Consider the following 57365-nt stretch of genomic DNA (forward strand, 5'->3'; position numbering starts at 1 on the left):
CCATGGTCAACGAATCTTACTGCGAAACCTTTGGCTGGGTGAGCAAAGAGAACCTGGCGCGTATGCAGGAGCTGACCTTCAAAGCGAACGACGTGCTGAAAAAGCTGTTTGATGACGCGGGCCTGATCCTGGTGGACTTCAAACTGGAGTTCGGCCTGTATAAAGGTGAAGTGGTGCTGGGTGATGAATTCTCCCCGGACGGCAGCCGCCTGTGGGACAAAGAGACGCTGGATAAAATGGATAAAGACCGCTTCCGCCAGAGCCTGGGCGGCGTGATCGAAGCGTACGAAGCCGTTGCCCATCGTCTGGGTGTTAAACTCGATTAATCCCGCCTTATCGCCAGGGGGACGTCCGTTCCTCTGGCATCTCACCCCTGTTTGCAGTGGTAATCTTTCCCCGAACCGCCTACGATCATACTTATTATCATGATGATATTTCGAGGTGGTTATGCGCTGGCAAGGGCGTCGTGGAAGTGACAATGTAGATGACAGACGTAATAGCGGTGGTCCGTCAATGGGGGGGCCGGGCTTCCGGCTGCCGGGAGGGAAGGGCGGCATCATTCTTTTGCTGGTAGTCGTGGTCGCGGGCTATTACGGGGTCGACTTGAGCGGGTTACTCACCGGGCAACCGATGCCGCAACAGCAGCAGGCGACACGCTCCATCAGTCCGAATGAAGATGAAGCAGCGAAATTCACCTCGGTGATCCTGGCGACCACGGAAGATACCTGGGGTCAGCTGTTCGACAAAATGGGCCGGACGTACCAGCAGCCGAAGCTGGTGATGTATCGTGGCGCCACGCGCACCGGCTGCGGCACCGGGCAATCGGTGATGGGGCCGTTCTATTGCCCTGCCGACTCCACCGTCTATATCGATCTCTCCTTTTACGATGACATGAAACGCAAGCTGGGCGCCGACGGCGATTTTGCCCAGGGCTATGTCATCGCTCATGAAGTGGGTCATCACGTGCAGAAACTGCTCGGTATTGAGCCGAAGGTCCGTCAGCTACAGCAGAATGCCAGCGAAAGCGAAGTGAATGCGCTGTCGGTGCGTATGGAGCTGCAGGCCGACTGCTTTGCCGGCGTCTGGGGGCACAATATGCAGCAGGAGGGCGTGCTGGAGGCTGGCGATCTGGAAGAGGCGCTTAACGCCGCCCAGGCCATTGGCGACGATCGTCTGCAACAGCAAAGTCAGGGTCATGTGGTGCCAGACAGCTTTACGCACGGCACCTCGGCACAGCGTTACAGCTGGTTCAAAAAAGGTTTTGACGGCGGCGATCCGGCACAGTGCAACACCTTCGGTAAGGCCATCTAATTCACAATGTCAGGGATGAATTTATCAGGATTGCCTGAACAACTGGCGCGGGAGGGGCACCGGCGACTGCTGGTGCTGAGCGGGGACGACACATGGACGCAGCAACAGGCGCTGCTGCTGAAAGAAAGCTATCCCGGCGACTGGTTGTGGGTGGGCGACAATGCACCTCAGCTCCCGTCATGTTCGCCCCAGGCGCTGAATCAGCTGCTGGGGCGTGAATTTCTGCACGCCATCTTCGATGCCCGCCAGGGATTTGACGTCTCGGCGTTTGCGGCTGTGGGCGGCACCTTGCGCGCCGGAAGCCTGCTGGTGTTACTCACCCCCGCCCTGGCGCTATGGCCGGAAAAATCTGACCAGGACTCGCTGCGCTGGAGCGACAGGCCAGAGCCGATCCCCACGCCACGCTTTGTAGAACATTTCTGCCGCCATATCTCCCGCGATCCGCAGGTTTTACTGTGGCAGCAGGGGGCACCTTGTCCTCCTATGCCAACCCACTCTGCCCCGGACTGGCACCCGGCCAGCGGTGAGCCGCAGCGCGAGCAGGCCGCGATCCTCGCCCACCTGACCACCCTGCCCGAAGGGGTTGCCGCCGTGACCGCAGCGCGCGGGCGCGGAAAGTCAGCGCTGGCAGGCATGCTGTTACGCCGTATTGCAGGCCACGCCATTGTGACGGCTCCCGCCAGAGCGGCGACAGAGGTTATCGCCCGCTTCGGCGGCGATCGCTATCACTTTATGGCCCCGGACGCGCTGCTGGCATCGGACGTGCGTGCTGACTGGCTGATCGTCGATGAGGCGGCGGCAATCCCCGGCCCGCTGCTGGCACAGCTGGTGACACGTTTCCCCCGGGTGTTGCTCACCACCACGGTGCAGGGGTATGAAGGCACCGGCAGGGGATTTCTGCTGAAATTCTGCGCCCGGTTTGCCGGGCTGCGTTACTTCACCCTGAGCGAACCGGTGCGCTGGGCGGCGGGTTGCCCGCTGGAGCGCATTATCGCCGAGGTACTGCTGTTTGATGATGCGCCCGAAGAGAGCCTTTCGCAGGGCGAGATCGTCTGTACACCGCTGGAGCAGGAGGCCTGGAGCCGCGACCCTGAACTCCCGGCGGCGGTCTATAAACTGCTCTGCGCCGCTCACTACCGGACCTCTCCGCTGGATCTGCGGCGCATGATGGATGCCTCCGGGCAGCATTTTGCCGTCGCCCGTACGGGTGAGGACGTCTGCGGCGCGCTGTGGCTGGTGGAGGAGGGCGGCCTGAGTCCGGCACTCAGCCAGGCGGTGTGGGCGGGCTACCGGCGTCCACGCGGTAACCTGGTGGCGCAATCGCTGGCTGCCCATGGCGGATCGCCGCAGGCGGCCACGCTCACCGCCCGGCGGGTCACGCGCATTGCCGTCCATCCCGCGCGCCAGCGTGAGGGGATTGGTCAGGCGCTGATTGCCACAGCCCGCCAGCAGATGAACATCGACTACCTTTCCGTCAGCTTTGGCTATACCGGGGAGCTTTGGCGCTTCTGGCAGCGCTGCGGATTTATTCTGGTGCGCATCGGCAGTCACCGCGAGGCCAGCAGCGGTTGCTACACGGCAATGGCGATGCTGCCGCTCAGCGCGGCGGGGCAGGATTTGTGCCAGCGCGAACATCAGCGGCTCTGTCGCGATGCATCAGTTATTGAACGCTGGAACGGTGAAAAGATCCCGGTAGTGCCCACAGGTGAGGCTACCCTTAATGATGATGACTGGCTGGATTTGGCCGGGTTCGCCTTTGCGCATCGTCCCCTTTCGGCGGCGATGCCCAGCCTGACACGACTGCTACAGGCGACGGATCTGCCGCTGTCAGGGCTGCGGGGCAAAATCGAACAGGGGCTGGACGATAGCGCCCTGAGCCGCGCGCTGGCCCTCAGCGGACGTAAAGCCGTGTTGAGCCATCTGCGTACTGAAGCGGGTCAGGCGCTGGTTCAGCTCGACAGCGAACGCTGTCAGACGTTAAGGCACACCGTTTTGCAATGGCAATTTTTTCAATGACTTCATCAGTGAACTGGCATGTTCATTCTGCCTGTCAGGCGTAGAATCCCGCTTATCAATTAAGGAGACTGCTATGAAACATGACCATTTTGTTGTCCAAAGCCCCGATAAACCGGCAAAGCAGCTGCTGCTCCTGTTTCATGGCGTCGGTGATAATCCGGTCAATATGGCGCAGATTGGCAGCTGGTTTGCGCCGCTGTTTCCCGATGCCCTGGTCGTCAGCGTCGGCGGCGCCGAGCCATGCGGCCCGAATGGTCGTCAGTGGTTTTCAGTGCAGGACGTGACGGAAGATAGCCGTCAGGAGCGGGTGAACGCAATCATGCCGACATTTGTCGACACGGTGCGTTACTGGCAGCAGCAGAGCGGTGTTAAGGCGAACGCCACCGCCCTGATCGGGTTTTCTCAGGGGGCGATCATGGCGCTGGAGAGCATCAAGGCCGAGCCGGGCTTAGCCTCACGGATCATTGCGTTCAACGGCCGCTATGCGACCCTGCCTGAACGGGCGAGCACAGAAACCACCATTCACCTGATCCACGGTGGGGAAGATCGCGTGATTGAGCTGTCCCACGCGGTTGCGGGCCAGGAAGCGTTGATCCGCGCGGGCGGCGATGTGACCCTGGATATTGTCGACGATTTGGGACACGCCATTGACGATCGCAGCATCCAGTTCGCGCTGGACCACCTGCGTTTTACCGTGCCGAAACACTACTTCGATGAAGCGCTCAGCGGCGGCAAGCCGAATGACGACGATATAGTTGAGTTTTTCTGAGAGATAACCCTCTCCCCGCCGGGGAGAGGGTTAAGCCATTACTTCTTCTGGTCTTTCTTCGGCCAGTCGTCTTCATCGTCCCACTTGTCGTTAAAATCACGATGTGGAGGGAGTTCAGGTTTGTTGGCGAGGAATTTCTTGTGATCAACGCGCTTGAGATCCTTGATCACGTTCAGCAGTACGCCTACCAGAAAAACCAGTACCAGAAGCCACCAGTATTTAGCCAGCCAGTCCATTCGCTTATCCTTCTTTGGGGCAGCCGTCAGGCGACGAGCTGCTCCATAATACGTTGATACATACGGGCCAGCAGTTGCAAATCAGCTGCATTCACGCATTCATTGATTTTATGAATGGTGGCATTCACCGGCCCAAGTTCGACCACCTGCGCACCCATACGGGCAATAAAGCGTCCGTCGGATGTGCCGCCCGTGGTCAGCAGTTGCGGTTTAATTTCATTATAGTGCGCGATAGCATTAACCACCGCATCAACCAGCTTACCGCGCCCGGTCAGGAACGGCTGGCCAGAAATCCACCAGTCAATGCTGTAGCGCAGCTGGTGTTTCTCCAGCAGGGCTACGACGCGGGCTTTGATCATTTCGTCCGTCAGCTCGGTGCTGAAGCGGAAGTTAAACTGCACAAACAGGTCGCCGGGGATGACGTTGTTGCTGCCGGTACCGGCCTGGATATTGGCAATCTGCATGCTGGTCGGCGGGAAGTAGTCGTTGCCCTTGTCCCACTCGATCCCCACCAGCTCGTTGAGCATAGGTGCGGCGCGGTGTACCGGGTTATCAGCCAGATGCGGATAGGCTACGTGACCCTGCACGCCGTGAATGGTCAGGTTACAGGTCATAGAGCCGCGACGGCCATTTTTAACCACGTCACCCACCACTTCGGTGCTGGATGGCTCGCCCACCAGGCAATAATCCAGGCGTTCGTTGCGCGCCATCAGCGTTTCCACCACCTTCACGGTGCCGTTTTTAGCGCTGGCCTCTTCATCAGAGGTGATTAAAAACGCCAGACGGCCTTTATGATTCGGGTATTGCGCCACGAAGCGTTCGGCGGCAACCACCATCGCTGCCAGCGAACCTTTCATGTCTGCCGCGCCGCGCCCAAACAGCATGCCGTCACGGATGGTTGGTTCGAAGGGGGGATTGATCCAGCGGTCAGCGTCACCGGCTGGCACCACATCAGTATGTCCGGCAAAAGCCAGCGTTTCGCCCTGACCGCGCCAGGCCCAGAAATTTTGCGTATCGCCAAAATCCATAGGTTCGACGGTAAAACCAATCGCCCGCAGGCGTTCGATCATCAGCGCCTGACAACCTGCATCGTCCGGGCTAAGGGAGGGGCGGCGAATAAGCTGCTGAGTCAGCTCAATGACCGGGCATGACATAGACTACACCTCAATAAAATAGGTTTGGTATTGGTTTTCGTTAAAACCCAGCAGCATAGGCTTACCGGGCGCCCAGAGCAATGGGCGTTTGATGATTGCTGGCATTTCAAGCATTAAGGCGGCCGCGCTATCGGCATTGTTAATGCTTGCTCGCAGTGTCTCATCCAGTTTGCGCCAGGTAGTGCCGCGGGTGTTCAGCAGGGCTTCCCAGCCCAGCTCAGCAATGAATTTCTGCATCAATTCAGCATCAAGACCGTCGGCGCGATAGTCATGAAAACGGTAATCAACGTTGTTGGTCTCCAGCCAGCGGCGGGCTTTTTTTATGGTGTCGCAATTTTTGATGCCGTACAGGGTGATCATGGTGAATCCTTTTGTCTTAATAGCGAGCAATTGCTCAGTATTTTCGATGGTGTAGCGAATGCGAAAATATAACACGTTTGTTTTATGACTTTATTTTATATTCTGACCTGACATAGATAATGTACAGGTTATGAATATTATTTCATCTTTTACGCATAGAAGTCCATGTGCTAAAAACTGGTGAAAGAACAGCCACTAAATAACTTTTTCACCCTTTATTAAGGTTATTTCAAAATATTGCAGTTGGTCACATAAAATTTATCGGACTGGCCCCATATTATCTACAAGCCAGTCGTACCAACGGGGGTAGAGCAGTATCACTGATCAAAAAATCTTCACAACGATGATATATTCTCGTAGAATGGCCATAATAATAAGAGAGGTAGTTATGATTGAACGTGAACTGGGGAACTGGAAAGATTTTATCGAAGGTATGCTTCGTAAATGACATTCAGGAAGTAATGCAAGAGCACTTAATTAGCTGAATAACAATAGTGTGAAAATAAACACACAAAAAAGGCGGCCGGTAAGGACGCCTTTTTCTTTTTCAATATCTTATTTCCGTCGTTCCTTTAATGGGAAACGTCGCCGCACCAGCACAAAGAACAGCGGAACAAAGTAAATGGCGAGGACGGTCGCAGAGATCATCCCACCCATTACCCCGGTTCCCACCGCGTGCTGGCTGCTCGAACCCGCACCCGAGCTGGTCGCCATCGGCAACACACCGAAGACAAACGCCAGCGAGGTCATCAGAATCGGACGCAGGCGCTGGCGACAGGCGTCAAGGGTCGCAGCCAGTAAATCCTGACCCTTCTCGTTCATCTCGTTGGCAAACTCGACAATCAGAATGGCGTTCTTCGCCGACAGGCCAATGACCGTTAACAGCCCGACCTGGAAGTAGACGTCGTTTTCCAGCCCGCGCATCCAGGTGGCGAGCAGAGCACCAATCACCCCCAGCGGCACCACCAGCATCACCGAGAACGGCACCGACCAGCTCTCATACAGGGCCGCCAGACAGAGGAACACCACCAGCAGCGACAGGGCATACAGCGCCGGCGCCTGGGCACCGGAAAGACGCTCCTGATAGGACATCGCGGTCCACTCCAGGCCAAATCCGGCAGGTAGCTGCTGCACCAGGTTTTCCATCACATCCATAGCCGTACCGGTACTGACCCCCGGCGCGGCCTCACCGACAATTTCTACTGCCGAATAGCCGTTGTAGCGTTCCATACGCGGCGACCCGGTTTCCCAGCGTGAGGTGGCGAATGCCGAGAAGGGCACCATCCCGCCGTCTTTGTTCCGCACGTACCACATGTTGATATCGTCCGGCAGCATGCGGTATTTAGCCGCCGCCTGCACGTAGACCTTTTTCACGCGGCCCCGATCCATAAAGTCATTAACGTAGCTCGAACCCCATGCGGTTTGCAGGGTGTCGTTAATATCGTCGATAGAGACGCCCAGCGCCTGCGCCTTGCGCTGGTCGATATCAATCTGCAGCTGTGGGCTGTCATCCAGACCGTTATGGCGCACGCGGGTGAGGGAAGGATCTTCCCCGGCCAGCTCCAGCAGGCGGTCGCGTGCGGCCATCAGTGCCGTATGCCCGGCCCCGGCGTGATCCTGCAGCTCCATGTCAAAGCCTGCCGAACTGCCCAGCCCGCTGATTGCCGGTGGGCTGCTGGCGAAGACCCGCGCCTCTTTAATGCGGCTGAAGGCTTTAGTCGCGCGCTCGATAATGGCAAACGAGCTGCCCGTTTCGGCATTGCGCGCATCCCAGTCCTTCAGGCGCACGAACATACGCGCCACGTTCTGTCCGTTCCCGCCAGGGCCAGAGCCTACGGTGGCAAAGACCGACAGTACGTTATCTTTCTCTTTGGTGAAGAAATAGGACTCGACCTGCTGGACCACCTTCAGGGTTTGCTGTTGGGTAGAGCCGCTGGGTAACTGCACCGAGGTAATAAACATGCCCCGGTCTTCCAGGGGCAGGAATGAGGTAGGCAGACGCAGGAACAGGAATACCATGCCGCCCAGCAGAAGGACGTAGATCAGCACCCAGCGCAGGCTGCGGTGCAGGATGCGTCCGACACCCGCCTCATAGCGCGCGGCGTTGCGGTCAAACATGCGGTTGAACCAGCCGAAGAACCCTTTCTGGCCGTGCTGTTCGCCCTTATGCAACGGTTTGAGCAGGGTAGCGCACAGCGCCGGGGTAAGGATCATCGCCACCAGCACCGACAGGACCATTGCCGCAACGATGGTGATCGAGAACTGGCGGTAGATGGCGCCCGTGGTGCCGCCAAAGAAGGCCATCGGCACGAATACCGCCGACAGCACCATGGCAATACCGACCAGCGCCCCCTGGATCTGCTTCATCGATTTTCGCGTCGCTTCGCGCGGGGTTAGCCCCTCTTCGCTCATGATGCGTTCAACGTTTTCCACCACCACGATGGCGTCATCCACCAGCAGGCCTATCGCCAGCACCATCGCAAACATGGTGAGGGTGTTGATGCTATAGCCAAAGGCGTAAAGCACCGTGAAGGTGCCCATCAGCACCACCGGTACGGCGATGGTCGGAATCAGCGTCGCGCGGAAGTTTTGCAGGAACAGGTACATCACCAGGAACACCAGGGCAATAGCTTCCAGCAGGGTTTTCACCACATCCTCAATCGAGGCTTTCACGAAAGAGGTGGTTTCGTAGGCAACTTTGTATTCAAGGCCGTGCGGGAAAAAGTGCGACAGCTCATCGAGGCGGTTGATGACCAGTTCAGCCGTGGCCATCTCGTTAGCCCCGGAGGCCAGCTTGACCCCCAGCCCGGAGGCTGGTTTACCGTTAAAGCGGCTCAGGTAGTCGTACTTCTCGGCACCCATTTCCACGGTGGCGACATCGCCCAGCCGCACTTCCGAACCATCCTGGTTAACGCGCAGGGTGATATCGCGGAACTGTTGCGGGGTTTGCAATAGCGACTGGGAGTTGATGGTGGCGTTCAACGCCTGCTTATCAACGGACGGCGTACCGCCCAACTGGCCGACCGCAATCTGCGCGTTTTGTGATTCGATGGCGTCGGTGACGTCTTTTACCGTCATCTGGAAACTGTTCAGCTTGGCCGGATCGAGCCAGATGCGCATTGAGTATTGTGAGCCGTAGGCGTCGATATCCCCCACGCCGTTGATGCGGCTGAGCGGATCCTGAATATTACTGGCAACATAGTCAGCGATATCCTGCTTATCCATCGAGCCGTCGGTGGAGACAAAGGCGATGGTCAGAATGTTGGTATCGCCGGTTTTACGCACCGTCACGCCCTGATTCTGCACCGCCTGCGGCAGCTTGCGTAGCGCAGACTGTAGCTGGTTTTGCACCTGTTGCACCGCTTCATCCGGGTCCGCGCCAGCGGTAAAGCTCAGCGTGACCGTCGCCTGCCCGGTGGCGCTGCTCTGGGAGGACATATACATCAGGTTATCGAGACCGGTCATGTTCTGCTCGATCACCTGGGTGACGGTATTCTCAAGCGTTTGTGCGGATGCCCCCGGATAGTTAGCCGTGATCCGCACATTAGGCGGAGCCAGATCCGGGTACTGCTCAACAGGAAGGGAAAAAATGGCCAGCGTGCCCGTCAGGCACAACAGAATTGCCAGCACCCAGGCAAAAATGGGGCGATCGATGAAAAAATTCGCCATTAAAATAAGACCTCGTTTTGCTGCGCGTCGTCATTGTAAATTGCCCGCATAACTCTAGCGGCAAGGCGGATGTCAAACGTGGAGAAATAAAGGAGATAATGTAAATTATCATGCGCTTTATCCGCGCGATTCCCCCTGTGAAGCGGTGAGTATTATCCATCCTCATGGCTGACTGGTGACTTTCCGCCTGATTTTACCGTTATTTACCCTCCGTACCGGCTGACGAGCGGAAACAGACGCTGACCTCCGTCCCTCCACCCGGCGGCTGCGAGAAGTGCAGGGTGCCCCCCAGCCTGTCGGCACGCTCCCGCATAATGTTCAGGCCATAGTGACCCGGCGGCTCGCTGGCGTCGCCAATGCCGATCCCGTCGTCGCGGATGTTCACCCTGTGGCTGCCGTCCGGGGCAGTGACGCAGTTGACCTGAATATCGCTTGCCTGGGCGTGCTTGATGGCGTTCAGCACCGCCTCGCGCACAATCTGTAGCAGGTGTACCTGCATCTGGGCGTCCAGCGCCAGGGAGGAGAGCTGACAGTCGAGACTCAGTTTTGCACGGGTCTGCTTTTGCAGATCGTCCAGCGTCTCCTGTAACGCGGCGGGCAGGTTGGCCTGGTTCAGCGTCAGCCGGAAGGTGGTGAGCAGCTCGCGCAGCTGACGGTATGCGGCATTCAAGGCCCGGGAGAAATCGGTGATGATCGCCTGAGCGGCGTCGTTCTCGTCCGGCACCGCATGTTTAAGCAGCGTCAGTTGGATGCGCAGATACGACAGCACCTGTGCCAGCGAGTCGTGCAGTTCGCGGGCGATGGTGGCGCGCTCCTCCATCAGCAGCAGCTGGTGGTAATGTTTTTGCGCCTGGTTGGAGAAAAGGCCGCGCCCGAGCATGGTGGCGACGCTTTTCATCAGCGGTATCGGGACGGCGCGCTGCTCGCTTTGCCAGCGCAGCTCACCGAACCGGGTATCCAGCATAATCACCGGCAGCACCTGCGTCTCAAGGTGCTCCCTTGTCTCGCCCTCCTGCATTTTCCAGCCGTCGCTGGTATGCAGCGCCAGCCAGCTGATCCCGGTATATTCGCGCACGGTTTGCAGGATATGACGGAAACAGTGGCTGTCGATTTTGCTGGTGTTCATCGCCTGCGAGCAGGTAAACAGCATCTCAAGCTGCTGATGGGCTTCGTGCAGGTGGTGAGTCTTCTCTTCGACCGAAATTTCCAGCGAGCGATACAGGCTGTGCAGCTCGGTCGCCATATGGTTAAAGGTGCGGGAGAGCAGGCCAAGCTCGTTTGGCAGATCGGTATCCGGCACCGGGGTATCAAACCGGCCTTGCTCAATGTGCTGGCTGGAGGCGACCAGGTGATTGAGCGGGGCAACCACCTGCTGGCGGATCCGGCGCAGCGTGCTGAACGCCAGCAGGATAATGCCGATCCCACCGGCAAAGGAGATGGCGAACACCAGCTGGATTTTATGTTCGGCGTAATGCTGCAGGGAGAGTACAAAGGCGTCGATGCGCGCCACATACTCATCCATATGGTTCTGATACCAGCTGTAATCGCCCTGCGCGAGCTTTGCGTCCACGCCCTGCCACGCCAGCTGCAACAGGTGATAGCGCTGTTGAACCTCATCCGGCACGTACCAGCTTTTTAGGGTAAGTAGCGCGGGGGCGTTTAGCGTGTGCTGCCAGGCCTGCCGATGGGCCAGCAGATCGGCATTACCCCGCTGCATATCGTAACCCAGGCGATAGCTCTGCATCCGCAATGACCCCGCCAGGTTGATCGCTTCGGCGTCACGCTGGCTGCTGGCGAGGGTAAACAGCGCAATCGCGCTCGTCAGAAGTGACAGGGCAATAATGGCGAAAAAGGCCCGGGCAAGAGTGCGTGAAACCGGTTGTTTGACTATCACAAATCGCGTCCTGAGCTAATACGAAGTAGGCCTGATAAGCGTTTCCGCAGGGGAATGAAACGTAATTTCATCAGGAATGAAATTAATTGATCTGACACAGGTTCAGGCAAAATAGTTCGTGTTCCTGGGCAATTGAACATTGCCTCAACCCGTTGCGGTCGGTAAATAATTTATTCATATAAAGAATAAGGTTATTCAGCCCAGCGGGGGAACCGTGATGAATCATTTTATTATGGCAAACAGCCAGCTCTGCATTGGATGTCGTGCCTGCGAAGTGGCGTGCGTCATGGCGCATCATAATGAACAACATGCTCTTAGCGCGCGCCATTTTACCCCTCGCATCACCGTGGTGAAAGAGGGCAACAAACACAGCGCCGTTACCTGTCACCACTGTGAGAACGCCCCCTGTATACAAAGCTGCCCGAACGGTGCTATCGGCCGGATGCGCGACAGTGTGCAGGTGGATGAGCAGAAGTGTATCGGCTGTAAAGCCTGTGTCGTGGCCTGTCCGTTTGGCACCATGGAGGTGGTCACCACGGCGCAGGCGGCCACCGCGCAGAAGTGCGATCTTTGTCTGGATCGCCATCAGGGACCGGCTTGCGTGGCGAACTGCCCGGCGGATGCCCTGTCGCGGGTCACGCCCGATACCCTGAACCAGCTGGCCCGCACGCGACGGGTGCGCGCGGCGCGTCACGAGGCCCAGCCGTGGCAGACCGGGGAGGCGGCCACGTCCCGGAAGATGAGCAAACGCGAGCGTATGTTTGCCCTGGCCGCGCGCGGCGAGCCGGATAAACGCTCTCCCGAAGCGCGTAGGGATAATTTTGAGGAAATCTATCTGCCCTTCAGTGCGGTGCAGGCGCAGCGAGAGGCTGACCGCTGCCTGACCTGCGGGGAGCATTCGGCGTGCGAATGGACCTGCCCGCTGCATAACCATATTCCCCAGTGGATCGAGCGAGTGAAAGCCGGAGATATCGACGCCGCGGTGGAGTTATCCCATCAGACCAACTGCCTGCCGGAGATTACCGGGCGGGTCTGCCCTCAGGATAAATTGTGCGAAGGAGCCTGCACGGTGCGGGACGTGGCCGGGTCCGTGACCATCGGCAACATTGAACGCTATATCTCCGACCAGGCGCTGGCGAAGGGCTGGCGACCCGATCTGCGCCACGTCACGCCCGTCAACAAGCAGGTCGCCATCGTCGGTGCCGGTCCTGCCGGGCTGGCGTGCGCCGATGCGTTAATTCGCCGCGGCATTCGCGTCACGGTCTTTGATCGCCACCCGGAGATTGGCGGCCTGCTTACCTTCGGCATTCCCGCCTTTAAGCTGGATAAATCGCTGCTGGCCCGTCGTCGGGAGATCTTCACGGCGATGGGCATTCGCTTCGAGCTTAACTGCGAGGTGGGTAAGGATATCCCGCTGGCGCAGCTGCTCAGCGAATACGATGCCCTGTTTGTGGGCGTGGGCACCTACCGTTCGATGAAGGCGGGCATACCCCATGAAGAGGCACCCGGCGTCTACGATGCGCTGCCGTTCCTGGTGGGCAACACCCGACAGCTCATGGGGCTGCCGCCGTCGGGGGAGGAACCCTTTATCGATACCGCCGGGCTGAACGTGGTGGTGCTGGGCGGCGGCGATACGGCGATGGACTGCGTGCGCACCGCGCTGCGCCACGGGGCTGCCAGCGTTACCTGCGCCTACCGTCGGGATGAGGCCAACATGCCGGGGTCGAAAAAGGAGGTCAAAAATGCCCGGGAAGAGGGGGCTGCCTTTGAATTTAACGTGCAACCGGTGGCGCTGACCCTGGAGGATACCGGACGGGTTAACGGCATTCGCCTGCTGCGCACCCGACTGGGTGAGCCGGATGCCCAGGGACGCCGCCGCCCGGTGCCTGTCGACGGTAGCGAGTTTGTTATGCCTGCCGATGCGGTAATTATGGCCTTTGGCTTCAACCCGCATGGGATGCCCTGGCTACAGGCGCAGGGCGTGGAGGTGGATGCGTGGGGGCGGATCGCGGCAAGCGTTGAGACGCGCTACCGCTATCAAACCACCAATCCGCAGATCTTTGCCGGTGGCGATGCGGTGCGGGGGGCCGATCTGGTGGTGACGGCGATGGCGGAAGGGCGACACGCCGCCCAGGGGATCGCCGACTGGCTTGGCGTCGATGCGCCCGCCGCGCATTAACCTGACGGACGACAACGCGGGCTTCACAGCGTAGTATGACCAGCATGTTTTGCGCTATGGAGCCTGTGTAACCTTGAAAATTGAACTTATTAAAGACAAGTGCCTCTCGGATAACTATTTCATTCTGCGCAACCTGACTTACGATTTGACGCGGCGTAACGGCGAAGTGGTGCGCCACAAACGCGAAGTCTACGATCGGGGCAACGGCGCTACTGTCCTGCTCTATAACCCGCACAAGCAGAGCGTGGTGCTGATTCGCCAGTTCCGTATCGCCACCTGGGTGAATGGCAATCCCGACGGGCGATTGATTGAAACCTGTGCCGGGCTGCTGGATAACGACGAGCCGGAAGTCTGCATTCGTAAAGAGGCGATCGAAGAGACCGGATTTATTGTCGGTGAAGCGCGTAAGGTGTTTGAGCTGTACATGTCTCCCGGTGGGGTGACGGAAATCGTCCATTTCTTCGTGGCAGAATACAGCGACGCACAGCGCGCGGGTAAAGGCGGCGGCATAGAAGATGAAGAGATCGAGGTGCTGGAGCTGCCCTTTAGCGAGGCGCTATCGATGGTACAATCGGGTGAAATCCGGGACGGCAAAACGGTGATACTCTTACAGTATTTGCGCAGTTCCGGGTTAATGGGTTGATCTTATTATTTTTCATAAGATGTATTTTATATAAATCTATCCGATAAATCCGATTGAGTAAGCCCGGCCTGAGCAGGAAGATACGGTTTGTTTGTCAGTTTTGCTTCCGGGATCCTGCTATTCATGCGTCACAGCCTTTTTCTTATCTTTATGCTCAGCGTGCTGCCCGCAGCTCTGGTTCAGGCGGCACCTGCACAGCAGTTGTTTACTGACTGGCAGGTGACCTGCAACAACCAGAACTTTTGCATTGCGCGCAATACCGGTGAGCATAACGGGCTGGTGATGACCCTGAGCCGCAGCGCCGGGGCGAAAACCGATGCGGTGCTGCGTATCGATCTCGGCGGGCTGGCGACCATTGATCCCAAAGCACCCGCCATCGCGCCTCGCTTACTGCTCGACGGCGAGCCACTGCAACTTGCGCCTCCGCACTGGCAGGTGACCCCCTGGCGTCTGACCACCGATCATGCCGCCACCATTACTGCCTTGCTGACCACGCTTCAGCAAAAAAAAGCTATCACCCTCGCGAATGGCAAGCAGGTTATTTCCCTTGATGGACTGAAAGAGGCGCTGCAGTTTATCGACGCCCAGCAAAAGCGTGGCGGGAGTGAAACCGCGTGGATCAACAAAGGCGCTCAACCGCCGCTCAGCGTACCGCCTGCCCCTGCGCTGAAAGAGGTGGCCGTGGTTAACCCAACCCCCACACCTTTAACCCGCGAGGAGCGCAGCGATCTTACCGACTATGGCTCCTGGCGCATTAACAGCAGCCAGTGTTCGCTTGATCCGGCGCGACGTGAAGTGCGGGTCACCGCCTTAACCGATGACAAAGCGCTGCTGATGATCAGCTGTGAGGCAGGGGCCTATAACACCGTCGATTTAGCCTGGCTGGTGTCGCGTAAAAAGCCCTTTGCCTCCCATCTCGTGCGTCTGCGCCTGCCTTTTATGCCGTCGAGCGACAGCAGCGAGATGGAGTTAATGAATGCCAGCTTCGATGAAAAAAACCGCGAGTTGACGACCCTGGCTCTGGGGCGCGGGATTGGCGACTGCGGGATCCAGACGCGCTGGCGTTTCACCGGGCAGCGTTTCCGGCTGGTGCGGTATGCGGAAGAGCCGACTTGTGATAACTGGCATGGGCCAGACGCGTGGCCGACGTTGTGGATCACACGATAAAAGCAAAACGGTAACCACAAGGTTACCGTTTTTTGTTGGTTCCCTCTCCCGGAAGAGAGGGTAGCACAGGCACTTACAGCAACGCCTGCGCCTTCTCTACCACGTTCTCGACGGTAAAGCCGAAGAACGGGAACAGCTTCTCGGCAGGCGCCGATTCGCCATAACCGGTCATGCCGACGATCGCCCCCTTCAGACCGACATATTTGTACCAGTAATCCGCGATACCCGCTTCGACCGCTACACGTGCCGTGACATCCGATGGCAGTACCGACTCGCGGTACGCTTCATCCTGGGCATCAAAGATATCCGTTGAAGGCAGCGACACCACCCGCACCGCATGACCTTCCGCGGTCAGCTTCTCCGCCGCCTTGACGGTGATCTCCATTTCCGACCCGGTAGCAATCAGAATCAGATCCGGCTTGCCGCCGCTGTCTTTCAGGATATACCCGCCGCGGGCAATATTTTTCACCTGTTCCGGCGTGCGCTCGATCTGCGCCAGATTCTGGCGCGACAGGATCAACGCTGTCGGGCCGTTATGGCGTTCTACCGCCAGCTTCCAGCCCACCGCCGCCTCAACCTGATCGCATGGACGCCAGGTACTGAAGTTTGGCGTCAGGCGCAGGCTGGCCAGCTGTTCCACCGCCTGGTGGGTCGGGCCATCTTCACCCAGACCGATGGAGTCGTGGGTATAGACCATGATCTGCCGGGCCTTCATCAGTGCTGCCATACGCGCGGCATTACGCGCATATTCCACGAACATCAGGAAGGTGGCGGTATAAGGCACAAACCCGCCGTGATGGGCGATACCGTTGGCAATGGCGGTCATGCCGAACTCACGCACCCCGTAGTGGATATAGTTCCCGGCGATATCTTCTTTCAGCGAGGTGGAGCCAGACCAGATGGTCAGGTTACTCGGGGCCAGATCCGCTGAGCCGCCCAGCAGCTCGGGCAGGATGGGGCCAATGGCGTTCAGGGTATTCTGCGACGCCTTACGGGTCGCGATTTTCGCCGGGTTAGCCTGTAAGTTCTCAATCAGCGCCTGCGTCGTCTCTTCCCAGTTCTCCGGCAGACCGCCGCTCATGCGACGGCTGAACTCGGCCGCCAGCTCCGGGTGCGCTTTCTGGTAGGCGGCAAATTTGTCGTTCCAGGCCGCCTGCGCTTTTTCACCCTCCTCACGGGCATCCCAGGCTTTGTAGATCTCTTTCGGGATCTCAAAGGCAGGGTATTTCCAGCCCAGCTTCTGGCGGGTGAGCGCCACTTCCTCTTCGCCCAGCGCCGCGCCGTGAGATTCTTCTTTGCCGGCTTTGTTCGGCGAACCAAATCCGATGACCGTACGACAGATAATCAGCGACGGTTTATCGGTTACGCTTTGCGCTTCAAGAATGGCTGCTTTTAGCGCCTCTGGATCGTGGCCGTCAATCTCATGCACCACGTGCCAGTGATAGGCTTCAAAGCGTTTTGCCGTGTCGTCAGTGAACCAGCCCTCGGTCTCGCCATCGATGGAGATGCCGTTGTGATCGTAGAAGCCGATCAGTTTGCCCAGCCCCAGCGTGCCCGCCAGAGAACAGACCTCGTGAGAGATCCCCTCCATCAGACAGCCATCGCCCATAAAGACATACGTGAAGTGATCGACAATCTCATGATCCGGCTGGTTAAACTGCGCCGCCAGCGTGCGCTCGGCAATCGCCAGCCCGACCGCATTCGCCAGCCCCTGACCCAGTGGGCCGGTGGTGGTCTCCACCCCAGGCGTATAGCCAATCTCCGGGTGACCCGGGGTTTTCGAGTGCAGCTGGCGGAAGTTTTTCAGTTCCTCAAGCGGCAGGTTATAGCCCGAGAGGTGCAGCAGGCTGTAGAGCAGCATTGACGCGTGACCGTTAGAGAGAATAAAGCGGTCGCGGTCGTACCACGTTGGATCGTTAGGGTTATGCTTCAGGAAATCATTCCACAAGACTTCAGCGATATCGGCCATGCCCATTGGTGCGCCTGGATGACCGGAATTGGCTTTTTGCACGGCATCCATGCTGAGGGCGCGAATGGCATTGGCTAACTCTTTACGGGACATAGTTCACTCCATGGCAAGGTTACAGTTTGGCGGCGAGCAGATCTTCGAGTTTGCGTTGGTCGACCGCGAAGAGACGGATCCCTTCTGACAGCTTATCGACCGCCATGGCGTCCTGATTATGCTCCCAGCGGAATTCGGCTTCGGTCATAGGTTTGGGTTTAGGCAACACGGTTGATGATGGTACCAGGCGGCGGATGACCTCCTCCTCTTTATCCTGCAACTCCTGCAACAGGTTAGGGGAGATGGTCAGTCGATCGCAGCCGGTGAGGGCCAGGATCTGCTCGGTCCGGCGGAAGCTGGCGCCCATCACGATGGTCTCGTAGCGGTGCTGCTTATAGTAATCGTAGATATTGCGTACCGATTTCACGCCGGGATCTTCCTCGACGACGTACGGATCCATTGGCTGGCGGGCCTGATACCAGTCGTAAATACGCCCGACAAACGGAGACACCAGGAACACCCCGGCTTCGGCGCAGGCGCGTGCCTGAGCAAAAGAGAACAGCAGCGTCAGGTTGCAGTTGATTCCCTCTTTCTCCAGCACCTCGGCGGCGCGGATCCCCTCCCAGGTGGAGGCCAGCTTGATCAGAATGCGCGATTTATCAACATCCTGCTCCTCGTAGAGCTGCACAATATGTCGCGCTTTGGCGATGCTTTTCTCCTGGTCAAAGGAGAGTCGGGCATCCACTTCGGTCGAGACGCGTCCCGGAATGCTTTTCAGAATTTCGCTACCAATATTGACCGCGAGCTTATCGCTGGCCTCAGCGACCTGTTGCTCCTTGGTTTTTCCCCGCCCTTTGCCGTAGGCAATCGCATCGTCAATCAGATGCGAAAAGTGCGACAGCCCGGCGGCTTTCAGCAGCAGCGACGGGTTGGTGGTCGCATCCTGTGGCTGGTAATGGCGGATAGATTCGATATCACCGCTGTCAGCAACGACCGTGGTGAATTGTTTGATGCCGTCTAGTTGATTCATAAATGATTACTCCTTGGAAATAAAAGAGTTGATTGAGTGTGTTAGATCACACTTCTGCGAAATTCGCGATGTACTTAACAAAAAAGCATAGCAGACGGACATGGTCTTGCTTCGCTGGGCAGGTAACATGATTGTTATAAATTGCTAACAATTTTTGTTTTTTTGATGGTGAGACTTTGGCAGCCTTCAAAGTTTGAACCGCAGGCAGCAGCGATACTATCCGCCACCCAGGGTGAACTCAGACCATAACAACATCACCCATTTTGAACGACACGCTAAAGGAACCTTACAATGGACGAGCAGTTAAGACAGAGCGCCCTCGATTTTCATGAATTTCCCGTACCCGGCAAAATTCAGGTCTCTCCTACCAAGCCCCTCGCAACCCAGCGTGACCTGGCGTTAGCCTACTCGCCGGGCGTTGCCGCGCCGTGCCTTGAGATCGAAAAAGATCCGCTGGCGGCCTACAAATACACGGCCCGTGGCAACCTGGTGGCGGTGATCTCCAACGGCACCGCAGTGCTGGGACTGGGCAATATCGGGGCGCTGGCCGGTAAACCGGTGATGGAAGGCAAGGGCGTGCTGTTCAAGAAATTTGCCGGTATCGACGTGTTTGATATTGAAGTGGATGAGCTTGACCCGGACAAATTCATTAACGTGGTGGCCGCGCTGGAGCCGACGTTTGGCGGCATCAACCTCGAGGACATCAAAGCGCCGGAATGTTTCTATATCGAGCAGAAACTGCGTGAACGCATGAACATTCCAGTGTTCCACGACGATCAGCACGGAACGGCGATCATCAGTACCGCTGCCATTCTGAACGGCCTTCGGGTGGTGGAGAAGAATCTTTCTGACGTGCGCATGGTGGTCTCTGGTGCTGGCGCGGCAGCCATCGCCTGTATGAACCTGCTGGTGGCGCTGGGGATGCAGAAGCACAACATCGTGGTCTGCGACTCCAAAGGGGTTATTTACAAAGGCCGCGAGGCCAATATGGCCGAAACCAAAGCCGCCTATGCCGTTGACGACGACGGCAAGCGCAGCCTGGCAGATGTCATGGACGGCGCGGATATCTTCCTCGGCTGTTCAGGCCCGAAAGTGCTGAATGAAGAGATGGTGATGAAGATGGCGCGTGCGCCGCTGATCCTCGCTCTGGCAAACCCGGAACCGGAGATCCTGCCGCCGCTGGCGAAAGCCGTGCGCCCGGATGCCATCATCTGCACCGGCCGTTCTGATTACCCGAACCAGGTGAATAACGTTCTCTGCTTCCCGTTCATCTTCCGTGGCGCGCTGGATGTCGGTGCCACCGCCATCAACGAAGAGATGAAGCTGGCGGCGGTTCATGCCATTGCTGAGCTGGCCCATGCGGAGCAGAGCGAAGTGGTGGCCTCCGCCTATGGCGATCAGGATCTGAGCTTCGGCCCGGACTACATCATTCCTAAGCCCTTTGATCCACGCCTGATTGTCAAAATCGCGCCAGCGGTGGCGAAGGCGGCGATGGACTCCGGCGTGGCAACGCGCCCGATCACCGACTTCGACGCCTATGTCGATAAGCTGACCGAGTTCGTCTACAAAACCAACCTGTTCATGAAGCCGATTTTCTCCCAGGCGCGTGCAGATGCGAAACGCGTGGTGCTGGCGGAAGGGGAGGAGGCGCGTGTCCTGCACGCCACTCAGGAGCTGGTGAGCCTGGGGCTGGCCAAACCGATCCTGATTGGTCGTCCGAGCGTGATCGAGATGCGTATCCAGAAGCTGGGCCTGCAAATCAAGGCGGGCGTGGACTTTGAGATCGTCAACAATGAATCCGATCCGCGCTTCAAGGAGTACTGGAACGAGTATTACGCCATCATGAAACGTCGGGGGATCACCCAGGAGCAGGCCCAGCGGGCAGTGATCAGCAATACTACGGTGATCGGCGCGATCATGGTTCACCGTGGCGAAGCCGACGCGCTGATCTGTGGCACCATTGGTGACTATCATGAGCATTTCAGCGTGGTGCAGGAGATCTTCGGCTATCGCGAAGGCGTGCATACCGCCGGGGCGATGAACGCCCTGTTACTGCCGAGTGGTAACACCTTCATTGCTGATACCTACGTCAATGACGATCCGACCCCGGAAGAGCTGGCTGAAATCACGGTGATGGCGGCAGAAACGGTGCGTCGCTTCGGTATTGAACCGAAAGTAGCGCTGCTGTCGCACTCTAACTTTGGCTCGTCCAAATCGGCAGCTGCCTGCAAAATGCGTGAGACTTTAGCGTTGGTCCGCGAGCGCGCGCCTGAGCTGATGATCGACGGTGAGATGCACGGCGATGCCGCGCTGGTGGAGAGCATCCGTAACGAGCGGATGCCGGACAGCCCGCTGAAAGGCTCTGCCAACGTGCTGATCATGCCGAACGTCGAGGCGGCGCGTATCAGTTATAACCTGCTGCGCGTCTCCAGTTCGGAAGGGGTGACCGTCGGGCCGGTGCTGATGGGCGTGGCGAAACCGGTTCACGTATTGACCCCGATTGCCTCCGTGCGTCGTATTGTGAACATGGTGGCGCTGGCGGTGGTTGAGGCGCAGACGCAGCCGCTGTAACCCCTCACCCTAACCCTCTCCCCATAGGGGAGAGGGGATTGCACGGAGCCGTCTTTTCACTCTCGCCCGTTTGGGCAGAGGGGACTGCACGGAGCCGTCTTTCCGCCCTCGCCCCTTTGGGGAGAGGGGACTGCACGGAGACGTCTTTTCACCCTCGCCTGTTTGGGGAGAGGGGACTGCACGGAGCCGTCTTTTCGCCCTTGCCCGTTTGGAGAGAGGGACTGCACGGAGCCGTCTTTTCTCCCTCGCCCCTGTGGAAAGAGGGGACTGTACGGAGCCGTCTTTTCTTCTTCGCCCTTTTGGTGAGAGGGGACTGTACGGAGCCGTCTTTTCACCCTCGCCCGTTTGGGGAGAGGGGACTGCACGGAGCCGTCTTTTCTTCCTCACCCCTTTGGTGAGAGGGGACTGCACGGAGCTATCTTTTCTCCCTCGCCCCTTTGGGGAGAGGGCCGGGGTGAGGGGATTTTTACACCCAGTCCCGAACCCGAATAAACTCTTTCAGGGCAGCCTCGCGGCTGCCTTCTTTCGGATCAAAGTTATACTCCCAGCGCACCAGCGGCGGCATCGACATCAGAATCGACTCCGTGCGCCCACCGGTTTGCAGGCCGAACAGCGTGCCACGGTCCCACACCAGATTAAATTCCACGTAACGTCCACGACGATAGAGCTGGAACTCGCGCTCGCGCACGCCGTAATCGTGGTCTTTACGCCGCTCGACAATCGGCAGATAAGCGTCGGTAAAGCCATTGCCCACTGCCTGCATAAAACTGAAGGCAGTATCAAAATCAGGCGTATTCAGATCGTCAAAGAATAGCCCACCAATGCCACGCTGCTCGTCCCGGTGCTTCAGGTAGAAATACTCATCGCACCACTTCTTGTATTTCGGGTAGACGTCCTCACCAAAGGGCTGGCACAGGTCGTGCGCGGTCTGGTGCCAGTGGATAGCGTCCTCTTCAAACCCGTAGAAAGGCGTTAAGTCGAAGCCGCCGCCAAACCACCATACCGGATCGGCACCCGGTTTTTCGGCGATAAAGAAGCGCACGTTGGCATGGCTGGTGGGCACGAACGGGTTGTGCGGATGCACCACCAGTGAAACCCCCATCGCTTCAAAGCTGCGGCCCGCCAGCTCCGGGCGGTGTGCAGTGGCCGAGGCGGGCATGGCGTCGCCGTGTACGTGAGAAAAATTCACGCCGGCCTGCTCGAACACGCCGCCATTGCGCAGCACGCGGCTGCGCCCGCCGCCACCGGCTTCGCGCTGCCACTCATCCTGTTGAAAATCACCGCCATCGACGGCGCTCAGTTTCTGGCAAATGGCATCCTGCAACTGGAGCAGGAAGGTTTTAACCAGCTGTGCGTTGGGTTTCATTAACGTTTCCTGGAGTGCGCTTTCTGGTTATCGAACCAGTTGAAGTAACTGATGATCCCGGAGGCAATCGCGTTGGCGATCTTCTGGCGAAACGCCTTCGTGCCCAGCAGTCGCTCTTCTTCGGGATTCGTGATGAAGGAGGTTTCTACCAGTACGGAGGGAATCGACGGAGATTTCAGTACCACGAACGCCGCCTGCTCGGTGCCTTTGCTGTGCAGACGGTGCACCGGCTTAATCTTCTTCAGAATATGCGAGCCGAGGGTCAGGCTGTTTTTTATGGTGTCGGTCTGAACGAGATCGAACAGCACCTGCTGGAGCAGATGATCTTTGTCGGTGGTTTTCTTTCCGGCCACTTCATCCGCCCGGTTTTCACGGTCGGAAAGGTATTTTGCCATGGCGCTACTGGCACCCCGATTGGAAAGGGCAAATACCGATGCACCTGCCGCCGAGGGGTTAGTGAAGCCGTCTGCGTGAATCGACATAAACAGATCCGCGCCGTGCTTATGGGCAATCTCTACGCGGTCATACAGCGGAATAAAGGTATCGCCGGAACGGGTCAGGCGGGCGTCAATGCCGTTGCTGCGTAAAATCGACCGGACGTTTTTTGCAATCGCCAGTACAACATGTTTCTCTTTAGAGCCGTTGCGGCCAATGGCACCGGTATCAATACCGCCGTGGCCCGGATCGAGCATCACCAGACGCTTTGAACCGGGTTTTTTGGTCTTTGGCTTGCTGTGTCCGTTACTGGTTTTTAGCGTGCTCTCGTCTTTTGCCTGAGCCTGCTTTGCAATGCCCGTTAACGTCAATGCCGCCAGCCCCGCTTTAAGAACCTGACGACGCGATGTGAGTGTTTTTAAGGGTTTGAATGTGCTCATGCGGCCTGAAATGTAAAAAATGAGTGTCCTGGTGTTATATCGTATCGTCTTTCCCGTTACGACAGTCCGTGTGGTGAATTGTTTTACTTTTCATTTCAATACGTGACAAAGTGCCATTATGCCAAATTTCCTGACCTTTTTCGCTGCATATTGGCGAAAGAGGGCGTTCGCGTCATAATCACTGTTTTTGAACCCAAAAAGGCGGTTAATACCATGGAGATACGCGTTTTTCGCCAGGCAGACTTCGAAGAGGTGATCACCCTTTGGGAGCGCTGCGAGCTACTGCGACCGTGGAACGATCCTGAGATGGACATTGAGCGTAAGCTCAATCACGACGTCAGTCTGTTTCTTGTCGCGGAGGTCAATGGCGAAGTGGTGGGTACGGTGATGGGCGGCTACGACGGGCATCGCGGCTCGGCGTACTACCTGGGCGTCCACCCGGAGTTTCGTGGGCGTGGCATAGCCAACGCGCTGCTCAATCGTCTGGAAAAGAAACTGATCGCCCGCGGCTGCCCAAAAATTCAGATCATGGTGCGTGAAGATAACGACATGGTGCTGGGAATGTACGAGCGCCTCAACTATGAACATGCCGACGTGCTAACGCTGGGCAAACGTCTGATCGAAGATGAAGAGTATTGATTTTCACCCTGGCGACTATGACAGCCACGGCCGGGTTCGCCTGCCGTTCCTGTTCTGGTGCGTGCTGCTGCTTCAGGCGCGCACCTGGGTGTTGTTCGTGCTGGCGGGGGCCTCCCGCGATCAGGGCAATACCCTGCTGAACCTGTTTTATCCCGATCATGATAACTTCTGGCTCGGGCTGCTGCCGGGGATCCCGGCGGTGCTGGCCTTTTTACTGAGCAGGCGGCGCCATCGGGTGCCGCGCCTGTGGCGGGCGCTGCGCTGGCTGCTGATCCTCGCCCAGGTTGTACTGCTGGGCTGGCAACCTCTGCTGTGGCTACAGGGTGAAGCGCTAAGTGGCATCGGTATTGCCCTGCTGGTGGCCGATATCGTGGCGCTGCTGTGGCTGTTGACCCATCCCCGTCTGCGCGCCTGTTTCACCCCCGAGCAAGATTAAACGGCACTTTTTAGCGATGCTGCACTCCAACAAGCGTCAAATTAACCAGAAAGGATCTCCCGATGAAATCGCTGCGTTTACTGTTATGCGCGCTCCCCGTTGTCCTGACGGGCTGTTCAACGCTCTCCGCCGTGAACTGGTCTGCGGCTTATCCCTGGAACTGGTTCGGCTCTTCCACCGAGGTAACCGAGCAGGGCGTAGGCAATCTCACCGCCGACACGGCGCTGGAACAGAGCGCCATCGAATCGGCGTTAGGCGGTGATTACCGTCTGCGCAGCGGCATGAGAACGCAAAATGGCACCATCATTCACTACTTTGAAGCATTGAAAGATGACCAGCTGGCGCTGGTGATTAACGGTGATAAATCCACTGTCGGGCGCATTGAGGTGCTGGACACTGAAATCGAAACCGACAAAGGGGTAAAGATTGGTACGCCGTTCAGCGACCTGTATCAGAAAGCCTATGGTAACTGCATCAGCGTGCCTGCCGACGACAACGTGACGGTAGAGTGTAAAGCTGAGGGCCGCCAGCATATCAGCTACCAGTTCAGCGGAACCTGGAACGGCCCGGAAGGGTTAATGCCTTCTGACGACACCCTGAAAAGCTGGAAAATCAGCAAAATTATCTGGCAGCAGTAAATTGCGTCTGGACAAGCCGCCTCGTTAAAAAAGCGGGTATAATCGCCGCCAACCATGCCACGACGACGTGGCATTTTTTTTCAGGAGGAGCGATGTCTCAGGTTCAGAGTGGCATTTTGCCAGAACATTGCCGCGCGGCGATTTGGATCGAAGCCAATGTTAAAGGGGATATCGATGCCCTGCGTGCGGCCAGCAAAATTTTTATCGATAAACTGGCCACCTTCCAGGTCAAATTCCCGGATGCCCACTGCGGCGCGGTGGTCGCGTTTGGTCATAACGTCTGGCGTCAGCTGAGCGGTGGGGAAGGGGCCGAAGAGCTGAAAGACTTTGTCCCTTACGGCAAAGGCCTGGCGCCGGCCACGCAGTACGACGTGCTGATCCATATTCTCTCCCTGCGTCACGACCTGAACTTCTCCATTGCCCAGGCCGCTATGGCCGCCTTTGGCGACTGCATTGAAGTCACAGAAGAGATCCACGGTTTCCGCTGGGTGGAAGAGCGCGATCTGAGCGGCTTCGTTGACGGCACCGAAAACCCGGCAGGAGAAGAGACGCGCCGTGAAGTGGCGGTCATCAAAGACGGCGTGGACGCAGGCGGCAGCTACGTGTTCGTCCAGCGCTGGGAGCACAACCTCAAACAGCTTAACCGCATGAGCGTATCCGATCAGGAGATGATGATTGGCCGCACTAAAGAAGCTAACGAAGAGATCGACGGCGACGCGCGCCCGGCAACCTCGCACCTGAGCCGTGTTGATCTGAAAGAAGACGGCAAAGGGCTGAAGATTGTGCGCCAGAGCCTGCCATACGGCACCGCTAGCGGTACGCACGGCCTGTACTTCTGCGCCTACTGTGCCCGTCTGTATAACATCGAACAGCAGCTGCTGAGCATGTTCGGCGATACCGACGGCAAGCGCGACGCCATGCTGCGCTTCACGAAGCCGGTGACTGGCGGTTACTATTTTGCCCCGTCCATCGAGCGTCTGCTGGCGCTGTAAGAACGCCCCTCGCCCTGACCCTCTCCCTAAAGGGGAGAGGGGATAAATGCCTTATTCCCTTTTCTGCTTCTAAATCACCAAACGGTATATAAAACCGTTACTCCTTTAGTACTCGTTATAAATATGATGACCCTAAGAAAATCATCACAACGCTTAGGGTGCGCAATGGCCGTTACTGTACTGAAAAAAGGATCTCTGGTGCTGGCAGCTTCAGTGTTGCTGGTCGCTCAGGCGCAGGCAACCGAACTGCTGAACAGCTCTTACGACGTCTCCCGCGAGCTGTTTGCTGCCCTGAACCCGCCGTTTGAGCAACAGTGGGCCAAAGACAATAATGACGACAAGCTGACCATCAAACAGTCTCACGCCGGTTCGTCCAAACAGGCGCTGGCGATCCTGCAGGGGCTGAAAGCGGATGTGGTGACGTACAACCAGATTACCGACGTGCAGATCCTGCATGACAAAGGCAAGCTGCTCCCGGCTAACTGGCAGAGCCGTCTGCCGAACAACAGCTCGCCGTTCTACTCCACCATGGGCTTCCTGGTGCGTAAGGGCAACCCGAAAAACATTCACGACTGGAACGACCTCGTGCGTTCTGACGTAAAGCTCATTTTCCCGAACCCGAAAACCTCCGGCAACGCCCGTTATACCTATCTGGCTGCCTGGGGCGCTGCAGACAAAGCTGACGGCGGCGATAAAGCCAAAACCGAGCAGTTCATGACCCAGTTCCTGAAAAACGTAGAAGTGTTTGATACCGGCGGACGCGGCGCGACCACCACCTTCGCGGAACGCGGTCTGGGCGATGTGCTGATCAGCTTTGAATCGGAAGTTAACAACATCCGTAAACAGTACGAAGCGCAGGGCTTCGAAGTGGTTATTCCGAAAACCAACGTGCTGGCGGAGTTCCCGGTGGCGTGGGTAGATAAAAACGTCAAGGCCAACGGCACAGAGAAAGCGGCGAAAGCGTATCTCAACTATCTGTACAGCCCGCAGGCGCAGACGGTGATCACCGATTACTACTATCGCGTCAACAACCCGGACGTGATGAACAAGCTGAAAGATAAGTTCCCGCAGACCGAGCTGTTCCGCGTGGAAGAGCATTTTGGCTCCTGGCCTGAAGTGATGAAAACACACTTCACCAGCGGGGGTGAGTTAGACAAATTGTTGGCGGCGGGGCGTAAGTAATGTTTGCAGTTTCCTCCAGACGTGTGCTGCCGGGCTTTACCTTAAGCCTCGGGACCAGCCTGCTGTTCGTCTGTCTGATTTTGTTGTTACCGCTCAGCGCGCTGGTGGTCCAGCTCTCGGAGATGAGCTGGTCCCAGTACTGGGAGGTGATCAGCAACCCGCAGGTGGTGGCGGCCTATAAGGTGACGCTGCTGTCGGCGTTTGTGGCCTCGATTTTCAACGGCGTTTTCGGCCTGCTGATGGCGTGGATCTTAACCCGCTACCGCTTCCCGGGCCGCACGCTGCTGGATGCACTGATGGATTTACCCTTCGCGCTGCCCACCGCCGTGGCCGGTTTAACTTTGGCCTCGCTGTTCTCCGTGAATGGCTTTTACGGTGAGTGGCTGGCGAAGTTTGATATCAAAGTGACTTATACCTGGCTCGGCATTGCGGTAGCGATGGCCTTTACCAGCATCCCGTTTGTGGTGCGTACCGTCCAGCCGGTGCTGGAGGAGTTAGGCCCGGAATATGAAGAAGCGGCGGAAACCCTGGGTGCCACGCGCTGGCAGAGCTTCCGTAAGGTGGTGCTGCCTGAGCTGTCTCCGGCGCTACTGGCGGGCGTGGCGTTGTCGTTTACCCGCAGCCTCGGCGAGTTCGGCGCGGTGATCTTCATCGCCGGGAATATCGCCTGGAAAACGGAAGTGACCTCGCTGATGATTTTTGTGCGTTTGCAGGAGTTTGATTACCCGGCGGCAAGTGCGATCGCCTCGGTGATCCTCGCCGCGTCGCTGTTGCTGCTGTTCTCGATTAACACTCTGCAAAGTCGCTTTGGTCGACGTGTGGTAGGTCACTGATGGCGGAAGTTACTCAATTGAAGCGCTATGACGCACCCCGCATCAACTGGGGAAAATGGTTTCTGATTGGCACAGGCATGCTGGTGTCGGTGTTTATTCTCGTCGTGCCGATGGTCTACATCTTTGTTCAGGCGTTCAGTAAAGGGCTGATGCCCGCGCTGCAAAACCTCGCCGACCCGGACATGCTGCATGCCATCTGGCTGACGGTGATGATTGCCCTGATTACCGTGCCGGTGAACCTGGTGTTTGGCATCCTGTTGGCCTGGCTGGTGACGCGCTTTAACTTCCCGGGCCGCCAGCTCTTGCTGACCCTGCTGGATATTCCTTTTGCCGTATCGCCAGTGGTGGCCGGTCTGGTGTATCTGCTGTTCTACGGCTCCAACGGCCCGCTGGGTGGCTGGCTGGATGAGCATAACTTACAGATCATGTTCGCCTGGCCGGGCATGGTGCTGGTAACGATCTTTGTGACCTGTCCGTTTGTGGTGCGCGAGCTGGTGCCGGTGATGCTCAGCCAGGGCAGCCACGAAGACGAAGCGGCGGTACTGCTTGGCGCATCCGGCTGGCAGATGTTCCGCCGTGTGACCCTGCCAAACATCCGCTGGGCGCTGCTGTATGGCGTGGTGCTGACGAACGCCCGCGCGATTGGTGAGTTTGGCGCGGTGTCAGTGGTCTCCGGGTCTATCCGCGGCGAAACCCTGTCGCTGCCGTTACAAATTGAATTGCTGGAGCAGGACTATAACACCGTCGGTTCCTTTACCGCCGCAGCCCTGCTGACGCTGATGGCTATTTTGACCCTGTTTTTAAAGAGTATGGTGCAGTGGCGTTTAGAGAATCAGGCAAAACGCCAGCATCAGGAGGGAAATCATGAGCATTGAGATTGCCAATATTAAGAAGTCCTTTGGTCGCACCCAGGTGCTGAACGATATCTCGCTGGATATCCCTTCCGGGCAAATGGTGGCATTGCTGGGGCCGTCCGGCTCCGGGAAAACCACTTTGCTGCGTATTATCGCCGGTCTGGAACATCAAACCAGCGGGCATATCCGCTTCCACGGCACCGACGTCAGCCGCCTGCATGCGCGCGACCGTAAGGTGGGCTTTGTATTCCAGCATTATGCCCTGTTCCGCCATATGACGGTGTTCGACAACATCGCCTTTGGCCTGACGGTGCTGCCGCGCCGCGAGCGTCCCGATGCGGCGACTATCAAGGCGAAAGTGACCAAACTGCTGGAGATGGTGCAGCTGGCACATCTGGCAGACCGTTATCCGGCCCAGCTTTCCGGCGGACAGAAACAGCGCGTGGCGCTGGCTCGTGCTCTGGCGGTGGAGCCGCAAATCCTGCTGCTGGATGAACCCTTCGGCGCACTGGATGCCCAGGTACGTAAAGAGCTGCGTCGCTGGTTGCGTCAGTTGCACGAAGAGCTGAAATTCACCAGCGTCTTCGTTACCCACGATCAGGAAGAGGCGATGGAAGTGGCCGATCGGGTCGTGGTGATGAGCCAGGGGAATATTGAGCAGGTCGATGAGCCAGAACAGCTCTGGCGCGAACCGGCGACCCGTTTTGTGCTGGAATTTATGGGCGAAGTGAACCGCCTGCAAGGCAATATTCGCGGCGGTCAGTTTCACGTTGGTGCCCATCGCTGGCCACTGGGTTACACCCCAGGCTATCAGGGGCCGGTGGATCTGTTCCTGCGCCCATGGGAAGTGGACGTAAGCCGTCGCACCAGCCTCGACTGCCCGCTGCCGGTACAGGTGCTGGAAGCCAGCCCGAAAGGTCACTATACCCAACTGGTGGTGCAGCCGCTGGGCTGGTACAGCGAACCGCTGACGGTAGTGATGCGTGACGAAGAGCCGCCACACCGCGGCGAACGTCTGTTTGTTGGCCTGCAGCATGCGCGCATTTATCACGATAAGGAGCGCATCGAGACGCGGGGAGATCTTGCTCTGGCGGAATCTGCCTGATAGGTTATTGACCATGTTTATCGCCCGGTGGCGCTACGCTTACCGGGCCTACACGAGCACGGACGTAGGCCGGGTAAGCGAAGCGCCACCCGGCTTTTTATTGAGTAAAAATCGTGAATACACTCGAAGACACCATCGGTAATACCCCTCTGATCAAACTGCAGCGCATGGGGCCGGACAACGGCAGCGAAATCTGGATCAAACTGGAAGGCAATAACCCGGCGGGTTCGGTCAAAGACCGCGCCGCGCTGTCGATGATTGTCGAGGCGGAAAAGCGCGGTGAAATCAAACCCGGCGATGTGCTGATCGAGGCGACCAGCGGCAACACCGGCATCGCGCTGGCGATGATTGCCGCCCTGAAAGGCTATCGCATGAAGCTGCTGATGCCGGACAACATGAGCCAGGAGCGCCGTGCCGCGATGCTGGCCTATGGTGCTGAGTTAATCCTCGTCAGCAAAGAGCAGGGGATGGAGGGGGCACGCGATCTGGCTCTGGAGATGGCGAACCGGGGTGAGGGCAAGCTGCTGGATCAGTTCAACAACCCTGATAACCCGCACGCACACTACACCACTACCGGCCCGGAAATCTGGCGGCAGACTTCAGGCCGCATCACCCATTTCGTCTCCAGCATGGGCACCACCGGCACCATCACCGGCGTCTCCCGCTTTCTGCGCGAGCAGGACAAGGCGGTGACCATAGTCGGCCTGCAGCCTGAAGAGGGCAGCAGCATTCCGGGTATTCGCCGCTGGCCCGCAGAGTATATGCCGGGCATTTTTAATGCCTCGCTTGTGGACCAGGTGCTGGATATTCATCAGCGCGAGGCGGAAAATACCATGCGTGAACTGGCCGTGCGTGAAGGGGTCTTCTGCGGCGTCAGTTCGGGTGGCGCGGTAGCCGGCGCTCTGCGGGTGGCCGCGGCAACGCCGGGGGCAGTGGTGGTGGCGATCATTTGCGATCGCGGCGATCGCTACCTCTCTACCGGCGTGTTTGGTGAGGAGAGTTATGCGCAGGGCGCAGGGATCTAAACGCGATGGAAATGATTCTATTCCGGGACAAAACCCGGGCACAGCAGACCGATATTGTGGCTGTGCAGTCGCAGGTGGTGTACGGCAGCGTGGGTAACAGCATTGCGGTGCCCAATATTCGCCAGCATCACCTCAACGTGACGGCGATACCGACGGTATTGTTCAGTAATACCCCGCATTACGACACCTTTTACGGCGGGATAATCCCCGACGAGTGGTTCAGTGGTTACCTGAAGGCGCTGGACGAGCGCGACATATTGCGCGAGCTGAAAGCAGTCACCACTGGGTATATGGGGAGCGGCAGCCAGATTGCCCTGTTGGCCGACTGGCTACGTGCGGTAAAGGCGCAGCATCCCGATGTGCTGATCCTGGTTGACCCGGTAATTGGTGACACTGACAGCGGAACCTACGTCAAACCCGAGATCCCGGAAGCCTACCGCCAGCATCTGCTGCCGTTGGCGCAGGGTATTACGCCGAACGTCTACGAACTGGAAGTGCTCAGCGGCAAGTCTTGCCGGGATAACGCCAGCGCCATTGCCGCCGCCAGAGGGTTACTTTCCGATACCCTGCAGTGGGTGGCAATCACCAGCGCGCCGGTGGCCGGGGATGCTGACAACATCCACGTGGTGCTCGTTTCCCATGATGATGTGACGGTCAGCGCCCACCCACGCATCAAAGCCGACCTGAAAGGTACAGGGGATCTTTTTTGTTCTGAGCTGGTCAGTGCCCTGGTGCAACGCGAGAGCGTGGCCGCGGCGATAAGCCGGGCAGGGGACAGGGTGACGCAAGTGATGCAGTACACCCAGGAGAAGGGTTACGACGAGCTGGTTCTGCCGGCCTGACAAACAAAAATGGCGCCCGAAGGCGCCATTTTTCTGTGTGGCAAGAAATTACTTCTTGATGCGGATAACCGGGGTTTCACCCACGGTCACGCTGCCAGACAGTTTGATCAGCTCTTTGATTTCGTCCATGTTGGAGATAACAACCGGAGTCAGGGTAGACTTGGCTTTCTCTTCCAGCAGTGGCAGATCGAATTCAATGACCGGGTCGCCAACTTTAACGCGCTGGCCTTCTTCAGCGATACGCTTGAAGCCTTCGCCTTTCAGTTCGACGGTGTCGATACCGAAGTGAACGAACAGCTCAATACCGCTATCAGATTCGATAGAAAATGCGTGGTTGGTTTCAAAAATCTTACCGATGGTACCATCAACCGGCGCAACCATTTTGTTACCGGTCGGTTTGATAGCAATGCCATCACCAACAATTTTCTCTGCAAACACGACATCCGGCACGTCTTCGATGTTGACGATTTCACCAGACAGCGGAGCAACAATCTCAATAGTTCCGGTGTCGCTGTTGCCTTTGTCACCGAACAGTTTACTAAATAACCCCATTAGCCATCTCTCCTAAGCAGTAAATTGGGCCGCATCTCGTGGATTAGCAGATTGTTTTTTCTTCAATGAACTTGTTAACCAGCGTCATTAACTCGTCCGTTGTCGGTTGAGCAAGAGCCTGCTCTGCTAATACCTTCGCATCTTCGAAGTTCGTGTTACGGATGATCTTCTTGATGCGCGGGATGGAAATGGCGCTCATAGAGAACTCGTCCAGACCCATACCCAGCAACAGAAGTGTAGCACGTTCGTCGCCTGCAAGCTCACCACACATACCAGTCCATTTGCCTTCGGCATGAGAAGCATCAATAACTTGCTTAATAAGCGTCAGCACGGACGGTGACATTGGCTGGTAAAGATGTGAAATCATATCATTACCACGGTCAACTGCCAGGGTGTACTGGGTTAAATCGTTGGTACCAATACTAAAGAAATCGACTTCTTTGGCTAAATGACGGGCAATCGTCGCCGCGGCTGGAGTTTCTACCATCACGCCGATTTCAATTGATTCGTCAAAGGCTTTACCTTCGTCGCGCAGTTCTTGTTTGTAGATCTCAATCTCTTTCTTCAGCGCACGCACTTCTTCAACAGAGATGATCATCGGGAACATGATGCGCAGCTTACCGAAAGCGGAAGCACGCAGGATGGCGCGAACCTGGTCGCGCAGGATCTCTTTACGATCCATCGCGATACGTACTGCACGCCAACCCAGGAACGGGTTCTCTTCTTTCGGGAAGTTCATGTACGGCAGTTCTTTGTCGCCGCCGATGTCCATGGTACGGACGATAACAGCCTGAGAGCCACAAGCTTCCGCTACCGCTTTGTAAGCAGCAAACTGCTCTTCTTCGGTTGGCAGGGCGTCACGGTCCATGAACAGGAATTCGGTACGGTACAGGCCTACACCTTCTGCGCCGTTGCGCTCAGCGCCATCAACGTCACGTACGGTACCGATGTTGGCACACACTTCAACCTGATGTCCGTCCAGCGTAATCGCAGGCAGATCTTTCAGTTTTGCCAGTTCGGCTTTCTCAGTGGCAACCTGTTCCTGAACGGCACGCAGCTGTTCGATTTGTTCGTTGGTTGGGTTGACGTAAACCAGATTGTTTACGGCATCCAGAATCAGATAGTCGTCGTTTTTCACCTGCGCGGTCACGCTACCGGTACCCACGATGGCAGGCAGTTCCAGAGAACGCGCCATGATAGAGGTGTGGGAGGTGCGGCCACCGGCGTCAGTAATGAAACCCAGCACCTTGTTCAGGTTCAGCTGTGCGGTTTCTGACGGGGTCAGGTCAGCAGCAACCAGGATTACTTCGTCCTGAATTGCGCTCAGATCGATAATGGCCAGGCCGAGGATGTTACGCAGCAGACGCTTACCAATGTCACGCACGTCAGCCGCGCGCTCTTTCAGGTATTCATCGTCCAGCTCTTCCAGGGCAGTCGCCTGACCTTCGATAACTTCATGCGCAGCCGCGTCGGCCGTCATGCCTTTATCTTTAATCAGGGCTATGATTTCCTGCTCCAGCTCCTCATCTTCGAGCAACATGATGTGCCCTTCGAAGATGGCTTCTTTTTCTTCACCGAAAGTTTCGCCAGCTTTAGTTTTGATCGTTTCCAGCTGCGCAGATGCTTTTGCACGGCCACTCAGAAAACGCTCAACTTCCTGATTTACCTTATCAGCAGAAATTTTTTTCCGGTCGATGACGATCTCGTCTTCTTTCAGCAGCAATGCTTTGCCGAAAGCGATACCCGGGGATGCTAAAATGCCTGAAATCATAACCCTACCTTACTTGTGACTGATTTTTACAAAGAACCCGGAAACTTACTCGAGCTCAGCCATCAGTTTTACCAGATGCTCAACTGCTTTCTGCTCGTCTTCGCCTTCCGCGGAGATGGTCACAACGGTGCCCTGAGTCAGACCCAGAGTCTGCAGTTTGAACAGGCTTTTTGCGCTGGCGCTTTTGCCGTTGGAAGTCACAGTGATCTCAGAAGTGAAGCCTTTCGCTTCTTTAACAAACTGAGCAGCAGGGCGGGTGTGCAGACCGTTCGGAGCGGTAATGGTAACTTCTTGCTGGAACATTGTATTTCCCCAACTTATTGGTTTAGTGTTGTGGAACTAAAGTCTAGCCTGGCGGCATGACTTTAGCCTGTATAGTTAGCACCGGCTTAACGGCACGAGGCACAGATGTGTCAAACGTTTTCCGCTACTGGCATGTCAGGCTGCTGACGTCTCGTTCGACATTAAACATTATGCCGCGAAAGCAAGACTTGAACCAAATCATAAAATCGATTCAGCAGCGGTAATTCGTGTATCGATTAATTTCGTGCTTCAAAATAATTGTCAGCTTAAATACCAGAGCCAACAGGGTGAAGCAATGCCAGAAGAGATAAAACTTTGAAGCAGGCCACAAAAAAGCACCCGAATGGGTGCTTTTTTACGCGATATTTACATTTTGGCACTACTGTTGCAGTTCTTTCTCTGTAAAGAGATCGGCAAACAGTGCAGTACTCAAATAACGCTCACCCGAGGATGGAAGAATAACCACGATATTCTTATTGGTAAAGGTTTCATCTTCAAGTAATTGCAGCGCTGCGGCAACCGCAGCACCCGAAGAGATCCCCGCCAGAATACCTTCTTCTTCCATCAGACGACGGGCGGTAGAGATGGCTTCCTCGTTGGTGATAGCCACAACTTTATCGATCAGTTTCAGATCCAGGTTGCCTGGAATAAAGCCTGCGCCGATACCCTGAATCTTATGCGGGCCAGGTTTCAGCTCTTCACCTGCCAGCGCCTGAGCAATAACCGGAGAATCGGTTGGCTCCACGGCAACGGTAATCAGATCTTTTTTACCTTTTGTACCTTTAATATAGCGGCTGACACCCGTAAGCGTCCCGCCGGTACCAACACCTGAGATAAACACATCAACCTGACCGTCGGTATCTTCCCAGATTTCCGGGCCGGTGGTCTTCTCGTGAATTTCCGGGTTAGCCGGGTTGCTGAACTGCTGCAGCAGCAGATATTTGGCCGGATCGCTGGCCACAATCTCTTCGGCTTTCTGGATGGCGCCCTTCATCCCTTTTGCGCCTTCCGTTAAGACCAGGTTCGCACCCAGCGCCTTCAGCAGCTTGCGACGTTCAATGCTCATGGTTTCCGGCATGGTTAGCGTCAGCTTGTAACCCCGTGCGGCAGCCACGTAGGCCAGGGCAATACCGGTGTTACCGCTGGTTGGCTCCACCAGTTCAACGCCAGGCTTCAACACGCCACGCTTTTCCGCATCCCAAATCATATTGGCACCGATACGGCATTTCACGCTGAAGCTTGGGTTACGAGATTCTACCTTCGCCAGAATGCGTCCATTACCGATACGGTTCAGTCGAACCAGGGGCGTGTGACCGATAGTCAGCGAGTTGTCTTCAAAAATCTTACTCATGGCCTGTCCTTAACTGTTTGAAATTGGGATACCGACCCAGCATACCTGTTGAATAAGTATGGGGAAGTAAGGAATTCGCATATCTATATGCTGATGAGAAATAATGCTATCCAGTATGGAATAAGGGATGGCATAAGCCATCCCTTTATTTACCTTATTTCCACAATGCGTGTTTATCACGGTAACAATCGACCCACATCGCCGTCGCGCCGCAAACCGCAACCGGCATGATGAACAGGTTCAGGAACGGGATCATCGTGAACAGGCTGGTGAGCGCGCCAAACTGCATATTGGTCATCTTGCGCGCGCGCAGGGCAGTCCGCATCTCTTTAAACGGGACTTTGTGATTATCGAACGGGTAGTCGCAATACTGGATCGCCAGCATCCACGCGCTGAACAGGAACCATAACACCGGCGCAACCGTCTGCCCGATACCCGGAATAAAGTAGAGGATCAGTAACACAATGGCACGCGGCAAGTACCAGGCGAACTTCTGCCATTCACGTTTCATAATGCGCGGCAGATCTTTCATGATGCCCAGCACACCGGTGTCCGGCGGCGTAGCGCCCGTCAGTCGCGCTTCCAGCTGTTCGGCCAGCAGCCCATTAAAGGGGGCCGCTATCCAGTTGGCCAGGGTTGAGAAGAAGTAGCCAAACACCAACAGCACCGAGACGATAGCCACAGGCCATAACAGATAGCTCAGCCACTGCAGCCAGTCGGGGACGTGGCTCATGAGTGCCGGGATCCAGGTATCCAGGCGGGTAAACAGCCACCAGAAGGCACCCCCCATCAGCAGAATATTAATCAGCAGCGGAAGGATCACAAAACGGCGGATGCCTGGCAGCGAAACCAGTTTCCAGCCCTGTGAGAAGTACCACACACCGCTACGGGGAGGGGAAGACGTTGATGAAACCATAACCAGGTTGAGCTCCTTTTATCACAACCAGTGAAGTTGCCTGCCTATATTAGCCAGTTGCGGCACGTTGACCAGTTCGGAAATGTTCGAAAAAACAGCAAAAAGCACGATTTAGTTCATCTTTATGCTGCGAATGCTCTGCATACACTTGCACTTGACGTAATCGGCAAATACTCTTAGTGAGTAAATGTTTGCCGTGGTGGCAAGGTGTTAGAACAACAGAGAATATAATGATGCAGGATTTGCGTCTGATATTAATCATTGTTGGCGCGATCGCCATAATCGCTTTACTGGTACATGGTTTCTGGACCAGCCGTAAAGAGCGCTCTTCTATGTTTCGCGATCGCCCACTGAAGCGCATGAAGTCTACCCGTGACGACGATAGCGATGACGATATCGAAGAAATGGAAGACGAGGGTGTGGGTGAAGTACGCGTTCATCGGGCCAATACTGCGCCCGGCGCAGGCCATGGGGAGCATGAAGCGCCTCGTCAGCCTCCGCAGCATCAATACCAGCCGCCTTATGCATCTGCTCAGCCGCGCCCTGCTGCGCCGCCGCAGCCTGTGGTCGAGCCGGTACACCAGCCGCAACCCCAACAACCGCAACCGCAGCAGCATGAGCCTGTGCGCCAGCAACCGGTGCCACAACCTCAGCATGTCGCTCAGCCTGCACCACAGCCGGTCGTCCAGCAGGCACCTCAGCCTGTCGCGCCAGCGCCTCAACCGGCCCCTGCGCCTGTTGTGGAGCCAGAGCCGGTAGTCGAAGCGGCGCCACCAGTGGCGGAAAAACCGCAGCGCAAAGAGACGGTCATTGTCATGAGCGTGGCGGCCCATCATGGCACCACTATCAACGGCGAAGTGCTGCTCAACAGCATTCAGCAGGCCGGCTTCAAGTTTGGCGATATGAATATCTTCCATCGTCACCTTAGCCCGGACGGAAGTGGTCCTTCGCTGTTCAGCCTGGCGAACATGGTTAACCCGGGCACCTTTGACCCGGAAATGACCGGTGATTTCACCACGCCGGGCGTGACCATCTTTATGCAGGTGCCGTCTTATGGCGATGAACTGCAAAACTTTAAGCTGATGTTGCAGTCTGCCCAGCATATCGCGGACGAAGTCGGCGGCATGGTGCTCGACGATCAGCGTCGAATGATGACGCCGCAGAAACTGCGCGAGTATCAGGACCGTATCCGCGAAGTAAAAGAAGCTAACGCGTAAGTCTCCGCGTTTGTTTCACATCTCCTCAACCCCCGCATGTCGGGGGTTTTTCTCATTAATGGTGCGACATGGACACAATCGAACAACAACTTACCGAACTGCGAACCACGCTTCGCCACCATGAATATCTTTATCATGTGATGGATGCGCCCGAAGTGCCGGACGCAGAATACGACCGTTTGATGCGTGAACTGCGTGAGCTTGAAGCGCAGCGTCCCGATTTAATTACCCCCGACTCACCGACCCAGCGTGTCGGCGCCGCGCCACTGGCCTTTTTCAGCCAGGTGCGCCATGAAGTGCCCATGCTGTCGCTGGATAACGTCTTTGATGAAGGGAGCTTCCTCGCCTTCAACAAACGCGTCCAGGACCGTCTGAAGCAGACCGATGCCCTGAGCTGGTGTTGCGAGCTGAAACTGGATGGCCTGGCCGTCAGCATTCTGTACGAAAACGGGGTGATGACCCGCGCCGCCACCCGCGGCGACGGTACGACCGGCGAAGACATTACCACCAATGTGCGTACCATTCGTGCCATCCCGCTTAAGCTGCATGGCGATAACATTCCGGCACGTCTCGAAGTGCGCGGTGAAGTGTTCCTCCCGCAGGCCGGATTTGAAAAAATTAATGAAGAAGCGCGCCGCACTGGCGGCAAAATTTTCGCTAACCCGCGCAATGCCGCAGCGGGTTCACTGCGCCAGCTGGATCCACGCATTACCGCAAAACGCCCGTTAACCTTCTTCTGTTACGGCGTTGGCATTCTGGAGGGAGGCGAGCTGCCCGATACCCATCTGGGCCGCCTGATGCAATTTAAAGCCTGGGGACTGCCGGTGAGTAACCGTGTGCAGCTGTGCGACTCACCGGAAGCCGTGCTGGCGTTTTATCGTCAGGTTGAAGCAGACCGTCCGACGCTCGGCTTTGATATCGACGGGGTGGTGATCAAAGTGAACTCCCTCGCGCTTCAGGAACAGCTGGGCTTTGTCGCCCGAGCGCCACGCTGGGCGGTAGCCTTTAAGTTCCCGGCCCAGGAGCAGATGACCTTCGTGCGCGATGTGGAGTTCCAGGTGGGGCGTACCGGCGCGATAACGCCGGTTGCGCGTCTGGAGCCGGTTCAGGTGGCCGGGGTACTGGTCAGCAACGCGACCCTGCATAACGCCGATGAGATCGACCGTCTGGGGCTGCGTATTGGCGATAAAGTGGTTATCCGCCGTGCCGGGGATGTGATCCCCCAGGTAGTGAATGTTGTGGAATCAGAACGTCCAGAGGACACGCGAGCGGTGGAATTCCCGACCCACTGCCCGGTATGCGGCTCAGACGTTGAACGCGTCGAAGGTGAGGCCGTGGCCCGCTGTACTGGCGGTTTAGTTTGCGGCGCCCAGCGTAAAGAGTCGCTGAAACACTTCGTCTCCCGCCGGGCGATGGACGTCGATGGCATGGGCGACAAAATCATCGATCAGCTGGTCGAGAAAGAGTATGTCCATACGCCCGCTGATCTGTTCCGCCTGACGCCGGGTAAGCTGACCGGGCTGGATCGTATGGGGCCCAAATCCGCGCAGAATGTGGCCGACGCACTGGAAAAATCCAAAGACACCACTTTTGCCCGCTTCCTTTATGCGCTGGGCATCCGTGAAGTAGGGGAAGCGACCGCGGCGGGTCTGGCAGCCTATTTTGGTACGCTGGAGGCGCTTGAGAAGGCGACAATCGACGAGCTGCAAAAGGTGCCGGACGTCGGCATTGTGGTCGCCACCCACGTCTTTAACTTCTTCTCTGAAGAGAGTAACCGCGAGGTGATCGGCCAGTTGCTTAACGAAGGTATTCGCTGGCCTGCGCCGAAGGTGATCAACGCCGAAGAGATCGACAGTCCGTTCGCCGGGAAAACGGTGGTGCTGACCGGTAGCCTGAGCCAGCTTTCACGCGATGATGCCAAAGCGCGTCTGACGGCACTGGGGGCCAAAGTGGCTGGCAGCGTGTCGAAGAAAACCGACCTGGTGATTGCCGGGGAAGCGGCAGGCTCCAAGCTGGCGAAGGCGCAGGAGCTGGGGATTGACGTAATTGATGAAGCAGAGATGCTGCGTCTGTTGGGAGAGTAACGTGGATAAAGCGCAGCTTATCGAAATAGCCAATACCGAGATGCCGTTCGGGAAGTATAAAGGCCGTCGGCTGATTGATGTGCCCGAAGAGTATTTGCTGTGGTTTGCCCGCAAGGATGAGTTTCCTGCCGGGCATCTGGGTGAGCTAATGGCGCTCACGTTACTGATTAAAACCGAAGGGCTGACCCAGCTGGTTCAGCCCCTGCGTCGTCCCTAAACTTTCGCCGTGCGGGCCTGCTCCCGGGCCTGCAACTCGTCGGTCTGGCGTTTGTAGCGACGCGCCATGACCGCGCAAATCATGAGCTGCAACTGGTGGAAGATCATCAGCGGCAGCACCATCATCCCAACCACCGAGGTCGGAAACAGAATGTTGGCCATCGGGATCCCGTTTGCCAGGCTCTTTTTCGAACCACAGAACACAATCGTAATCTCATCTGCTTTGTTAAAGCCGAAGCGGCGCGCAGCAAATACGTTGATGGCAATGACAATCGCCAGCAGTACCAGGCTAACCACCACGATAAACAGCAGCGACCCGACCCCGACTTTATGCCAGATGCCATTGACCACGGCTTCGCTGAATGCTGAGTAAACGACCAGCAGAATCGATGACTGATCGGTTTTGGCAATCCACTTCTTATGCTTCGCCACAAAGGCACCGGTCCACGGACGGGAAAGATGCCCCAGCACAAACGGTAGCAGCAGTTGCAGCATAATTTTGCCTACCTGCTCCAGACTGCCTTCCGCTCCGTGCATGTCCATTACCAGCCCCACCAGCAGTGGCGAAAGGAAAATCCCCAGCAGGCTGGAGGCAGACGCCGAGCAGACGGCTGCCGCCACGTTGCCACCTGCCATTGAGGTGAAGGCGATCGCCGACTGCACCGTGGCTGGCAAAATACAGAGGTAGAGGAAGCCGGTATACAGCGACGGATCGACATTGATCGGTGCCCACCAGGCAAACAGCACGCCCAACACCGGGAAGACGACGAAGGTGCTGCACATTACCCACAGGTGCAGTCGCCAGTGGCTACCGCCAGAGATAATGGCTTCCCGGGAAAGTTTTGCCCCGTGCATAAAGAACAGCAGCGCGATGGCGGCGGTGGTGAGACCTTCAAAAAAAGGAACAAAACCGCCACGGGCCGGGAAGAAGGAGGCCAGCAGGACAACCACGATAAGGGTGATGGTGAACGGGTCGAGTATGCGAAAAAGTTTCATAAACACTCCTGAAAACAGATAGCGCTATTGTGCTTTCTTCCCTTTGAGAAATAAAATTGATTTATTGCATCAATTCATGAGTAAAACAGATGAATTACTCGTTACGGCAGTTGCGTGTTTTTGTTACCGTCGCGCAGGCGAAAAGCTTTAGCCGTGCAGGTGAGATTATCGGCCTGAGCCAGTCGGCGGTCAGTCACAGCGTGAAGGAGCTGGAGCAGCAAACTGGCGTGCGGCTGCTCGACAGAACCACCCGGGAAGTGATACTGACCGAGGCAGGCCAGCAATTAGCGGCCCGGCTGGAGAGGATCATCGATGAGCTGTCCAGTACGTTACGGGACGTGGGTCGGGTAGGGCAGCAACTCTCCGGGACGGTACGCGTCGCCGCAAGTCAGACCATTTCGGCGCACCTCATTCCGCGCTGCATTGCATTCAGTAATCAGCAGTACCCGGATATTGATTTTGTGCTGCATGACCGACCGCAGCAGTGGGTGCTGGAGAGTATCCGCCAGGGCGAGGTGGACTTTGGGATTGTTATCGATCCCGGGCCGGTGAGCGATCTGGAGTGCGAAGAGGTGCTTTCAGAACCCTTTTTACTTCTCTGCCGCGATGACGACCCGCTTGCGGCACTGGATGAAGTGGCATGGCAGGCGCTACAAGGGGCCAGGCTGGTGTTACAGGATTATGCCTCCGGCAGCCGACCACTTATCGATGCCGCACTTCGTGAGCAGCAGGTGAGGGCGACAATTGTGCAGGAGATTGGCCACCCCGCCACGCTCTTTCCGATGGTAGAAGCCGGGATTGGCATCAGCGTGCTCCCGGCACTGGCGCTGCCGTTACCCCAGGGGAGCAGGTTAACCGTCAAACGGTTCACGCCGGCTATTGAACGTAAGCTGATGCTGGTTCGCCGTAAGAATCGCTCGCTGTCGGGTGCCGCACAGGCGATCTGGGAGGTGGTGCGTATGCAGGCAGAACAACTCACGCAGGCCCGTATACGCGATCCACTGTTTAACGCTGAGGCGCGTTAAACGTAAATATCAATCTCATGCTCAGCGGAAGGTTTGTTCACGCCTTCCACTTTAGCCTGCGCCTGCTCCTGTTTTTGTTTTGACTCTTCAGCCTGACGTCGTAGTAGCATCTGCAGTTGCGCCTGCAGACCATCAATCTGCGCTTTGAGTATCTCTTGTTGCTCCTTTTTTTCTTCGGGCGTGCCGCTTCCCAGAGCGATATCTTTAAATTTCTGGCTCAATTTGGAAATTTTGGCCGTGATACTGCTGATTTGCGCGGCAATGCTGTTATCGCTTGAGCCGCTTTTACCGTTACCGCTGGCCTGGATTGGCTGGGTAGATGCCTGAATCGTAGTCATATTAAGATCTCTTGCCGGAAATCCCTTTTATCGGCATAAGCCCGCCTCTACTTGAGGAGACCTGCCAGAAATGACAGGTAACAAGGCGAAACGTTATTGGTATGCAGTACCTGCGGTTGAGCGATTGTTAAAGACGAAAGAGGAAGAGGAGTCACCGTGTGCGGCGGCGAGTGCATGCAGCGCTTAAATTGCAGATAGCAAAAAGGCGCCTTTAGGGCGCCTTTTTACATTGGTGGGTCGTGCAGGATGACTCGCTTCGCTCGCCCTTTGGGCCGTCGCCTTATGGCTCCGGTGCCTCACTGTGTTCGGCCCGAACCTGCCGCAGGTTCGAATCGTCCAGATTGCAGATAGCAAAAAAGCGCCTTTAGGGCGCTTTTTTACATTGGTGGGTCGTGCAGGATGACTCGCTTCGCTCGCCCTTCGGGCCGTCGCCTTACGGCTCCGGTGCCTCACTGTGTTCGGCCCGAACCTGCTGCAGGTTCGAATCGTCCGGATCGCAGATAGCAAAAAAGCGCCTTTAGGGCGCTTTTTTACATTGGTGGGTCGTGCAGGATTCGAACCTGCGACCAATTGATTAAAAGTCAACTGCTCTACCAACTGAGCTAACGACCCGAAATGGTGGGCGATGACGGGCTCGAACCGCCGACCCCCTCCGTGTAAAGGAGATGCTCTACCAACTGAGCTAATCGCCCATTTCGGAACTACTATCGATAAGGTGAGAATGGTGGGCGATGACGGGCTCGAACCGCCGACCCCCTCCGTGTAAAGGAGATGCTCTACCAACTGAGCTAATCGCCCATTCTCAATTCTTATCTACACTGCGGCATCTATCTAAGTAGATGGTGGGTGATGACGGGCTCGAACCGCCGACCCCCTCCGTGTAAAGGAGATGCTCTACCAACTGAGCTAATCACCCCCGCTGTGTGGAGTCGCATTATAGGGAGAGTTGAAAATGAGTCAACGGCTTTTCTAAAGATTTTGTTCGTTCGTCGTAAAATTAAGCAAAACGATCGCGAAACCACCAGTGATGCATGATTTCTAAACAAAAACGACTATGAACAAGGATCTGACAGCAACAAGATTGAGGAATCAGGCTGGAGTGATAGAATATTGCCCACTTTCGTTTCCAGGATATGCCGGTTGTCGGCATCTTTATCACTGTAAGGCCACTTCATGAAAATCAAAACTCGCTTCGCGCCAAGCCCTACTGGCTATCTGCACGTCGGCGGCGCGCGTACTGCTCTCTATTCCTGGCTGTTTGCTCGCAACCAGGGCGGTGAGTTTGTGCTGCGTATCGAAGATACCGATCTCGAACGTTCCACGCCGGAAGCAATCGAAGCCATTATGGATGGTATGAACTGGCTTAATCTGGAGTGGGATGAAGGCCCGTATTTCCAGACCAAACGTTTTGATCGCTATAACGCGGTTATTGATGACATGCTTGAAGCGGGTACAGCTTATAAGTGCTACTGCTCTAAAGAACGTCTGGAAGCCCTGCGCGAAGAGCAGATGGCAAATAATGAAAAGCCTCGTTATGACGGTCGCTGCCGCCACGATCATCAACACCATGAGGCAGACGAGCCATGCGTGGTGCGTTTCGCGAACCCGCAGGAAGGCTCAGTCATCTTTGACGATCAGATCCGCGGCCCGATCGAATTCAGCAACCAGGAGCTGGACGATCTGATCATCCGCCGTACCGATGGTTCCCCTACCTATAACTTCTGTGTTGTGGTAGATGACTGGGATATGGCGATCACCCACGTCGTGCGTGGCGAAGACCATATCAATAACACGCCACGCCAGATCAACATTCTTAAAGCGCTGAATGCACCGGTCCCGGTTTATGCGCACGTGTCGATGATCAACGGCGACGATGGTAAAAAACTTTCCAAACGCCATGGCGCAGTCAGCGTGATGCAGTACCGTGACGACGGCTATCTGCCAGAAGCCCTGCTCAACTATCTGGTGCGTCTGGGCTGGTCCCACGGCGATCAGGAGATCTTCAGCCGTGAAGAGATGATTCAGCTCTTTACTCTGAGTGCGGTAGGTAAGTCTGCCAGTGCGTTCAATACCGATAAACTGCTGTGGCTGAACCATCACTATATCAATACTCTGCCGCCAGAGTACGTTGCGACCCAGCTGCAATGGCATATCGAGCAGGCGAACATTGATACCCGCAACGGTCCTCAACTGGCCGATCTGATTAAACTTCTGGGCGAGCGTTGTAAAACGCTGAAAGAGATCGCGGAAAACTGCCGCTACTTCTATGAAGAGTATGATGAGTTTGACGCTGACGCTGCTAAAAAGCATTTGCGTCCGGTAGCGCGTCAGCCGCTGGAAGTGGTTCGTGATAAGCTGGCCGCCATTACCGACTGGAGCGCTGAGAATGTGCACCATGCCATTCAGGCGACAGCGGATGAACTGGAAGTCGGGATGGGTAAAGTCGGCATGCCGCTGCGCGTAGCCGTTACCGGCGCGGGTCAGTCTCCGGCGTTAGATGTTACCGTACACGCAATTGGTAAAACCCGCAGCGTGGCGCGTATCAACAGAGCCCTGGACTTTATTGCTGAGCGCGAAAGCCAGCAGTAATCAGGAAACAAAAAAACAAAACGGCAGGTTACCCTGCCGTTTTTTTTATTCTTCTGGCTGATGAATGCTCAGCCGCATGAGAAAACCCTGTACACCTTCTCGTTTAAGCAGCGCATCGAGCCGTTCCTGTTCCGCTAACGTCATACTCTCCAGCGCGTTGGTGATCCCGGGTAGTACGGCAGCGGGCTTAGTCTCACCGTAGCTGGCTGCGCTCTCTGCCAGTTGGTAGAGCACCTGCCGTTTACGAATAGCCGGAATATTCGAGATGTGCGCGCGGACCTGTGCATCAATAGAGATGAGTCGCGCCCGCCCACCTTTAACGCCATTAATGCCTTCTGTCTTCCAGCCATTTTTTCGCACCCAGCGATTGACGGTCTGCCTGGCGACGCCCAGCGTCTCCGCCAGTTCCTCGGTGGTCATTTTGCTACGTAATTTTTTCATATCAGTTCTGATCGCGAATCCCTAAACGTTGCAACAATCCGGTGATCCCTTCCCGGAGTAATAAAGTGGTCAGCTGTTTCTGTTCTGTCGGCGTCATTTCATTAGCCAGCGTCATCAGCAAGGCCTGCAGTGATTTATCTGCAGCCGCTTCCGCTAAGGTCGTCATCTCCGGTGCGCGTCGCGCATTGCGAATAAATTCCCGAACTTGCTCATTAACATGGACCAGGCGTGCCTTACCGCCCTGAACGCCAGGTTTTGGCGATGTGGACCATCCCTCTTTACGTACCCATTTATTGATGGTCTGTCGGCTATAGCCAGTGAGCCGGGCCAACTCTCCCGGCGTCATTCGTTCCTTGATCATACAATTTCCTGAGTAAGAGTGTGGTTAATTAGGGGTTCATTTTATAACACCGTTTTACTGGAAAACGTGACAAGATTAACTCCTGGCTGCGAGCATTCTCGCAATGTGATTCATTTGCATGAATTTTCAGCGGTTGAACGCCGGAGTGAAAATTTGCCGTTGACACTCCGCAGTGGAATTCATATTATGCCGCCCGTCAACACGACACGCTTTACGCGATGGGGCTATAGCTCAGCTGGGAGAGCGCTTGCATGGCATGCAAGAGGTCAGCGGTTCGATCCCGCTTAGCTCCACCAAACTCTTATCCCAATAGAGTCTGGTGCGTAAACAAAACTGTGGGGCTATAGCTCAGCTGGGAGAGCGCTTGCATGGCATGCAAGAGGTCAGCGGTTCGATCCCGCTTAGCTCCACCAAAATTTGAACCCTCGCCGAATGGCGGGGGTTTTTTTATGCCTGCAAGAAACCCTTTACTATCACCGCATTGACAAATAAATAGCTTTGCCTGGTAAAAACTTTACTTTATGTAATGACTTTTCCTGACCTGGAACGTTGTATGACGGTATTGAAGTGTCTATCATTAATACGAATTTAATATCGCCAGGTAAACAGTTAAATAAAATTAATGAAAAGCATAGTTAATATTAACGGAAAGAGCTTTCTGCTTGCTCTGGCGTTATGCATGATTGTCGTGCCTTTTTCCCGGCTTATTTCACCGAAATCTGTTGTCGATGGCTTTGAGGTTTATCTTGCATGGATGCCGCTGAGCGTCATGCTGGCGATCATATTATTATTTGGCCGTCAGGCCATCCTGCCAATTATTATCAGCTTTGCCATACTTAACGAATGGAATTTACAGCTGTCTGCCAGGCAGGATGTTGTCCTCCTTTTTTGCCAGGTATTTAGTACCTTAGCAGTATGCGCCATCCTCCGTTGGCAGGTGGGATCGCGCTGGCGCTACCATGTGCCCAGCCGGTTCATGGCGGCGCGCATTACATGGCTAGGATTTGCCTTACCGCTGGGAATAAAAATGTCGATGTTCCTGGCCAGCTATTTGTGTGATTTTCCCGTTACCCTCGCCAATTTCACGGACAGAGGCTCGATAATTTATCATATTGTCGATATTCAGAGCCTGGTTTGCGCCGTTATCATCTTTACCATGCTGTTCTATTATCCGTTAAGAATGATAATTAATCCGAATTATGCGCGCGCCTTCTGGCAAAGAAATATGCGTGATTCTTTCTCATCTCGAAACCGATTATTTACATCTGTATTACTTGTTTGCTTAATTGCCGGGCTGCTTCTGCTCTGCTTGCCTTTTACCTCCGATATTATTGCTGGCTATCTGGTTCCAGTTATTTTCATTTTATTTACAATTGGCATCAGTCGTTTTCGCTATCCCATGATTGCCCTTGGTTGGGCGTTAAGTGCGCTGATGTTGCTGACCTACAACAGTAACTTTTTGCAGGGCGTGCAGAACGGCTACTCGCTGGCGTTTGTGCTGTCGGTACTTATCTCTTTCGCCATCTGTCTGTCATATATGTCGCGCATTTATCAGCGCAGCGAATGGCTTAAGCGCGGCTGGCAGGAGAGGGCGTTGATCGACCCGCTGACCGGCTTACGTAACCTGCGCGCTCTGGAATCCTTTTTGACAGACAACAAGGACACCACCCTGTGCTGTTTGCGGATGGATAATCTGGAGTTCCTGAGCCGTCATTACGGCCTGATGATGCGCGTGCAGTGTAAACGCGCCATTATCCGCCAGCTGCAGCCGCTGCTGATGCCCAATGAACAAGTTTTCCAGATCCCCGGTAACGAACTGGTAGTCGTGCTTAGCGGCCCGGAAACTGGCGCCCGGTTGCAGCACATCGTGAATCACCTGAACAGCCGCAAAATCTACTGGAATAACACCGGGCTGGATATTGAGTTTGGCGCTGCCTGGGGTGGGGTGGAGTTCAAATGCGGTGAAAGTCTCTACCACACGCTCGGGCAGCTCAGCTGGCTGGCAGAAAAGTCCTGTTCGGCGCATCAGGTGCTGTCGCTGAATAACAGCCTTGAGACAGTCTCCGGGCAGACGACGGATCGCGTCCTGATGCTCGGTCGGGTTAAGCGGGCGCTGGATGAGGGCGGCTTACGCCTGTATGCGCAGCCCATCCAGAGGTGGGATGGCGTGGGCTATCACGAAATCCTGTCGCGTCTGGAGAGCGAAGGAGAGTTGCTGACGCCTGATAAGTTTCTGCCGCTGGTGGCGCAGTTCAACCTGAGCCGACGCTTCGATATGAGCGTGGTGGAGGCGCTGCTGGCATGGTTGCAGGAGCACCCCTCGGATGGTTGCTGCGCGCGTTTCTCGGTAAACCTGATGCCCTTAACGCTGATGCAAAAAGAGGTCGCAGCGGAGATTATTGCCCTGTTTGAACACTTCAAGGTAAGGCCGCAGGCGGTGATCATTGAAGTGACCGAAGAGCAGGCATTCTCTAATTCCGAAGTCAGTATCGCCAATATTCAGCAGCTGCGTCATTACGGCTTCAAGCTGGCCATTGACGACTTTGGAACCGGCTATGCCAATTACGAACGTCTTAAGCGCCTGCAGGCCGATGTCATCAAAATTGATGGCTGCTTTGTGAAGGATATTTGTAGCGACAGTATGGATGCGATGATTGTGAAGTCGATCTGCAATCTGGCGAAAACCCGGTCGCTGTGTGTAGTGGCGGAGTTTGTCGAAACGGAGGAGCAGCGCGAGATGCTGCTCGCCTCGGGGGTGGATTATCTACAGGGATATTTAGTGGGTAAACCGCGCCCGCTCAGTGAATTACAGGCGTAAAAAAACCGGGGAGGATAAGTCCCCGGTTTGTTTATGCTGATTACAGGACCAGTGCAGCGATAGACGCAGACAGGACGCTGACCAGCGTGGAACCGTATACCAGCTTCAGACCGAAGCGGGAAACCACGTTACCTTGCTCTTCGTTCAGGCCTTTAATCGCACCCGCAATGATACCGATGGAAGAGAAGTTGGCGAAGGAGACCAGGAACACGGAGAGAATGCCTTCGGCGCGTGGGGAGAGGGAACCGGCGATTTTCTGCAGATCCATCATTGCGACGAATTCGTTAGAAACCAGTTTGGTTGCCATAATACTGCCCACCTGCAAAGCTTCGCTTGCCGGCACACCCATCACCCAGGCTACCGGGTAGAAGATGTAACCCAGAATGCCCTGGAAGGAGATACCCAGTACGGCAGCAAACAGGGCGTTCAGCGCGGAGATCAGGGCGATAAAGCCGATCAGCATTGCAGCAACGATAACCGCCACTTTGAAACCTGCCAGAATATACTCGCCCAGCATTTCGAAGAAGCTTTGACCTTCGTGCAGATTAGCCATCTGCAGGTTCTCTTCACTCTCATCCACGCGGTACGGGTTGATCAGGGACAGCACGATAAAGGTGCTGAACATGTTCAGAACCAGCGCAGCCACAACATATTTTGGCTCCAGCATGGTCATATACGCGCCCACGATAGACATGGAAACGGTAGACATAGCCGTGGCCGCCATGGTGTACATGCGGTTGCGGGACATTTTGCCAAGAATATCTTTATACGCGATAAAGTTCTCAGACTGACCAAGGATCAGGGAGCTTACGGCGTTGAAAGATTCCAGTTTGCCCATGCCGTTGACTTTAGACAGCACAGTACCAATGGCGCGGATCACAATTGGCAGAATGCGAATGTGCTGCAGAATACCGATCAGGGCAGAGATGAAGACGATAGGGCACAGAACTTTCAGGAAGAAGAACGCCAGACCTTCGTCGTTCATTTTACCGAACACGAAGTTAGTCCCTTCATTAGCAAATCCGAGCAATTTTTCAAACATCTCAGAGAAGCCCTTCACAAAGCCCAGACCTACATCTGAGTTCAGGAAGAACCAGGCAAGCAGCACTTCAATGACGAGCAACTGAATAACATAACGAATACGGATTTTTTTACGATCGCTGCTGACCAGCAACGCAAGCACGGCAACGACAACAAGTGCGAGGACAAAATGTAGGACGCGGTCCATATTTGCTCCAAATATGAGGCAGGTTTAATTTCGCTGCACATTCTATGAAACAAGCGTAAAGAAAACGAGATCAAAGCCACACTATAGTCACGTCCTGTGACGAGACTCAAAAATAGTGACATACGATACATTTTTGTTATGTTATGTAAATGACTTAAAAGTTAAGTTTCTGTGCTAGGCTTCACAAAGGTTGCATGCTTTTTACCCGTCCGTTTATCGACTAATCCAGTCTGTGTATCGTTCTTCGCTATCACTGTAATCACTATAACCAACTTAAATGAACTTGATAATCATTCGCATTTTGATAGCATTAAACATAGCAAAGGCTATATTCCTGAGGCAAAAATGAGCAATAGTCGCGTTGATGAGAGTAGCAGTGGCAAAGCAGCACGCAAAATGCGGTTTGCATTAATGGGACCTGCGTTTATTGCCGCCATTGGCTATATCGACCCCGGTAATTTTGCGACCAATATTCAGGCCGGGGCCAGCTTCGGCTATAAGCTGCTGTGGGTGGTGGTTTGGGCCAACCTGATGGCGATGATGATCCAGGTGCTGTCGGCAAAACTTGGTATCGCCACCGGCAAAAACCTCGCGGAACAGATCCGCGACCACTATCCGCGTCCGCTGGTCTGGTTTTACTGGGTGCAGGCAGAGATCATTGCCATGGCGACCGACCTTGCGGAATTTATCGGGGCCGCGATCGGCTTCAAGCTGATCCTGGGCGTATCGCTACTGCAGGGAGCGGTATTGACTGGTATCGCCACCTTCTTGATCCTGATGTTGCAACGACGCGGGCAAAAACCGCTCGAAAAAGTGATTGGTGGCCTGCTGCTGTTTGTGGCGGCGGCCTATATTGTAGAGCTGATCTTCTCCCAGCCGGACGTTATCCAGCTCGGCAAAGGGATGGCGATCCCGAGCCTGCCGACGACTGAAGCGGTGTTCCTTGCGGCCGGGGTGCTGGGCGCCACCATTATGCCGCACGTGATCTATCTGCACTCTTCGCTAACGCAGAACCTGCACGGAGGGTCGCGCCACGAGCGTTATTCTGCGACCAAATGGGATGTGGCGATTGCCATGACCATTGCCGGGTTTGTGAATCTGGCGATGATGGCCACCGCCGCGGCGGCATTCCACTTCAACGGCCATACCGGTGTTGCCGATCTGGATCAGGCCTATCTGACCCTGGAGCCTTTACTCAGCCACGCGGCGGCCACTATTTTCGGCCTTAGCCTGGTCGCGGCAGGACTCTCATCGACAGTGGTCGGTACCCTTGCGGGGCAGGTCGTTATGCAGGGATTTGTGCGCTTCCATATTCCTTTGTGGGTGCGTCGGTCCATCACCATGCTGCCCTCCTTTATTGTGATCCTGATGGGGCTGGATCCGACCCGCATCCTGGTGATGAGCCAGGTGCTGCTGAGCTTTGGTATTGCGCTGGCGCTAGTGCCGCTGCTGGTGTTCACCAGTGACAAAAAGTTGATGGGCGATCTGGTCAACAGCGTGATGGTCAAACGGGCAGGGTGGGCGATAGTGGTGCTGGTGGTGGCGCTGAATCTGTGGCTGCTGATTGGCACTGCAATGGGATTATAAAAAAGGCGCCGCGAGGCGCCTTTTTCGTATCAGTGATGATGTCCGTGACCACGACCATGGCCTTTGCGGCCGCGATGGTCATCACGATCTCTCCAGCCTTCGCGATAACCGCGTTCATAGGCGTTACGTTTATCCCAGCCACGATGGTAGCCGTTGTCATGTTTGTGCCAGCGTTTGTTACGCCATTCATAGTTACGATGCCAGTAGCCGCGGTCACGCCAGCCGCCACCGTCCCAGTAGTTACCGTAATTATCGCGATCGCCAATTTGTAATTTTACGGATGGCAACAGGGTGATTTCGCCAGCATTAGCGACCAGCGGGGCTGAAGCCATTAATACTGCTGCCAGAATCAGGGACCTGAACATTGTTATTCTCCTTCACGATCGGAGCCGTAATCGGCTTGTTAACGCAATATTAAGGGGCGGTAAAGCCCCGGATAATCGCTTTAACTCCTAATTCGGAAGGGCATAGCACTTTTTGCTAAAAGTGCCTTTATTCTACACTGCTTAAAATTGTTTCAATTTCCTTCAGCTCTTCAGGCGTGAAGTGACGATTCGCCAGCATGCCCACCGCATCGTCGATTTGCGCCGTTTTACTGGCACCTATCAGCACCGAGGTAATGGCCTCATGATGTAATACCCAGGCCAGCGCCATCTGCGACAATTTCTGGTTACGGCGTTCGGCCAGCGCATTGAGTTTGCGTACCTTCACCAGTTTTTCTTCAGTAATCTGATCCGGGTTCAGGAAGCGGCTACCGCTGGCGGCGCGGGAATCTGCCGGGATCCCGTTCAGATAACGATCGGTCAGCTGGCCGCCCGCAAGCGGCGAAAACGCAATGCATCCCACTCCTTTCTGCTTAAGCACATCCAGTAATCCCTCTTCAGGCGCGCGTTCCAGCATCGAGAATTTTGGCTGGTGGATAAGGCAGGGGGTGCCCAGATCGTCGAGGATTTCGATGGCCTGTCGCGCCAACTCGGCCGGGTAATTGGACAGCCCAACGTACAGCGCTTTGCCCTGACGCACGATATGGTCGAGCGCTTTCATAGTCTCCTGCAACGGCGTTTCGGGATCCGGGCGGTGGTGATAGAAGACATCCACATACTCCAGCCCCATGCGTTTCAGGCTTTGATCGAGGCTGGCGATCAGGTATTTACGCGAGCCCCAGTCGCCGTACGGCCCCTCCCACATGGTATAACCCGCTTTGCTGGAGATGATCAGTTCATCACGCAAGCTGCTGAAATCCTCCTGCAAAATCCGCCCGAAGTTACGCTCTGCCGATCCCGGCGGTGGACCATAGTTGTTGGCAAGGTCAAAGTGGGTAATGCCCAAATCAAAAGCACGATGTAAAAGTTGACGGCTGTTTTCGATCAGCGTGGCGTCGCCGAAGTTGTGCCACAGCCCGAGGGAGATAGCGGGCAGCTTAAGGCCGCTTTGCCCACATCGTTTATATTGCATTGATTGATAACGATTTTGATCTGCCTGGTAAACCATGAGTTTTGCCCCTCTGCGTCAGAAAGTCATTCAGTGTATACGTTTACACAAAGACGAAAGCAAACAGATTAGCGCGCAAAAATACGTAAAGCATGGTTTCCACGACCTGATTATTCCCAATTCTGGACAGCTATCACGCTTCTTCAATACTCAAAGTGAAGTCAACATTATAAGGATAATAGTCATGCAAACCCCCTACACCGTCGCCGATTACCTGCTGGACCGCCTTACAGATTGTGGTGCCGATCATCTGTTTGGTGTGCCAGGCGACTACAATTTGCAGTTTCTCGATCACGTTATCGCCAGCCCGGATATTGGCTGGGTTGGTTGTGCCAATGAATTGAACGCCGCCTACGCGGCCGATGGCTACGCGCGATGCAAAGGTTTTGCCGCGCTCTTGACCACTTTTGGGGTGGGCGAGCTTAGCGCCATGAACGGTATCGCGGGCAGTTTCGCCGAGCATGTTCCGGTTCTGCATATCGTGGGCGCGCCGGGCAGCGCTTCGCAGAAAAAAGGGGAGCTGCTGCACCACACGCTCGGTGACGGCGAATTTCGTCACTTTTATAAAATGAGTGAGCCCGTTACCGTCGCGCAGGCCCATCTCACTGAGCAAAATGCCTGCTATGAAATCGACCGCGTATTGATGGAGATGCTCCGGGAGCGCCGCCCGGGCTACATCATGCTGCCTGCCGATGTGGCAAAAAAACCTGCCACGCCGCCTGTAAGCGCTCTCATTGATCGTCTTTATGAAAGTGACAGTTTCCGCCTCGATGCCTTCCGCCAGGCGGCAGAGAAAAGGCTGGCGGCGAGCGAGCGCACCGCGCTGCTGGCGGATTTCCTCGTCCTGCGTTACGGCCTGCAGAGCCAGCTCCAGCGCTGGGTGGAGCAAACGCCCATGGCGCATGCCACCTTGCTGATGGGGAAAGGCATTTTTGACGAGCGCAAACCGGGCTTCGCAGGCACCTACAGCGGCTCTGCCAGTGCCGCCGGGGTCAACGAAGCCATTGAAGGAGCCGATACGGTGATCTGCGTGGGGACACGCTTTACCGATACCCTCACCGCCGGGTTCACCCACAAACTCACGCATCAGCAGACTATCGACGTTCAGCCGCACGCCTCGCGGATCGGGGATGTCTGGTATACCGGGATCCCGATGACCCAGGCGATTGAGGTGCTGTCCAGCCTCTGTCATCAGTATGCCAGCGCCACTACGGCGACCCGTCCGGCGCGTCAGCTGCATGCGGTCCACCCCGGTACGTTAAGCCAGGACAGTTTCTGGCAAACGCTGCAAACCTTTATTCGTCCGGGGGATATCATTCTGGCCGATCAGGGAACCTCCGCTTTTGGTGCGGGCGCACTGCGCCTACCCGAAGACGTGAATTTTATTGTTCAGCCGATCTGGGGGTCGATTGGGTATACGCTTGCTGCCGCCTATGGCGCGCAGACGGCCTGCCCGGATCGGCGCGTGATTGCGATTACCGGCGACGGCGCAGCGCAGCTCACCATTCAGGAGCTGGGTTCCATGCTGCGGGATAAACAGCGCCCGGTGATCATGGTGCTGAACAACGAAGGCTACACGGTTGAGCGCGCGATTCATGGTCCCAATCAGCGTTACAACGACATTGCCCTGTGGAACTGGACGCAGATCCCGCAGGCACTCAGCCTGGATTGTCAGGCTGAGTGCTGGCGGGTGAGTGAGGCGGTGCAGCTGGAAGAGGTGCTGGAAAAAGTGGCGCACCCGGAACGGCTTTCGCTGATTGAGGTCATGCTGCCGAAAGCCGATGTTCCGCCGCTGCTGAGTGGCATCATCCAGGCGCTGGAGGCGCGTAAAAGCGCCTGATTATTTGTCCTCGCCAGAGGCAGCCAGCATCGGTCTGCCCGCCAGCAACAGCCAGGCGGGCAGCATCACAATACAGAGAAGCGGCAGCAGGGTGGTGTCTGGCACCACCACTGCCGCCATAAACAGGCTCAGCCACGCATCCCGGGTAACAACCAGCACCAGTCCCAGAATCGAACAGGAGATGGTGATCGCCGCCGGAACCGCCTCAACGTGCTCATGCAGCATCAGCCCCAGGGCAACGCCGACAAACACCGCCGGGAAAATGCGTCCTCCGCGAAAACCGCAGGCCGCTGCCACCACCAGCGCCGCCAGTTTGATCAGCGCAAAAAGCATGTAATCGGAGACGGTGAACACCTGGCTGAAGGCCATCTGCTGCATCTCATCCAGCCCTTTAAACAGCGTAATGTTCCCCCCTACAGCGCCGAGGATCCCCATAATCAGTCCACCCATCCCCAGGATCAGCACCGGATGCTTCAGGCGATGCATCAGCCGGTGCAGGCGCGGCAGACACCAGACCGCCACCATCCCCAGCGCGATGGCGATGGCGGCAACAATCGCCCCGCTAAAGATATCGGCCAGCTGCATCTGGCTGTAATGGGCGATGGGCAATGAAAAGTGGGGATGGAAAAACAGGCTGGTGGTCAGGGCACCCGCGGCGGCAGACAACAGCGGGGCGAACAGGCGATCCCAGAGGGGGATGTCGGCATTGCCGCTCAGGGTCTGGGAAAATATCAGCGCCGCCGCAACGGGTGTGCCGAACAGCGCGCCGATGGTGCCCGCCGAGGCGAGAATGGTCCAGTCCAAAGTGTTAACCCGGGGCAAGATACGCGACCCCACGGCAACGGCGAGGGCGATATTCACCGCCATCACCGGATGCTCTGGCCCGAGGCTGACGCCCCCCGCCAGGCCGATAATCAGGGCGATGATCAGCCCGGGCAGGGCGGCCGTATCGACTGGCGCGCCAATCAGCGGCTCTGTCGCCGGATCCGGCCCGGCATGGCCAGGGCTGTAGCGGATCACCAGCCCCACGGCAATGCCGGTTAAGGTCAGGATTAAAATCACCCAGGTCGGAGAACTCGCGCTGAGGCCAACTGTGGAAGGTAATGACGTCCACAGTACCGACTGTAATACGGCGGCAACTTTCATGATCACAATCAGAATCAGGCTGGAGGCGACGCCAATAATCAGCGCGGGAGGGGCCAACAGCAGCATCGTTCTGGCTCGCGGATGGAGCATGATGATTTCCTTGTAAAAAATGGCGATCATTACTTTGCACGCTCAGACTGATGCTAATAGTGCAAATGGTGCTGAAACGGTAAAGTTATTCTGTGATGAAGATCTATAATCCTGGGGTGCTTTTATTCAGGTCGTTGTTGTTATCGGGCCTTGAATTTAGAGTGTGCCAAAGAGTTATTTTGACTTTAGCGGAGCAGTAGAAGAATGACAAAGTATGCTTTGGTAGGTGATGTAGGAGGCACTAACGCGCGTCTGGCGTTATGTGACGTCAACTCGGGGGAAATCTCCCGCGCCAAAACCTATTCCGGGCTGGATTATCCTAGCCTCGAAGCGGTGGTTCGTGTCTATCTGACCGAGCATGATGTCAGCGTGGAAGATGGCAGCATTGCTATTGCCTGCCCGATTACCGGTGACTGGGTGGCGATGACCAACCACACTTGGGCGTTTTCCACGGCGGAGATGAAAGCGAACCTCGGGTTTGCGCATCTGGAAATTATTAACGACTTTACCGCGGTGTCGATGGCGATCCCCATGTTAAAGCCGGAGCATCTGATCCAGTTTGGCGGCACCCAGCCGGTTGAAGGTAAGCCTATCGCGGTCTATGGCGCCGGTACCGGGCTTGGCGTGTCGCATCTGGTACACGTCGACAAGCGCTGGATCAGCCTGCCAGGCGAAGGCGGGCACGTGGATTTCGCGCCTAACAGCGAAGAAGAGGGCATTATCCTCGAAGAGCTGCGCGCGGAGCTGGGCCATGTGTCGGCAGAGCGCGTGCTTTCCGGCCCTGGGCTGGTCAATCTCTATCGGGCAATCGTGAAGTCTGACGGGCGTCTGCCAGAAAACCTGCAGCCGAAAGACGTGACCGAACGCGCGCTGGAAGACAGTTGCACCGACTGCCGTCGTGCGCTGTCACTGTTCTGCGTCATCATGGGCCGTTTTGGCGGCAACCTGGCGCTGAATCTGAACACCTTTGGTGGAGTCTATATTGCGGGCGGGATTGTGCCGCGCTTCCTCGAGTTCTTTAAATCTTCCGGTTTCCGCGGTGGGTTTGAAGATAAGGGCCGCTTCCGCGACTACGTTCAGGATATCCCTGTGTACCTGATTGTGCATGACAACCCGGGGCTGCTCGGCGCCGGAGCGCATCTGCGTCAGACTCTGGGCCAGGTGCTGTAACCCTTCCTCCCCGGTGAAATGCCATTCACCGGGGCTTTCTTTTACAG

51 protein-coding genes, 6 tRNA genes and 2 other RNA genes (2 of these 59 only partly in view) are annotated in these 57365 nt (G+C 56.1%); 30 read left to right on the forward strand and 29 right to left on the reverse strand.

Annotated elements, in window-relative coordinates:
* The 4 genes from purC to ypfH all read left to right on the forward strand — a co-directional run.
* Positions 1 to 326: the 3' end of a phosphoribosylaminoimidazolesuccinocarboxamide synthase gene (gene purC / locus ABIE02_RS05850; RefSeq protein WP_032613044.1), read on the forward strand. Its footprint begins 388 nt before the window's first position; only the last 326 of its 714 coding nucleotides appear in the window; its start codon lies beyond the left edge, outside the window; the stop codon is at positions 324 to 326.
* Positions 327 to 447: 121 nt separating this feature from the next.
* Complete coding sequence (gene ypfJ / locus ABIE02_RS05855; protein ID WP_059307420.1) at positions 448 to 1311, forward strand: KPN_02809 family neutral zinc metallopeptidase; 864 nt, start codon at positions 448 to 450, stop codon at positions 1309 to 1311.
* Between the two features lie 15 nt (positions 1312 to 1326).
* Complete coding sequence (locus tag ABIE02_RS05860) at positions 1327 to 3327, forward strand: tRNA(Met) cytidine acetyltransferase TmcA (protein WP_336994443.1); 2001 nt, start codon at positions 1327 to 1329, stop codon at positions 3325 to 3327.
* A gap of 73 nt (positions 3328 to 3400) precedes the next feature.
* Entirely contained in the window at positions 3401 to 4096 is a 696-nt protein-coding gene (gene ypfH / locus ABIE02_RS05865; RefSeq protein WP_150872007.1) for an esterase, read from the forward strand.
* Positions 4097 to 4134: 38 nt separating this feature from the next.
* On the opposite strand, the gene ABIE02_RS05870 is transcribed toward ypfH, so the two are convergent.
* From ABIE02_RS05870 to ABIE02_RS05880, 3 genes are read right to left on the reverse strand one after another with little or no spacing between them, the layout of a single operon-like run.
* Positions 4135 to 4332: a YpfN family protein gene (locus tag ABIE02_RS05870; protein ID WP_032613036.1), complete on the reverse strand. Its 198-nt coding sequence runs from the start codon at positions 4330 to 4332 to the stop codon at positions 4135 to 4137.
* Positions 4333 to 4358: 26 nt separating this feature from the next.
* Positions 4359 to 5486, reverse strand: a complete 1128-nt coding sequence (gene dapE, locus ABIE02_RS05875) for a succinyl-diaminopimelate desuccinylase (RefSeq protein WP_032613034.1) — start codon at positions 5484 to 5486, stop codon at positions 4359 to 4361.
* A gap of 3 nt (positions 5487 to 5489) precedes the next feature.
* Positions 5490 to 5846, reverse strand: coding sequence for an ArsC family reductase (locus tag ABIE02_RS05880; protein WP_032613032.1), 357 nt, complete (start codon positions 5844 to 5846; stop codon positions 5490 to 5492).
* A gap of 388 nt (positions 5847 to 6234) precedes the next feature.
* On the opposite strand from ABIE02_RS05880, the gene ypfM reads away from it, so the two are divergent.
* On the forward strand, positions 6235 to 6294 hold the full coding sequence (gene ypfM / locus ABIE02_RS05885) for a protein YpfM (protein ID WP_015572204.1): 60 nt from the start codon (positions 6235 to 6237) through the stop codon (positions 6292 to 6294).
* A gap of 107 nt (positions 6295 to 6401) precedes the next feature.
* Here ypfM and acrD read toward each other — a convergent pair whose 3' ends face one another.
* On the reverse strand, positions 6402 to 9515 hold the full coding sequence (acrD, locus tag ABIE02_RS05890) for a multidrug efflux RND transporter permease AcrD (protein ID WP_155167114.1): 3114 nt from the start codon (positions 9513 to 9515) through the stop codon (positions 6402 to 6404).
* A gap of 199 nt (positions 9516 to 9714) precedes the next feature.
* Entirely contained in the window at positions 9715 to 11409 is a 1695-nt protein-coding gene (gene narQ, locus ABIE02_RS05895) for a nitrate/nitrite two-component system sensor histidine kinase NarQ (RefSeq protein ID WP_155167113.1), read from the reverse strand.
* 217 nt (positions 11410 to 11626) lie between these two features.
* Here narQ and aegA point away from each other — a divergent pair, with 217 nt between their 5' ends.
* The 3 genes from aegA to ABIE02_RS05910 all read left to right on the forward strand — a co-directional run bounded on the left by aegA (position 11627) and on the right by ABIE02_RS05910 (position 15398).
* Positions 11627 to 13588, forward strand: coding sequence for a formate-dependent uric acid utilization protein AegA (gene aegA / locus ABIE02_RS05900; protein WP_144836755.1), 1962 nt, complete (start codon positions 11627 to 11629; stop codon positions 13586 to 13588).
* A 73-nt stretch (positions 13589 to 13661) separates the two neighbouring features.
* The gene (nudK, locus tag ABIE02_RS05905) at positions 13662 to 14231 is read left to right on the forward strand and encodes a GDP-mannose pyrophosphatase NudK (protein ID WP_375341681.1); all 570 of its coding nucleotides are present in this window, start codon (positions 13662 to 13664) and stop codon (positions 14229 to 14231) included.
* A gap of 123 nt (positions 14232 to 14354) precedes the next feature.
* Positions 14355 to 15398, forward strand: coding sequence for a DUF1176 domain-containing protein (locus tag ABIE02_RS05910; RefSeq protein ID WP_117385607.1), 1044 nt, complete (start codon positions 14355 to 14357; stop codon positions 15396 to 15398).
* Between the two features lie 73 nt (positions 15399 to 15471).
* Here the strand turns inward: ABIE02_RS05910 and tkt are convergent, their stop codons facing one another.
* Positions 15472 to 17460 (reverse strand): transketolase, encoded by a 1989-nt coding sequence (gene tkt, locus ABIE02_RS05915; protein ID WP_032613022.1) that lies wholly within the window; start codon positions 17458 to 17460, stop codon positions 15472 to 15474.
* Between the two features lie 19 nt (positions 17461 to 17479).
* Entirely contained in the window at positions 17480 to 18430 is a 951-nt protein-coding gene (gene tal / locus ABIE02_RS05920) for a transaldolase (protein WP_032613020.1), read from the reverse strand.
* Positions 18431 to 18721: 291 nt separating this feature from the next.
* Between tal and maeB the strand changes: the two genes are divergently transcribed.
* Positions 18722 to 21001, forward strand: a complete 2280-nt coding sequence (gene maeB / locus ABIE02_RS05925; RefSeq protein ID WP_032613018.1) for an NADP-dependent oxaloacetate-decarboxylating malate dehydrogenase — start codon at positions 18722 to 18724, stop codon at positions 20999 to 21001.
* 466 nt (positions 21002 to 21467) lie between these two features.
* On the opposite strand, the gene hemF is transcribed toward maeB, so the two are convergent.
* The gene (gene hemF, locus ABIE02_RS05930) at positions 21468 to 22367 is read right to left on the reverse strand and encodes an oxygen-dependent coproporphyrinogen oxidase (protein WP_336994444.1); all 900 of its coding nucleotides are present in this window, start codon (positions 22365 to 22367) and stop codon (positions 21468 to 21470) included.
* Positions 22367 to 23242: an N-acetylmuramoyl-L-alanine amidase AmiA gene (gene amiA, locus ABIE02_RS05935; protein ID WP_032613002.1), complete on the reverse strand. Its 876-nt coding sequence runs from the start codon at positions 23240 to 23242 to the stop codon at positions 22367 to 22369. The genes hemF and amiA overlap by 1 nt, the downstream gene beginning before the upstream one ends.
* A 213-nt stretch (positions 23243 to 23455) precedes the next feature.
* Between amiA and ABIE02_RS05940 the strand changes: the two genes are divergently transcribed.
* The 10 genes from ABIE02_RS05940 to pdxK all read left to right on the forward strand — a co-directional run bounded on the left by ABIE02_RS05940 (position 23456) and on the right by pdxK (position 31788).
* Positions 23456 to 23881: a GNAT family acetyltransferase gene (locus ABIE02_RS05940; protein ID WP_032613000.1), complete on the forward strand. Its 426-nt coding sequence runs from the start codon at positions 23456 to 23458 to the stop codon at positions 23879 to 23881.
* The gene (locus ABIE02_RS05945) at positions 23868 to 24317 is read left to right on the forward strand and encodes a DUF2919 domain-containing protein (protein WP_336994445.1); all 450 of its coding nucleotides are present in this window, start codon (positions 23868 to 23870) and stop codon (positions 24315 to 24317) included. Before ABIE02_RS05940 ends, ABIE02_RS05945 begins: the two co-directional genes overlap by 14 nt.
* A gap of 62 nt (positions 24318 to 24379) precedes the next feature.
* A complete protein-coding gene (locus tag ABIE02_RS05950) occupies positions 24380 to 24955 on the forward strand; it encodes an RpoE-regulated lipoprotein (protein ID WP_164540758.1) in 576 nt (191 codons plus the stop codon).
* A 92-nt stretch (positions 24956 to 25047) separates the two neighbouring features.
* Positions 25048 to 25947 carry a Dyp-type peroxidase gene (locus tag ABIE02_RS05955; protein ID WP_032612994.1) on the forward strand — a complete coding sequence of 300 codons (900 nt, stop codon included), beginning with the start codon at positions 25048 to 25050 and terminating at the stop codon, positions 25945 to 25947.
* 165 nt (positions 25948 to 26112) lie between these two features.
* Positions 26113 to 27129 carry a sulfate ABC transporter substrate-binding protein gene (locus ABIE02_RS05960; RefSeq protein ID WP_032612991.1) on the forward strand — a complete coding sequence of 339 codons (1017 nt, stop codon included), beginning with the start codon at positions 26113 to 26115 and terminating at the stop codon, positions 27127 to 27129.
* Positions 27129 to 27962: a sulfate/thiosulfate ABC transporter permease CysT gene (gene cysT / locus ABIE02_RS05965; RefSeq protein ID WP_032612989.1), complete on the forward strand. Its 834-nt coding sequence runs from the start codon at positions 27129 to 27131 to the stop codon at positions 27960 to 27962. The genes ABIE02_RS05960 and cysT overlap by 1 nt, the downstream gene beginning before the upstream one ends.
* The gene (gene cysW / locus ABIE02_RS05970) at positions 27962 to 28837 is read left to right on the forward strand and encodes a sulfate/thiosulfate ABC transporter permease CysW (protein WP_032612987.1); all 876 of its coding nucleotides are present in this window, start codon (positions 27962 to 27964) and stop codon (positions 28835 to 28837) included. The genes cysT and cysW overlap by 1 nt, the downstream gene beginning before the upstream one ends.
* Positions 28827 to 29921 (forward strand): sulfate/thiosulfate ABC transporter ATP-binding protein CysA, encoded by a 1095-nt coding sequence (gene cysA / locus ABIE02_RS05975; protein WP_059307433.1) that lies wholly within the window; start codon positions 28827 to 28829, stop codon positions 29919 to 29921. The genes cysW and cysA overlap by 11 nt, the downstream gene beginning before the upstream one ends.
* A 113-nt stretch (positions 29922 to 30034) precedes the next feature.
* On the forward strand, positions 30035 to 30946 hold the full coding sequence (gene cysM / locus ABIE02_RS05980; RefSeq protein WP_336994446.1) for a cysteine synthase CysM: 912 nt from the start codon (positions 30035 to 30037) through the stop codon (positions 30944 to 30946).
* A 5-nt stretch (positions 30947 to 30951) separates the two neighbouring features.
* The gene (gene pdxK, locus ABIE02_RS05985; protein ID WP_285126060.1) at positions 30952 to 31788 is read left to right on the forward strand and encodes a pyridoxine/pyridoxal/pyridoxamine kinase; all 837 of its coding nucleotides are present in this window, start codon (positions 30952 to 30954) and stop codon (positions 31786 to 31788) included.
* Positions 31789 to 31836: 48 nt separating this feature from the next.
* On the opposite strand, the gene crr is transcribed toward pdxK, so the two are convergent.
* The 5 genes from crr to cysZ all read right to left on the reverse strand — a co-directional run bounded on the left by crr (position 31837) and on the right by cysZ (position 36681).
* A complete protein-coding gene (gene crr, locus ABIE02_RS05990; RefSeq protein WP_032612978.1) occupies positions 31837 to 32340 on the reverse strand; it encodes a PTS glucose transporter subunit IIA in 504 nt (167 codons plus the stop codon).
* Between the two features lie 43 nt (positions 32341 to 32383).
* Positions 32384 to 34111 carry a phosphoenolpyruvate-protein phosphotransferase PtsI gene (gene ptsI / locus ABIE02_RS05995; RefSeq protein WP_032612975.1) on the reverse strand — a complete coding sequence of 576 codons (1728 nt, stop codon included), beginning with the start codon at positions 34109 to 34111 and terminating at the stop codon, positions 32384 to 32386.
* Between the two features lie 45 nt (positions 34112 to 34156).
* Positions 34157 to 34414, reverse strand: coding sequence for a phosphocarrier protein Hpr (gene ptsH / locus ABIE02_RS06000; protein WP_000487600.1), 258 nt, complete (start codon positions 34412 to 34414; stop codon positions 34157 to 34159).
* Between the two features lie 379 nt (positions 34415 to 34793).
* Positions 34794 to 35765, reverse strand: coding sequence for a cysteine synthase A (cysK, locus tag ABIE02_RS06005; protein ID WP_032612973.1), 972 nt, complete (start codon positions 35763 to 35765; stop codon positions 34794 to 34796).
* Positions 35766 to 35919: 154 nt separating this feature from the next.
* Entirely contained in the window at positions 35920 to 36681 is a 762-nt protein-coding gene (gene cysZ, locus ABIE02_RS06010) for a sulfate transporter CysZ (RefSeq protein ID WP_032612971.1), read from the reverse strand.
* A gap of 230 nt (positions 36682 to 36911) precedes the next feature.
* Here cysZ and zipA point away from each other — a divergent pair, with 230 nt between their 5' ends.
* The 3 genes from zipA to ABIE02_RS06025 all read left to right on the forward strand — a co-directional run bounded on the left by zipA (position 36912) and on the right by ABIE02_RS06025 (position 40199).
* Positions 36912 to 37898 carry a cell division protein ZipA gene (gene zipA, locus ABIE02_RS06015; RefSeq protein WP_077227999.1) on the forward strand — a complete coding sequence of 329 codons (987 nt, stop codon included), beginning with the start codon at positions 36912 to 36914 and terminating at the stop codon, positions 37896 to 37898.
* Between the two features lie 68 nt (positions 37899 to 37966).
* Positions 37967 to 39982: an NAD-dependent DNA ligase LigA gene (gene ligA, locus ABIE02_RS06020; RefSeq protein ID WP_155167110.1), complete on the forward strand. Its 2016-nt coding sequence runs from the start codon at positions 37967 to 37969 to the stop codon at positions 39980 to 39982.
* A 1-nt stretch (position 39983) separates the two neighbouring features.
* The gene (locus ABIE02_RS06025; RefSeq protein ID WP_032612964.1) at positions 39984 to 40199 is read left to right on the forward strand and encodes a DUF3820 family protein; all 216 of its coding nucleotides are present in this window, start codon (positions 39984 to 39986) and stop codon (positions 40197 to 40199) included.
* Here the strand turns inward: ABIE02_RS06025 and ABIE02_RS06030 are convergent.
* Positions 40196 to 41194 (reverse strand): bile acid:sodium symporter family protein, encoded by a 999-nt coding sequence (locus ABIE02_RS06030; RefSeq protein WP_103793025.1) that lies wholly within the window; start codon positions 41192 to 41194, stop codon positions 40196 to 40198. The two genes, ABIE02_RS06025 and ABIE02_RS06030, sit on opposite strands and share 4 nt — an antisense overlap.
* 89 nt (positions 41195 to 41283) lie before the next feature.
* On the opposite strand from ABIE02_RS06030, the gene ABIE02_RS06035 reads away from it, so the two are divergent.
* Positions 41284 to 42219 carry a LysR family transcriptional regulator gene (locus tag ABIE02_RS06035; RefSeq protein WP_336994447.1) on the forward strand — a complete coding sequence of 312 codons (936 nt, stop codon included), beginning with the start codon at positions 41284 to 41286 and terminating at the stop codon, positions 42217 to 42219.
* Here ABIE02_RS06035 and ABIE02_RS06040 read toward each other — a convergent pair.
* The 7 genes from ABIE02_RS06040 to ABIE02_RS06070 all read right to left on the reverse strand — a co-directional run bounded on the left by ABIE02_RS06040 (position 42216) and on the right by ABIE02_RS06070 (position 43473).
* Positions 42216 to 42557, reverse strand: a complete 342-nt coding sequence (locus tag ABIE02_RS06040) for a FlxA-like family protein (RefSeq protein ID WP_103793024.1) — start codon at positions 42555 to 42557, stop codon at positions 42216 to 42218. The genes ABIE02_RS06035 and ABIE02_RS06040 overlap by 4 nt on opposite strands.
* Before the next feature lie 230 nt (positions 42558 to 42787).
* Positions 42788 to 42911: non-coding RNA, RtT sRNA (locus ABIE02_RS06045), on the reverse strand.
* Positions 42912 to 42940: 29 nt separating this feature from the next.
* A non-coding RNA gene (locus ABIE02_RS06050) (RtT sRNA) lies at positions 42941 to 43067 on the reverse strand.
* A 26-nt stretch (positions 43068 to 43093) separates the two neighbouring features.
* Positions 43094 to 43169, reverse strand: a tRNA-Lys gene (locus tag ABIE02_RS06055).
* A 4-nt stretch (positions 43170 to 43173) separates the two neighbouring features.
* Positions 43174 to 43249, reverse strand: a tRNA-Val gene (locus ABIE02_RS06060).
* 30 nt (positions 43250 to 43279) lie between these two features.
* Positions 43280 to 43355: transfer RNA gene (locus ABIE02_RS06065), tRNA-Val, on the reverse strand.
* A gap of 42 nt (positions 43356 to 43397) precedes the next feature.
* Positions 43398 to 43473 (reverse strand) — tRNA-Val (locus ABIE02_RS06070).
* A gap of 257 nt (positions 43474 to 43730) precedes the next feature.
* Here ABIE02_RS06070 and gltX point away from each other — a divergent pair.
* Entirely contained in the window at positions 43731 to 45146 is a 1416-nt protein-coding gene (gene gltX, locus ABIE02_RS06075; protein ID WP_032612956.1) for a glutamate--tRNA ligase, read from the forward strand.
* Between the two features lie 45 nt (positions 45147 to 45191).
* Here the strand turns inward: gltX and ABIE02_RS06080 are convergent, their stop codons facing one another.
* Together ABIE02_RS06080 and ABIE02_RS06085 are read right to left on the reverse strand one after the other, a co-directional pair.
* A complete protein-coding gene (locus ABIE02_RS06080; protein ID WP_032612954.1) occupies positions 45192 to 45587 on the reverse strand; it encodes a YfeC-like transcriptional regulator in 396 nt (131 codons plus the stop codon).
* Position 45588: 1 nt separating this feature from the next.
* On the reverse strand, positions 45589 to 45948 hold the full coding sequence (locus ABIE02_RS06085) for a YfeC-like transcriptional regulator (protein ID WP_336994448.1): 360 nt from the start codon (positions 45946 to 45948) through the stop codon (positions 45589 to 45591).
* 220 nt (positions 45949 to 46168) lie between these two features.
* Here ABIE02_RS06085 and ABIE02_RS06090 point away from each other — a divergent pair.
* The 3 genes from ABIE02_RS06090 (at position 46169) to ABIE02_RS06100 (ending at position 48766) form a co-directional block, all read left to right on the forward strand.
* Positions 46169 to 46244 (forward strand) — tRNA-Ala (locus tag ABIE02_RS06090).
* A 41-nt stretch (positions 46245 to 46285) separates the two neighbouring features.
* Positions 46286 to 46361, forward strand: a tRNA-Ala gene (locus ABIE02_RS06095).
* A gap of 209 nt (positions 46362 to 46570) precedes the next feature.
* Positions 46571 to 48766, forward strand: a complete 2196-nt coding sequence (locus ABIE02_RS06100; RefSeq protein ID WP_155167108.1) for an EAL domain-containing protein — start codon at positions 46571 to 46573, stop codon at positions 48764 to 48766.
* A 40-nt stretch (positions 48767 to 48806) separates the two neighbouring features.
* Here ABIE02_RS06100 and ABIE02_RS06105 read toward each other — a convergent pair whose 3' ends face one another.
* Positions 48807 to 49994, reverse strand: a complete 1188-nt coding sequence (locus ABIE02_RS06105; RefSeq protein WP_032612948.1) for a NupC/NupG family nucleoside CNT transporter — start codon at positions 49992 to 49994, stop codon at positions 48807 to 48809.
* A 345-nt stretch (positions 49995 to 50339) separates the two neighbouring features.
* Between ABIE02_RS06105 and ABIE02_RS06110 the strand changes: the two genes are divergently transcribed.
* On the forward strand, positions 50340 to 51581 hold the full coding sequence (locus ABIE02_RS06110; protein WP_059307444.1) for an Nramp family divalent metal transporter: 1242 nt from the start codon (positions 50340 to 50342) through the stop codon (positions 51579 to 51581).
* A 29-nt stretch (positions 51582 to 51610) separates the two neighbouring features.
* On the opposite strand, the gene ypeC is transcribed toward ABIE02_RS06110, so the two are convergent.
* Both ypeC and mgrA read right to left on the reverse strand, forming a co-directional pair.
* On the reverse strand, positions 51611 to 51946 hold the full coding sequence (gene ypeC, locus ABIE02_RS06115) for a DUF2502 domain-containing protein YpeC (protein ID WP_032612944.1): 336 nt from the start codon (positions 51944 to 51946) through the stop codon (positions 51611 to 51613).
* A gap of 127 nt (positions 51947 to 52073) precedes the next feature.
* Entirely contained in the window at positions 52074 to 53072 is a 999-nt protein-coding gene (gene mgrA, locus ABIE02_RS06120) for an L-glyceraldehyde 3-phosphate reductase (protein ID WP_429211241.1), read from the reverse strand.
* Between the two features lie 184 nt (positions 53073 to 53256).
* On the opposite strand from mgrA, the gene ipdC reads away from it, so the two are divergent.
* On the forward strand, positions 53257 to 54912 hold the full coding sequence (gene ipdC / locus ABIE02_RS06125) for an indolepyruvate decarboxylase (RefSeq protein ID WP_336994450.1): 1656 nt from the start codon (positions 53257 to 53259) through the stop codon (positions 54910 to 54912).
* Here the strand turns inward: ipdC and ABIE02_RS06130 are convergent, their stop codons facing one another.
* Complete coding sequence (locus tag ABIE02_RS06130) at positions 54913 to 56148, reverse strand: ion channel protein (protein ID WP_336994451.1); 1236 nt, start codon at positions 56146 to 56148, stop codon at positions 54913 to 54915. It abuts the gene before it with no gap.
* A 204-nt stretch (positions 56149 to 56352) separates the two neighbouring features.
* On the opposite strand from ABIE02_RS06130, the gene glk reads away from it, so the two are divergent.
* Positions 56353 to 57318: a glucokinase gene (glk, locus tag ABIE02_RS06135; protein WP_032612938.1), complete on the forward strand. Its 966-nt coding sequence runs from the start codon at positions 56353 to 56355 to the stop codon at positions 57316 to 57318.
* Between the two features lie 41 nt (positions 57319 to 57359).
* Here the strand turns inward: glk and ABIE02_RS06140 are convergent, their stop codons facing one another.
* Positions 57360 to 57365, reverse strand: partial view of a LytR/AlgR family response regulator transcription factor gene (locus tag ABIE02_RS06140; protein WP_032612936.1) — the final stretch only. The gene runs 732 nt beyond the window's last position; the window shows 6 of its 738 coding nt (coding positions 733-738); its start codon lies beyond the right edge, outside the window; it ends in the stop codon at positions 57360 to 57362.

It is taken from the genome of Leclercia sp. 1548, assembly GCF_050435045.1.
Classification (GTDB): Bacteria; Pseudomonadota; Gammaproteobacteria; order Enterobacterales; family Enterobacteriaceae; genus Enterobacter; species Enterobacter adecarboxylatus.

Coding starts and splice junctions, on each gene's coding strand:
- ptsI (WP_032612975.1), bottom strand. CDS start 34,111: ATGATTTCAGGCATTTTAGCATCCCCGGGTATCGCTTTCGGCAAAGCA.
- cysA (WP_059307433.1), top strand. CDS start 28,827: ATGAGCATTGAGATTGCCAATATTAAGAAGTCCTTTGGTCGCACCCAG.
- ypfH (WP_150872007.1), top strand. CDS start 3,401: ATGAAACATGACCATTTTGTTGTCCAAAGCCCCGATAAACCGGCAAAG.
- cysZ (WP_032612971.1), bottom strand. CDS start 36,681: ATGGTTTCATCAACGTCTTCCCCTCCCCGTAGCGGTGTGTGGTACTTC.
- cysT (WP_032612989.1), top strand. CDS start 27,129: ATGTTTGCAGTTTCCTCCAGACGTGTGCTGCCGGGCTTTACCTTAAGC.
- ABIE02_RS06130 (WP_336994451.1), bottom strand. CDS start 56,148: ATGCTCCATCCGCGAGCCAGAACGATGCTGCTGTTGGCCCCTCCCGCG.
- ABIE02_RS06080 (WP_032612954.1), bottom strand. CDS start 45,587: ATGAAAAAATTACGTAGCAAAATGACCACCGAGGAACTGGCGGAGACG.
- ABIE02_RS05870 (WP_032613036.1), bottom strand. CDS start 4,332: ATGGACTGGCTGGCTAAATACTGGTGGCTTCTGGTACTGGTTTTTCTG.
- ABIE02_RS06030 (WP_103793025.1), bottom strand. CDS start 41,194: ATGAAACTTTTTCGCATACTCGACCCGTTCACCATCACCCTTATCGTG.
- ABIE02_RS06100 (WP_155167108.1), top strand. CDS start 46,571: ATGAAAAGCATAGTTAATATTAACGGAAAGAGCTTTCTGCTTGCTCTG.
- ABIE02_RS05960 (WP_032612991.1), top strand. CDS start 26,113: ATGGCCGTTACTGTACTGAAAAAAGGATCTCTGGTGCTGGCAGCTTCA.
- hemF (WP_336994444.1), bottom strand. CDS start 22,367: ATGAAACCCAACGCACAGCTGGTTAAAACCTTCCTGCTCCAGTTGCAG.
- cysK (WP_032612973.1), bottom strand. CDS start 35,765: ATGAGTAAGATTTTTGAAGACAACTCGCTGACTATCGGTCACACGCCC.
- ABIE02_RS06085 (WP_336994448.1), bottom strand. CDS start 45,948: ATGATCAAGGAACGAATGACGCCGGGAGAGTTGGCCCGGCTCACTGGC.
- maeB (WP_032613018.1), top strand. CDS start 18,722: ATGGACGAGCAGTTAAGACAGAGCGCCCTCGATTTTCATGAATTTCCC.
- ABIE02_RS06105 (WP_032612948.1), bottom strand. CDS start 49,994: ATGGACCGCGTCCTACATTTTGTCCTCGCACTTGTTGTCGTTGCCGTG.
- ABIE02_RS06040 (WP_103793024.1), bottom strand. CDS start 42,557: ATGACTACGATTCAGGCATCTACCCAGCCAATCCAGGCCAGCGGTAAC.
- aegA (WP_144836755.1), top strand. CDS start 11,627: ATGAATCATTTTATTATGGCAAACAGCCAGCTCTGCATTGGATGTCGT.
- glk (WP_032612938.1), top strand. CDS start 56,353: ATGACAAAGTATGCTTTGGTAGGTGATGTAGGAGGCACTAACGCGCGT.
- ABIE02_RS05860 (WP_336994443.1), top strand. CDS start 1,327: ATGAATTTATCAGGATTGCCTGAACAACTGGCGCGGGAGGGGCACCGG.
- ptsH (WP_000487600.1), bottom strand. CDS start 34,414: ATGTTCCAGCAAGAAGTTACCATTACCGCTCCGAACGGTCTGCACACC.
- ABIE02_RS05940 (WP_032613000.1), top strand. CDS start 23,456: ATGGAGATACGCGTTTTTCGCCAGGCAGACTTCGAAGAGGTGATCACC.
- acrD (WP_155167114.1), bottom strand. CDS start 9,515: ATGGCGAATTTTTTCATCGATCGCCCCATTTTTGCCTGGGTGCTGGCA.
- crr (WP_032612978.1), bottom strand. CDS start 32,340: ATGGGGTTATTTAGTAAACTGTTCGGTGACAAAGGCAACAGCGACACC.
- ABIE02_RS06035 (WP_336994447.1), top strand. CDS start 41,284: ATGAATTACTCGTTACGGCAGTTGCGTGTTTTTGTTACCGTCGCGCAG.
- ypeC (WP_032612944.1), bottom strand. CDS start 51,946: ATGTTCAGGTCCCTGATTCTGGCAGCAGTATTAATGGCTTCAGCCCCG.
- gltX (WP_032612956.1), top strand. CDS start 43,731: ATGAAAATCAAAACTCGCTTCGCGCCAAGCCCTACTGGCTATCTGCAC.
- ypfJ (WP_059307420.1), top strand. CDS start 448: ATGCGCTGGCAAGGGCGTCGTGGAAGTGACAATGTAGATGACAGACGT.
- tal (WP_032613020.1), bottom strand. CDS start 18,430: ATGAATCAACTAGACGGCATCAAACAATTCACCACGGTCGTTGCTGAC.
- ABIE02_RS05955 (WP_032612994.1), top strand. CDS start 25,048: ATGTCTCAGGTTCAGAGTGGCATTTTGCCAGAACATTGCCGCGCGGCG.
- ligA (WP_155167110.1), top strand. CDS start 37,967: ATGGACACAATCGAACAACAACTTACCGAACTGCGAACCACGCTTCGC.
- amiA (WP_032613002.1), bottom strand. CDS start 23,242: ATGAGCACATTCAAACCCTTAAAAACACTCACATCGCGTCGTCAGGTT.
- ABIE02_RS05945 (WP_336994445.1), top strand. CDS start 23,868: ATGAAGAGTATTGATTTTCACCCTGGCGACTATGACAGCCACGGCCGG.
- ABIE02_RS05950 (WP_164540758.1), top strand. CDS start 24,380: ATGAAATCGCTGCGTTTACTGTTATGCGCGCTCCCCGTTGTCCTGACG.
- ipdC (WP_336994450.1), top strand. CDS start 53,257: ATGCAAACCCCCTACACCGTCGCCGATTACCTGCTGGACCGCCTTACA.
- pdxK (WP_285126060.1), top strand. CDS start 30,952: ATGGAAATGATTCTATTCCGGGACAAAACCCGGGCACAGCAGACCGAT.
- ABIE02_RS05910 (WP_117385607.1), top strand. CDS start 14,355: ATGCGTCACAGCCTTTTTCTTATCTTTATGCTCAGCGTGCTGCCCGCA.
- zipA (WP_077227999.1), top strand. CDS start 36,912: ATGATGCAGGATTTGCGTCTGATATTAATCATTGTTGGCGCGATCGCC.
- ABIE02_RS06110 (WP_059307444.1), top strand. CDS start 50,340: ATGAGCAATAGTCGCGTTGATGAGAGTAGCAGTGGCAAAGCAGCACGC.
- tkt (WP_032613022.1), bottom strand. CDS start 17,460: ATGTCCCGTAAAGAGTTAGCCAATGCCATTCGCGCCCTCAGCATGGAT.
- cysW (WP_032612987.1), top strand. CDS start 27,962: ATGGCGGAAGTTACTCAATTGAAGCGCTATGACGCACCCCGCATCAAC.
- dapE (WP_032613034.1), bottom strand. CDS start 5,486: ATGTCATGCCCGGTCATTGAGCTGACTCAGCAGCTTATTCGCCGCCCC.
- ABIE02_RS05880 (WP_032613032.1), bottom strand. CDS start 5,846: ATGATCACCCTGTACGGCATCAAAAATTGCGACACCATAAAAAAAGCC.
- mgrA (WP_429211241.1), bottom strand. CDS start 53,072: ATGGTTTACCAGGCAGATCAAAATCGTTATCAATCAATGCAATATAAA.